Source organism: Amycolatopsis nivea, from assembly GCF_004522235.1.
Classification (GTDB): domain Bacteria; phylum Actinomycetota; class Actinomycetes; order Mycobacteriales; family Pseudonocardiaceae; genus Amycolatopsis; species Amycolatopsis nivea.
Map to the genome: position 1 here is coordinate 1 of NZ_SDLT01000046.1, position 55,900 is coordinate 55,900.

General features: G+C 70.5%; 55 protein-coding genes (1 of these 55 cut by a window edge). 15 read left to right on the top strand and 40 right to left on the bottom strand.

Annotated features, from left to right (window positions below; translation table 11 throughout):
- Positions 1-46: 46 nt before the first annotated feature.
- Positions 47-1,369 (bottom strand): MFS transporter, encoded by a 1,323-nt coding sequence (locus EIZ44_RS37525; RefSeq protein WP_134733865.1) that lies wholly within the window; start codon positions 1,367-1,369, stop codon positions 47-49.
- Positions 1,370-1,391: 22 nt separating this feature from the next.
- Here EIZ44_RS37525 and EIZ44_RS37530 point away from each other — a divergent pair, with 22 nt between their 5' ends.
- Complete coding sequence (locus EIZ44_RS37530; RefSeq protein WP_134733866.1) at positions 1,392-2,036, top strand: TetR/AcrR family transcriptional regulator; 645 nt, start codon at positions 1,392-1,394, stop codon at positions 2,034-2,036.
- 36 nt (positions 2,037-2,072) lie between these two features.
- Here the strand turns inward: EIZ44_RS37530 and EIZ44_RS37535 are convergent, their stop codons facing one another.
- The 3 genes from EIZ44_RS37535 to EIZ44_RS37545 form a co-directional block, all read right to left on the bottom strand.
- The gene (locus EIZ44_RS37535; RefSeq protein WP_134733867.1) at positions 2,073-3,023 is read right to left on the bottom strand and encodes a PLP-dependent cysteine synthase family protein; all 951 of its coding nucleotides are present in this window, start codon (positions 3,021-3,023) and stop codon (positions 2,073-2,075) included.
- A gap of 4 nt (positions 3,024-3,027) precedes the next feature.
- Complete coding sequence (locus EIZ44_RS37540; protein WP_009082495.1) at positions 3,028-3,306, bottom strand: MoaD/ThiS family protein; 279 nt, start codon at positions 3,304-3,306, stop codon at positions 3,028-3,030.
- Between the two features lie 68 nt (positions 3,307-3,374).
- Positions 3,375-3,782, bottom strand: a complete 408-nt coding sequence (locus tag EIZ44_RS37545; protein ID WP_037815268.1) for a M67 family metallopeptidase — start codon at positions 3,780-3,782, stop codon at positions 3,375-3,377.
- Between the two features lie 81 nt (positions 3,783-3,863).
- On the opposite strand from EIZ44_RS37545, the gene EIZ44_RS37550 reads away from it, so the two are divergent.
- Positions 3,864-4,235: a hypothetical protein gene (locus tag EIZ44_RS37550; RefSeq protein ID WP_134667356.1), complete on the top strand. Its 372-nt coding sequence runs from the start codon at positions 3,864-3,866 to the stop codon at positions 4,233-4,235.
- On the opposite strand, the gene EIZ44_RS37555 is transcribed toward EIZ44_RS37550, so the two are convergent.
- From EIZ44_RS37555 to clpS, 3 genes are read right to left on the bottom strand one after another with little or no spacing between them, the layout of a single operon-like run.
- A complete protein-coding gene (locus EIZ44_RS37555; protein WP_051729093.1) occupies positions 4,219-5,271 on the bottom strand; it encodes a P1 family peptidase in 1,053 nt (350 codons plus the stop codon). The genes EIZ44_RS37550 and EIZ44_RS37555 overlap by 17 nt on opposite strands.
- Positions 5,232-5,789 carry a DUF2017 domain-containing protein gene (locus tag EIZ44_RS37560; RefSeq protein ID WP_037815272.1) on the bottom strand — a complete coding sequence of 186 codons (558 nt, stop codon included), beginning with the start codon at positions 5,787-5,789 and terminating at the stop codon, positions 5,232-5,234. Before EIZ44_RS37560 ends, EIZ44_RS37555 begins: the two co-directional genes overlap by 40 nt.
- On the bottom strand, positions 5,786-6,085 hold the full coding sequence (gene clpS / locus EIZ44_RS37565) for an ATP-dependent Clp protease adapter ClpS (protein WP_037718267.1): 300 nt from the start codon (positions 6,083-6,085) through the stop codon (positions 5,786-5,788). Before clpS ends, EIZ44_RS37560 begins: the two co-directional genes overlap by 4 nt.
- Before the next feature lie 74 nt (positions 6,086-6,159).
- Between clpS and EIZ44_RS37570 the strand changes: the two genes are divergently transcribed.
- The gene (locus EIZ44_RS37570) at positions 6,160-7,464 is read left to right on the top strand and encodes a nicotinate phosphoribosyltransferase (RefSeq protein WP_134733868.1); all 1,305 of its coding nucleotides are present in this window, start codon (positions 6,160-6,162) and stop codon (positions 7,462-7,464) included.
- Positions 7,465-7,474: 10 nt separating this feature from the next.
- Positions 7,475-8,050 (top strand): isochorismatase family protein, encoded by a 576-nt coding sequence (locus EIZ44_RS37575; protein ID WP_037815275.1) that lies wholly within the window; start codon positions 7,475-7,477, stop codon positions 8,048-8,050.
- A 4-nt stretch (positions 8,051-8,054) separates the two neighbouring features.
- On the opposite strand, the gene EIZ44_RS37580 is transcribed toward EIZ44_RS37575, so the two are convergent.
- Entirely contained in the window at positions 8,055-8,711 is a 657-nt protein-coding gene (locus EIZ44_RS37580) for a choice-of-anchor P family protein (protein ID WP_167754400.1), read from the bottom strand.
- 187 nt (positions 8,712-8,898) lie between these two features.
- Here EIZ44_RS37580 and EIZ44_RS37585 point away from each other — a divergent pair, with 187 nt between their 5' ends.
- The 3 genes from EIZ44_RS37585 to EIZ44_RS37595 all read left to right on the top strand — a co-directional run bounded on the left by EIZ44_RS37585 (position 8,899) and on the right by EIZ44_RS37595 (position 12,022).
- Positions 8,899-9,489, top strand: coding sequence for a biotin transporter BioY (locus tag EIZ44_RS37585; RefSeq protein WP_043827846.1), 591 nt, complete (start codon positions 8,899-8,901; stop codon positions 9,487-9,489).
- Positions 9,490-9,580: 91 nt separating this feature from the next.
- Positions 9,581-11,632, top strand: coding sequence for an ATP-dependent DNA helicase (locus EIZ44_RS37590; protein ID WP_037815279.1), 2,052 nt, complete (start codon positions 9,581-9,583; stop codon positions 11,630-11,632).
- Positions 11,633-11,689: 57 nt separating this feature from the next.
- Positions 11,690-12,022, top strand: coding sequence for a hypothetical protein (locus EIZ44_RS37595; RefSeq protein ID WP_037815281.1), 333 nt, complete (start codon positions 11,690-11,692; stop codon positions 12,020-12,022).
- Between the two features lie 267 nt (positions 12,023-12,289).
- On the opposite strand, the gene EIZ44_RS37600 is transcribed toward EIZ44_RS37595, so the two are convergent.
- From EIZ44_RS37600 to ctaD, 4 genes are all read right to left on the bottom strand, one after another.
- Positions 12,290-12,694, bottom strand: a complete 405-nt coding sequence (locus EIZ44_RS37600) for an OsmC family protein (RefSeq protein WP_134667353.1) — start codon at positions 12,692-12,694, stop codon at positions 12,290-12,292.
- 51 nt (positions 12,695-12,745) lie between these two features.
- The gene (locus tag EIZ44_RS37605; RefSeq protein ID WP_134733869.1) at positions 12,746-13,519 is read right to left on the bottom strand and encodes a peptidyl-tRNA hydrolase; all 774 of its coding nucleotides are present in this window, start codon (positions 13,517-13,519) and stop codon (positions 12,746-12,748) included.
- Positions 13,516-14,745, bottom strand: coding sequence for a phosphoserine phosphatase SerB (gene serB / locus EIZ44_RS37610; RefSeq protein WP_037815286.1), 1,230 nt, complete (start codon positions 14,743-14,745; stop codon positions 13,516-13,518). The genes EIZ44_RS37605 and serB overlap by 4 nt, the downstream gene beginning before the upstream one ends.
- Positions 14,746-15,230: 485 nt before the next feature.
- Complete coding sequence (gene ctaD, locus EIZ44_RS37615; protein WP_037815289.1) at positions 15,231-17,003, bottom strand: aa3-type cytochrome oxidase subunit I; 1,773 nt, start codon at positions 17,001-17,003, stop codon at positions 15,231-15,233.
- Positions 17,004-17,138: 135 nt separating this feature from the next.
- Here ctaD and EIZ44_RS37620 point away from each other — a divergent pair, with 135 nt between their 5' ends.
- On the top strand, positions 17,139-17,969 hold the full coding sequence (locus tag EIZ44_RS37620; protein ID WP_134733870.1) for a phosphotransferase: 831 nt from the start codon (positions 17,139-17,141) through the stop codon (positions 17,967-17,969).
- Here the strand turns inward: EIZ44_RS37620 and EIZ44_RS37625 are convergent.
- Positions 17,962-18,699, bottom strand: coding sequence for an alpha/beta fold hydrolase (locus EIZ44_RS37625; RefSeq protein ID WP_134733871.1), 738 nt, complete (start codon positions 18,697-18,699; stop codon positions 17,962-17,964). The genes EIZ44_RS37620 and EIZ44_RS37625 overlap by 8 nt on opposite strands.
- A 51-nt stretch (positions 18,700-18,750) precedes the next feature.
- Between EIZ44_RS37625 and EIZ44_RS37630 the strand changes: the two genes are divergently transcribed.
- Complete coding sequence (locus tag EIZ44_RS37630; protein WP_167754401.1) at positions 18,751-19,275, top strand: GNAT family N-acetyltransferase; 525 nt, start codon at positions 18,751-18,753, stop codon at positions 19,273-19,275.
- 976 nt (positions 19,276-20,251) lie between these two features.
- On the opposite strand, the gene EIZ44_RS37635 is transcribed toward EIZ44_RS37630, so the two are convergent.
- Positions 20,252-21,274, bottom strand: a complete 1,023-nt coding sequence (locus tag EIZ44_RS37635; protein ID WP_107051084.1) for a pyridoxal-phosphate dependent enzyme — start codon at positions 21,272-21,274, stop codon at positions 20,252-20,254.
- A gap of 89 nt (positions 21,275-21,363) precedes the next feature.
- Complete coding sequence (locus EIZ44_RS37640) at positions 21,364-22,332, bottom strand: ABC transporter substrate-binding protein (RefSeq protein ID WP_134733872.1); 969 nt, start codon at positions 22,330-22,332, stop codon at positions 21,364-21,366.
- Positions 22,333-22,460: 128 nt separating this feature from the next.
- Here EIZ44_RS37640 and EIZ44_RS37645 point away from each other — a divergent pair, with 128 nt between their 5' ends.
- Entirely contained in the window at positions 22,461-23,477 is a 1,017-nt protein-coding gene (locus EIZ44_RS37645) for a FecCD family ABC transporter permease (protein WP_134733873.1), read from the top strand.
- Positions 23,478-23,592: 115 nt separating this feature from the next.
- Positions 23,593-24,564, top strand: a complete 972-nt coding sequence (locus EIZ44_RS37650) for a FecCD family ABC transporter permease (RefSeq protein ID WP_037815296.1) — start codon at positions 23,593-23,595, stop codon at positions 24,562-24,564.
- A gap of 19 nt (positions 24,565-24,583) precedes the next feature.
- On the opposite strand, the gene EIZ44_RS37655 is transcribed toward EIZ44_RS37650, so the two are convergent.
- The 11 genes from EIZ44_RS37655 to EIZ44_RS37705 form a co-directional block, all read right to left on the bottom strand.
- Positions 24,584-25,237: a hypothetical protein gene (locus EIZ44_RS37655; RefSeq protein WP_037815297.1), complete on the bottom strand. Its 654-nt coding sequence runs from the start codon at positions 25,235-25,237 to the stop codon at positions 24,584-24,586.
- A 174-nt stretch (positions 25,238-25,411) separates the two neighbouring features.
- Positions 25,412-25,921 carry a serine O-acetyltransferase EpsC gene (gene epsC / locus EIZ44_RS37660; protein WP_106961303.1) on the bottom strand — a complete coding sequence of 170 codons (510 nt, stop codon included), beginning with the start codon at positions 25,919-25,921 and terminating at the stop codon, positions 25,412-25,414.
- Positions 25,922-26,017: 96 nt separating this feature from the next.
- Positions 26,018-27,028: a pyridoxal-phosphate dependent enzyme gene (locus EIZ44_RS37665; protein WP_167754402.1), complete on the bottom strand. Its 1,011-nt coding sequence runs from the start codon at positions 27,026-27,028 to the stop codon at positions 26,018-26,020.
- 8 nt (positions 27,029-27,036) lie between these two features.
- Positions 27,037-29,946 (bottom strand): type I polyketide synthase, encoded by a 2,910-nt coding sequence (locus EIZ44_RS37670; RefSeq protein ID WP_134733875.1) that lies wholly within the window; start codon positions 29,944-29,946, stop codon positions 27,037-27,039.
- Positions 29,943-31,133 carry an NAD(P)/FAD-dependent oxidoreductase gene (locus EIZ44_RS37675; RefSeq protein ID WP_134733876.1) on the bottom strand — a complete coding sequence of 397 codons (1,191 nt, stop codon included), beginning with the start codon at positions 31,131-31,133 and terminating at the stop codon, positions 29,943-29,945. The genes EIZ44_RS37670 and EIZ44_RS37675 overlap by 4 nt, the downstream gene beginning before the upstream one ends.
- Entirely contained in the window at positions 31,130-31,879 is a 750-nt protein-coding gene (locus EIZ44_RS37680; protein ID WP_134733877.1) for a thioesterase II family protein, read from the bottom strand. The genes EIZ44_RS37675 and EIZ44_RS37680 overlap by 4 nt, the downstream gene beginning before the upstream one ends.
- The gene (locus tag EIZ44_RS37685; protein WP_134733878.1) at positions 31,876-33,522 is read right to left on the bottom strand and encodes a (2,3-dihydroxybenzoyl)adenylate synthase; all 1,647 of its coding nucleotides are present in this window, start codon (positions 33,520-33,522) and stop codon (positions 31,876-31,878) included. Before EIZ44_RS37685 ends, EIZ44_RS37680 begins: the two co-directional genes overlap by 4 nt.
- A complete protein-coding gene (locus tag EIZ44_RS37690; protein ID WP_051729097.1) occupies positions 33,519-33,776 on the bottom strand; it encodes a hypothetical protein in 258 nt (85 codons plus the stop codon). The genes EIZ44_RS37685 and EIZ44_RS37690 overlap by 4 nt, the downstream gene beginning before the upstream one ends.
- A gap of 100 nt (positions 33,777-33,876) precedes the next feature.
- Entirely contained in the window at positions 33,877-34,824 is a 948-nt protein-coding gene (locus tag EIZ44_RS37695; protein ID WP_205673429.1) for a ParB N-terminal domain-containing protein, read from the bottom strand.
- Complete coding sequence (locus tag EIZ44_RS37700; protein ID WP_240691525.1) at positions 34,821-36,086, bottom strand: DegT/DnrJ/EryC1/StrS family aminotransferase; 1,266 nt, start codon at positions 36,084-36,086, stop codon at positions 34,821-34,823. Before EIZ44_RS37700 ends, EIZ44_RS37695 begins: the two co-directional genes overlap by 4 nt.
- 291 nt (positions 36,087-36,377) lie before the next feature.
- Positions 36,378-37,784, bottom strand: coding sequence for an MFS transporter (locus EIZ44_RS37705; RefSeq protein WP_134733880.1), 1,407 nt, complete (start codon positions 37,782-37,784; stop codon positions 36,378-36,380).
- 65 nt (positions 37,785-37,849) lie between these two features.
- Here EIZ44_RS37705 and EIZ44_RS37710 point away from each other — a divergent pair, with 65 nt between their 5' ends.
- Entirely contained in the window at positions 37,850-38,344 is a 495-nt protein-coding gene (locus EIZ44_RS37710) for a CGNR zinc finger domain-containing protein (RefSeq protein ID WP_134733881.1), read from the top strand.
- Between the two features lie 149 nt (positions 38,345-38,493).
- On the opposite strand, the gene asnB is transcribed toward EIZ44_RS37710, so the two are convergent.
- The 6 genes from asnB to EIZ44_RS37740 form a co-directional block, all read right to left on the bottom strand.
- Positions 38,494-40,323 carry an asparagine synthase (glutamine-hydrolyzing) gene (asnB, locus tag EIZ44_RS37715; protein ID WP_134733882.1) on the bottom strand — a complete coding sequence of 610 codons (1,830 nt, stop codon included), beginning with the start codon at positions 40,321-40,323 and terminating at the stop codon, positions 38,494-38,496.
- A gap of 28 nt (positions 40,324-40,351) precedes the next feature.
- The gene (locus EIZ44_RS37720) at positions 40,352-41,545 is read right to left on the bottom strand and encodes a cytochrome P450 (protein WP_240691526.1); all 1,194 of its coding nucleotides are present in this window, start codon (positions 41,543-41,545) and stop codon (positions 40,352-40,354) included.
- 16 nt (positions 41,546-41,561) lie between these two features.
- Entirely contained in the window at positions 41,562-42,794 is a 1,233-nt protein-coding gene (locus EIZ44_RS37725) for a multidrug effflux MFS transporter (RefSeq protein WP_134733883.1), read from the bottom strand.
- A gap of 121 nt (positions 42,795-42,915) precedes the next feature.
- Entirely contained in the window at positions 42,916-43,923 is a 1,008-nt protein-coding gene (locus EIZ44_RS37730) for a helix-turn-helix transcriptional regulator (RefSeq protein WP_134733884.1), read from the bottom strand.
- Between the two features lie 46 nt (positions 43,924-43,969).
- Positions 43,970-44,275, bottom strand: a complete 306-nt coding sequence (locus EIZ44_RS37735; RefSeq protein ID WP_037815309.1) for an Rv1322 family protein — start codon at positions 44,273-44,275, stop codon at positions 43,970-43,972.
- A gap of 94 nt (positions 44,276-44,369) precedes the next feature.
- The gene (locus EIZ44_RS37740) at positions 44,370-45,494 is read right to left on the bottom strand and encodes an alkaline phosphatase family protein (protein WP_134733885.1); all 1,125 of its coding nucleotides are present in this window, start codon (positions 45,492-45,494) and stop codon (positions 44,370-44,372) included.
- A gap of 45 nt (positions 45,495-45,539) precedes the next feature.
- Between EIZ44_RS37740 and EIZ44_RS37745 the strand changes: the two genes are divergently transcribed.
- Positions 45,540-45,743 (top strand): FmdB family zinc ribbon protein, encoded by a 204-nt coding sequence (locus EIZ44_RS37745; protein ID WP_134733886.1) that lies wholly within the window; start codon positions 45,540-45,542, stop codon positions 45,741-45,743.
- Between the two features lie 607 nt (positions 45,744-46,350).
- Here EIZ44_RS37745 and EIZ44_RS37750 read toward each other — a convergent pair.
- Positions 46,351-47,463 carry a trans-sulfuration enzyme family protein gene (locus EIZ44_RS37750; RefSeq protein WP_037815313.1) on the bottom strand — a complete coding sequence of 371 codons (1,113 nt, stop codon included), beginning with the start codon at positions 47,461-47,463 and terminating at the stop codon, positions 46,351-46,353.
- Positions 47,464-47,522: 59 nt separating this feature from the next.
- Between EIZ44_RS37750 and EIZ44_RS37755 the strand changes: the two genes are divergently transcribed.
- Entirely contained in the window at positions 47,523-48,038 is a 516-nt protein-coding gene (locus tag EIZ44_RS37755) for an Lrp/AsnC family transcriptional regulator (RefSeq protein ID WP_134733887.1), read from the top strand.
- 27 nt (positions 48,039-48,065) lie between these two features.
- Here the strand turns inward: EIZ44_RS37755 and EIZ44_RS37760 are convergent, their stop codons facing one another.
- The 7 genes from EIZ44_RS37760 to EIZ44_RS37790 all read right to left on the bottom strand — a co-directional run bounded on the left by EIZ44_RS37760 (position 48,066) and on the right by EIZ44_RS37790 (position 55,413).
- Positions 48,066-49,832, bottom strand: a complete 1,767-nt coding sequence (locus EIZ44_RS37760; RefSeq protein WP_134733888.1) for a 3-hydroxyacyl-CoA dehydrogenase family protein — start codon at positions 49,830-49,832, stop codon at positions 48,066-48,068.
- Positions 49,833-49,946: 114 nt separating this feature from the next.
- Complete coding sequence (dhaM, locus tag EIZ44_RS37765) at positions 49,947-50,633, bottom strand: dihydroxyacetone kinase phosphoryl donor subunit DhaM (protein WP_037815318.1); 687 nt, start codon at positions 50,631-50,633, stop codon at positions 49,947-49,949.
- Positions 50,630-51,253 (bottom strand): dihydroxyacetone kinase subunit DhaL, encoded by a 624-nt coding sequence (gene dhaL / locus EIZ44_RS37770; RefSeq protein WP_037815424.1) that lies wholly within the window; start codon positions 51,251-51,253, stop codon positions 50,630-50,632. The genes dhaM and dhaL overlap by 4 nt, the downstream gene beginning before the upstream one ends.
- Positions 51,253-52,254: a dihydroxyacetone kinase subunit DhaK gene (gene dhaK / locus EIZ44_RS37775; RefSeq protein WP_134733889.1), complete on the bottom strand. Its 1,002-nt coding sequence runs from the start codon at positions 52,252-52,254 to the stop codon at positions 51,253-51,255. The genes dhaL and dhaK overlap by 1 nt, the downstream gene beginning before the upstream one ends.
- Positions 52,255-52,332: 78 nt before the next feature.
- On the bottom strand, positions 52,333-53,328 hold the full coding sequence (locus EIZ44_RS37780; protein ID WP_205673430.1) for a DUF3558 domain-containing protein: 996 nt from the start codon (positions 53,326-53,328) through the stop codon (positions 52,333-52,335).
- A 101-nt stretch (positions 53,329-53,429) separates the two neighbouring features.
- Positions 53,430-53,705: a hypothetical protein gene (locus EIZ44_RS37785; protein WP_037815322.1), complete on the bottom strand. Its 276-nt coding sequence runs from the start codon at positions 53,703-53,705 to the stop codon at positions 53,430-53,432.
- A gap of 10 nt (positions 53,706-53,715) precedes the next feature.
- The gene (locus EIZ44_RS37790; protein ID WP_134733891.1) at positions 53,716-55,413 is read right to left on the bottom strand and encodes a sodium:solute symporter family protein; all 1,698 of its coding nucleotides are present in this window, start codon (positions 55,411-55,413) and stop codon (positions 53,716-53,718) included.
- Between the two features lie 254 nt (positions 55,414-55,667).
- On the opposite strand from EIZ44_RS37790, the gene EIZ44_RS37795 reads away from it, so the two are divergent.
- Positions 55,668-55,900, top strand: partial view of a hypothetical protein gene (locus EIZ44_RS37795; RefSeq protein ID WP_134733892.1) — the 5' portion only. 193 nt of this gene lie beyond the right edge of the window; only the first 233 of its 426 coding nucleotides appear in the window; the start codon lies at positions 55,668-55,670; its stop codon lies beyond the right edge, outside the window.

Genomic DNA, 55,900 nt, shown 5'->3' on the forward strand with positions numbered 1-55,900 from the left:
AGCCGCTTGACAAACAAAACCCAGGGATGTCTTCACGGACCGCCAGTCAGACCATTGCGGGCTTCCGCAGCAAGTTTCCGTAGGCCGCGGCGAACAAGGCGGAAAGCAGCGCGGCCACCGCCGCCACCGCGAAGCTCCATCCCGGACCGCCCGCCGACAGCACCACCGCGCCCACCGCTCCGGCGAGGCTGCTGCCCACCACCCGGACCAGCGCGTTGATCCCGCCCGCCGCGGCCGTCTTCGCGGGCTCGACGTGCTCGACCGCCATCGTGCCCAGCGCGGCGTAACCGAGCCCGATGCCCAGCCCCAGCACCGCTGCGACGGCATAGAGACCCAGTCCGTCGCCAGGCAGCAACGTCAGCCACAACGCGGCCACCAGCACCACCGCCGAACCGCCTGCGACCAGGGCGGGCGCGCTGAACCGGCGCATCAACGCACCGGCCAGCACGGAAACCACGAGCATCAAGATCGTCGTCGGCAAGAGATAAAGCCCCACCTGCAACACCGACGCCCCGAGCATCCCCTGCGCGTACGCGGAAAGCGTCATGATCGTGGCGAACAAAGCGAAACCGAGCAGGAAAGACGCCACTGTCGCGCCGACCGTTTTTCGGTGCAGCAGCATGGGAATCTCAATCAATGGCGTCTTCGTGCGCCGCGCCGTCGCCACCCACACCGCCGCCAGCACCACGGCCGTGACCAGGAGCCCGACGGTCGCCCAGCCCCATTCGGAACCCTTGCTGATCGCCAGCAGCAGGCAGATCAGCCATCCCGACACCAGCACCGCGCCCAGCAGATCCGGCGAACCGCTCCGGGCCTCGGCCGTCCGGTCCTCCCGGACCGCGGCGACCAGCGCGAACGCCACCACGCCGAGCGCCGCCAGCACCCAGAACACCAGCTGGTGATCGCCGCCGGCGAGCCCGGCGAGGATCATCCCGCCGCCGCTGCCCGCGCCGATCGTCGCGCTCAGCACGCCGATCGCGGTCGGCAGCGACCGAGGCGGCAGCACGTTCCTGACCTGGCCGATCGCCAGCGGCAGCAACGGCGCGGCGGTCCCTTGCAGGATCCGGCCGACGACCAGCAGCGGCAACGATTCCGCGACCGCCCCCAGCACCGATCCCCCGACCAGCAACGCGAGCACGACCAGCGACATCGTGCGCCTGCCGTAGAGGTCGCCCAGCTGCGCGACCAGCGGAATCGCGACCGCGCCCGCCAGCAGCCCCGCGGTCAGCGCCCACGACACCGAGCTCAGCGGCACCCCCAGCTTGAGCTGCAGCTGCGGCAGCAACGGCACCACCACGGTCATCTGCAAAGTCCCGACCGCCACCGCGAACGCCAGCGCGGCGACCGTCCCCCAGTAGTTTTTGTACATGTATAAAAAGTAGCATGGCGGCATGCCAGCGCGCACCGGCCGACCGCCGAAGATCTCCAAGGCCGACATCGTGGCCGCCGCACACCGGGTCATCGACTCCGAAGGCGTCGACGCGCTGACCATGCGCCGCCTCGCCCGGGAGGTCGGCAGCACGGCGATGGCGCTGTATCACCACGTGCGCGACAAAGAGGGGCTGCTTCTTCTGCTGCTCGACGACTACGCGCACCGCGAAATGCCTCGGCCGGAGAACCTCCCCGAGGAACCGTGCGACCGGATCGTGGCGGTCGCGACGGCGATGCGGGACGGGCTGGCGAACTGCCCGTGGATCGTGGAAGTGCTGCGCTCCGACGACCTGCTGTCAGTCGGCGGGCTGTGGTACCCGGAGAAAATCGTTGCGGCGGCGGGAAAAGCCGGGCTGCCGATCGAGGCGGCGGTGGAGGTCTACCGAGCGGTGTGGCACTACACGCTCGGCGAGATCAGCTCACGCGCGGCCGCCGCGCGACGGCGCGATCAGGGCGGCGACACCTATCGCCAGCGAGTCTTCGCGGAACTGGACGCGACGGAATTCCCAGCGCTCGCCCAGATCGGCCCGCGCTGGGAAACCCTTACCGCACAAGACAATTACGAACGAGGCGTGCACGCGCTCGTCAAGGGATTGCTGCCGTGAGGGGAACCCGCCCGGGCTCCCCTCACGAGCGCTAGGTCAGGCCCAGAGCTGACCGTCAAGCCGTTCCGCCGCTTCGTCCAGCGACCCGGAATACGCGCCGGTCGACAGGTACTTCCAGCCGGCGTCCGCGACCACGAAAGCCACGTCCGCCGTCTCGCCGCGGGCTGCGGCCTTCTCCGCGACCCCGAGCGCGGCGTGCAGCACCGCTCCGGTGGAGATCCCGGCGAAAATGCCCTCGTGCTCCAGCAGCTCCCGCGTCCGCCGGAGAGCGTCGTACGCCCCCACCGAATAGCGTCCGTTGAGCACACTTTCGTCGTACAGCTCCGGCACGAACCCCTCGTCGAGGTTGCGCAGGCCGTACACCAGCTCTCCGTACCGGGGCTCGGCCGCGATGACCTGGACGTCCGGCTTGTGCTCGTGCAGGTACCGGCCGACCCCGACCAGCGTCCCGGTCGTCCCGAGGCCGCCGACGAAATGCGTCAGCGTCGGCAGGTCCTTCAGCAGCTCCGGCCCGGTCCCGCGGTAGTGCGCGTCCGCGTTGGCCGGGTTGCCGTACTGGTAGAGCATCACCCAGTCGGGGTTCTGCTTCGCCAGCTCCTTGGCCCGCCGCACGGCCTCGTTCGAGCCGCCCGCGGCGGGCGAGAACACGATCCGCGCGCCGTACGCCTGCAGCAGCTGCTTGCGTTCGGCCGAGGTGTTCTCCGGCATCACGCACACCAGGCCGTAGCCCTTGAGCTTCGCGGCCATGGCCAGCGAAATCCCGGTGTTGCCCGAGGTCGGCTCGAGGATCGTGGACCCGCGCCGCAGGATGCCGTCCCGCTCCGCCGCCTCGATCATGGCCAGCGCGGGCCGGTCCTTGATCGAGCCGGTCGGGTTGCGGTCCTCGAGCTTCGCCCACAGCCGCACCTCGTCGGTGGGCGACAGGCGGGGCAGGCCGACGAGCGGCGTGCCGCCGAGCGCGTCGAGGAGGGACTCGTAGCGGGTCATCGGCTCAGCGCGCGCCGCCCGCGACGGCGGGCAGGATGGTCAGGGTGTCGCCGTCCTTGACCTCGGCGTCGAGCCCGCCGGAGAAGCGCACGTCCTCGTCGTTGACGTAGACGTTGATGAAGCGGTGCAGCTTCTCCTCCTTGACCAGGCGCGCCTTCAGCCCGGCGTGCCGCGACTCGACGTCGTCGATGATCTCGAGGACAGTCTTGCCCGACGCCTCGACGGACTTCTCGCCGCCGGTGTGGGTGCGCAGGATGGTCGGGATGGACACGGTCACGGCCATGGTTTTCTACCTCCGGGTGGGTTCCTACACGCTGACGTATCGGACGCCGCGCTTTATTCCGCGAGAGTTCAGTCGACGATCTCGACCGGCTCCTCGGTGATCTCGGCGTCCACGATCCGGTACGAGCGGAACTCGTGCGAATCGGGCTCTCTTGTCGAGACGAGCACGTAGTGCGCGTCGGGTTCGGCGGCGATGTTCGCGTCGGTGCGCGACGGATAGGCCTCGGTCGCGGTGTGCGAGTGGTAGATGACCACCGGGACCTCGTCGTTCGCGTCCATCTCGCGGTACAGCTTGAGCAGGTCGCCCGAGTCGAACTCGTAGAACGTCGGCGAGCGGGCCGCGTTCAGCATCGGGATGAACCGCTCGGGGCGGTCCGAGCCGGCAGGACCGGCCACCACCCCGCACGCTTCGTCGGGGTGGTCACGGCGGGCGTGGGCGACGATCTCGTCGACGAGTTCACGGCGGATCCGGAGCACACGGACATCTTAGTTCGTGGACCGAACGAGTCCACACTGTGAGAGCTACCGCTCATCCGCAGGTCAGGGCACAATAACGGGATGCCGGTGTCGTCGAAGATCCGCGAACGCTGCCGTGGCCTGCTGGCCGAAGGGGACGTCGTCCAGTACGTGTTCCCCGCCACATCGCTGATGGTTTCGATGATGGCCGCGCACCGGAACTTCGTCGTCGTGGTCACCGACCGGCACGTCACGGTGCTCGCCTGCAGCACTTTCCGCCGGTGGAGGCCGGTTTCGGTGTGGGCGCACTTGCCGCGCTCGACCGAACTGGGCCCGGTGGACCTGCATCCCTCGCTCGGGCCGACGGTGTCGTTCGGCGGCTTGGTGCTGGAGATCGACGACGAGTACGTGGCCACCGTGCGCGCCGCCGACCTCGAGCGGAGCGAGGACGCGCTCCCTAAGGACCCGTTCTGACCGTCAGCGCCTCCGGCCACACATCCCGATAAGCCGGGATACCGGCCGCTGAGGTCGCCGCCAGCAGTCCGTGCACCATCGCCCGCGCGAACACCCGCGCCGCCGCCGAGCACAAGGCGTCCAGTGCGCCCGCTCGCGCCGCCACGGCGAACGACCCGGGCTCCCCCGGCAACTGCTGCGCGCCCGTCGCCAGCGCGAACACAGTGTCGCCGTCGAACATCGAGTGCGCCGGACGCACCGCGCGCGCCAATCCGTCCTGCGCGGCGACCGTCAACCGGCGTGCCTCTGCCTTCGTCAACGCCGCATCGCAAGCCACCACACCGATCGTGGTGTTCAGATCGGTCCGCTGCCCCGGCACCTCACCGGGCCGATCCGGCCAGCGGACGCCGAACTCGCCGTCCACCTCGTGATCAGCGGCAAAAGCCCGCCCCGTCGCGAAATCCACGGCCTGGCCCGCCGCGTTCACCGCGGCGATCGCGCCGACCGTCACGTCGCCGACGACCTCGCTCGCCGTCCCGATGCCGCCCTTGAGCGAACCGACAACGGCACCGGAGCCCGCGCCGACAGTGCCCATCGCGAAGGTCTCCCCGGCGGCTTCGCAAGCGGCGTAACCGAAATCGGCGTCCGGCCGATTGCCCCACGCGCTGCGCGGCAGGTCGAACAGCACCGCCGCGGGCACGATCGGCACCACCTCATACGGCTGCGCGCCAACGGGAAACCCGTAGTTCCGCTCGGACAGCCACCGCATCACGCCGTCCGCCGCAGCGAGCCCGTAGGCGCTTCCGCCGGACAGGCAGACCGCATTCACCTGCTGTACCAGGTTTTCCGGCTCCAGCAGGTTGGTTTCGCGAGTGCCGGGCGCGCCGCCGCGCTGGTCGACCGCGCCGGTCGCCCCGTCCGGCACGAGCACGACAGTGGTTCCGCTCGCCCAGCCGTCGCCGAGCCGTTGGTGATGGCCTACGAGAACGCCGGGAACGTCGGTGATTTTCCCGCCGGTCAGGCGGTCAGCGCTTGGATCAGCGTCTCCTGCACCCATGTCAGCCAATGGTAGACGCCGAGATGGGGTGCGCGGGGGTCGTCTTCCGGCAGTTCGTCCGGCATGTCCTCGGTGACGTCGAGCGCCGTGCCCAGCGCCAGCCGGACGTCGTTCAACGCGCCGAGCCAGGCGTCGGCCTGCTCGAACGACAGCTTGACCGAACCGCCGTCGCGCGGGAGCGTGTCCAGCACGATCTTCGCGACGCCGACCTTCTTCTCCAGCAGCTCCGGTTCGTGCAGCGACCGCATCGCCGCCGCCGAATCGAGGTCCTCGCGGCTCGGGTTGTCCGGGTCGAGCCGGTGGAAGTCCGGCAGCAGCCGCGACAGCACCGGGTCGTCCGGCGATTCGGCGGGCCCGGTGCGGATCCCGGTCAGCTCGGCCAGTTCGTCCTGCGGGGCCTCCTCGGCCCGCGCGGTGAGCATGTCCTCGAGCTGCCCGACCAGGCCGCGCAGCACCGCGGCCTCCTGCTGTTCGAACCCGGCGAGGATGGCGTCCCCCTTGCGCCGCCAGGCCTTCACGAGGGCTGTTCCATGGTCGCCCACAGGCCCGCCGCGTGCAGCTTCGCCACGTCGGTCTCCACCTTCTCCTTCGAACCGGACGACACGATCGCCCTGCCCTTGTTGTGCACGTCGAGCATCAGCTTCGTGGCGTGGTCCCGGCTGTAGCCGAACAGCTTCTGGAAGACGTACGTCACGTACGACATCAGGTTGACCGGATCGTTCCAGACGATCGTCCGCCAGGGCTGGTCGGATTCGGCCAGCTCGGCCCCGAGTGGATCGACCTGCGTCTGTTCGGATGCGACAGGCGTGGACATGCACACCATGGTGTCACGGGGCCATCCCGGTACGCCGCGCCAGGTCCGTCCATGTGAGTGAATAGGCTGCTCCCATGGGTTCCCCCGAGCCGGTCACCAGCGCCAGCACGGCGCTGCTCACCGACCATTACGAGCTGACCATGCTGGCGAGCGCGCTCGCGGACGGGACGGCCGACCGGCCGTGCGTGTTCGAGGTCTTCGCGCGAAGGCTTCCCGACGGCCGCCGCTACGGCGTCGTCGCGGGCACCGCGCGCGTGCTCGACGCGATCGCCGACTTCCGCTTCACCGACGCCGAACTGGCCATGCTGGAGCAGACCGCGGTCGTCGACCCGGAAACGCTGGCGTGGCTGGCCGACTACGAGTTCCGCGGCGACATCGACGGCTACCGCGAAGGCGACCTGTACTTCCCCGGTTCGCCGATCCTCACCGTGACCGGCAGTTTCGCCGAAGCGGTGGTGCTGGAGACGGTGGTGCTGTCGATCCTCAACCACGACAGCGCGATCGCCTCGGCGGCGGCGCGGATGTCCGGCGCGGCGCACGGCAGGCCGATCATCGAGATGGGCGGACGGCGCACGCACGAGTACGCCGCGGTCGCCGCCGCGCGCGCCTCCTACCTGGCCGGATTCGCCACCACGTCGAACCTCGAGGCGGGCCGCCGCTACGGGATCCCCACCCGCGGCACCGTCGCGCACGCCTTCATGCTGCTGCACGACAGCGAGGAAGCCGCGTTCCGCGCCCAGGTCAGCAAAATGGGTCCGGACACCACGCTTCTGGTGGACACCTACGACATCACCGCGGGCATCGAGGCGGCCGTGCGCGTCGCCGGCCCGGAGCTGGGCGCGATCCGGATCGACTCCGGCGACGTCGGCCCGCTCGCCCGCAAGGCCCGCGACCAGCTCGACGCGCTCGGCGCGAAGGACACCCGGATCGTGGTGTCCGGCGACCTCGACGAGCACGCGATCGCGGCGCTGCGCGCGGAGCCGGTGGACGCGTACGGCGTCGGCACCTCGGTGGTCACCGGATCCGGCGCGCCGACCGCCGGGATGGTGTACAAGCTGGTCGAGGTCGACGGCCGCCCGGTCGCGAAACGCAGTGCGCACAAGGAATCCCGCGGCGGGCGCAAGCACGCGCTGCGCCGCCACCGCAGCACCGGGACCGCGGTCGAGGAAGTGGTCTGGACCGCCGCGAGCGGCCGCCCGGAACCCGGAGAGAACGATCTCGACCTGCAGATTCCTCTGGTGCGAGATGGCGCGCCGGTGGAGGATCTGCCCACACTGGACGACGCGCGGGCCCGGTTGCGGCGCGCGCAGGTGAGCCTGCCGTGGGAGGGCCTCAAGCTCTCGCACGGCGAGCCCGCGATACCGACGACTTTTCTGTAGGGAGCCGACCATGGGAACCGCACTGATCGTGGTGGATGTGCAGAACGACTTCTGCGAGGGAGGCTCGCTCGGCCTGCCGGGCGGGGCGGCTGCCGCGGCGGCCATCTCGCAGAAGATGGCCGAAGGCGGCTACACGCACATCGTCGCCACCCGCGACCACCACATCGACCCGGGCGACCACTTCAGCGACACGCCCGACTTCAACACCAGCTGGCCCCCGCACTGCGTCGCGGGCACGGCGGGCGCGTCGTTCCACTCGGCGCTGGATGTCGTGCCGGTCGAGGCGGTGTTCTCGAAGGGCGAGTACACCGCCGCGTACTCCGGTTTCGAGGGCAAGTCCGGCGACGGCAAGACACTCGAGGAATGGCTGCGCGCGCACGAGGTGACCGACGTCGACGTCGTCGGCATCGCGACGGACTTCTGCGTGCGCGCCACCGCCCTCGACGCCGCGGGCGCCGGGTTCAACGTGCAGGTGCTGCTGGACCTGACCGTCGGCGGCTCGCAGCCGACGGTGGACGCGACGCTGAAGGACTTCGACGAGGCGGGGGTGCGCTACACCGGCACGCCCGCCCTGCCGCCCGCCTGATCGGTTATTGCTGGGGCGCGCCGCCCTTGCCGTACGGGTTGCACGCCGCGGTGCCGAGGTAGATGTCCCCGCTCGCCGGACCGCCTTGCGGGAACAGCTTCACGTGCACCGCGTGCGTGACCAGGCTGCCGTCGGCGGGCTGCGGCGTCACGGTCTCGTTCAGCGTGATCGTGGCCAGCGCCGTGCCCGCCGCGCCGCCGGGGATCGTGACGCGGTAGTTCGCCGGGATCGACGACGGCACGGTGAAGCCGGAGACCTCGCCGATCGACATCGAACCGGTGCTGCCCGAATCGGTCGTGGTGGCGCAGCCGACCGAGTACGTGCGGACCTTCAGCTCCGGCCCGCCGTACCGGGTGAGCAGGTCGGATTCGAACCGCTGCCCGCCGGTCTTCACGTCCGCGACCGGGCCCTTCCGTTCGCAGGTGGTGCCGCCGAATCCGAACACCGCGACGTCGCCGGCCGCGCCGCCGGGGGTGCGCGCGGAGGCCGGTCCGTCGGCGTCGCACCGGGCCAGTTCGCCGGTGACGACGTGTTCGTGGTCCACCAGCACGTCGAGGCTGCCCGCCGAGCCCCAGCCGGTGGAGGTCGGCGGACCGGCGTGCGCCACCGCCGGTGCCGTCGCTAGGAAAACCCCGGTGACCAGCAGGATCCGTCCGCGCATTCGCCCTGTCTCCCTTCGCCCGTGCTTCGACATCGGCAGCGCGGCAGGGGTCCCAAACGTCGACGGTCGCAGCTCACCCGGACGTGTGGCGGAAGACAGGGGTGGTGAGGAACGCAACTTGTCTCGTTCCGCCGCCTCGCTCGACGATAACCTGCCCGGACGTCCGTTTTCCGTGGTTGGAGGTCCCGTGTCGTCACTGTCTCTCCCGGCCCGCCGTCAGGTGCTGGCCGACCTCGTGCCCGGCACCCTGGTGCGCGACCTGGCGCTGGTCGCCGGCGGCGCCGTGCTCACCGGCGCGGCCGCGCAGCTGGTCATCCCGCTTCCGGGCACGCCGGTGCCGATGACCGGCCAGACCTTCGCCGCGCTGCTCGTCGGCGCGACGCTCGGCATGCGCCGCGGTGCGGCTTCGATGCTGCTGTACTTGCTCGTCGGCGCGGCCGGCGTCCCGTGGTTCCAGGGCGGCACGTCCGGGCTGTCCGGGGCCTCGGCGGGTTACATCGTCGGCTTCGTGTTCGCCGGTGCGCTCGTGGGCGCGCTCGCCCGCCGCGGCGGCGACCGCACCCCGCTGCGCATGGCGGGGACCATGGTGCTCGGCAATGTCGCGATCTACGCCTTCGGCGTGCCGTGGCTGATGGCCGTCACCGGCTTCGATCTCGCCACCGCTTTCGACAAGGGCGTCACGCCGTTTCTGATCGGTGACGTGCTGAAGACCGTGGTCGCGGCCGGCGTGCTGCCGCTCGCGTGGACCGCGGTTTCGCGCTTCCGCAAGGAAGACTGAGCCGGATTTCCGGGAGCTTCGATCCGGCGCGAGGGGTCCGTTCGCGCCGGATCGAAGATCCTGTCGGACCCGGCGGCTATCGTGTCTCGCTGTGCCCGCCCGAACCGATTTCCCCGGCGTCCTCGAACTCCTCACCCACGCGGTGGAGTCCGTCGGCGGCGCTGAACGCCCCGGCCAGGTGAAGATGGCCGATGCCGTCGGCCACGCCATCCGCACCGGCGAACACCTCGCCGTGCAAGCGGGAACGGGCACCGGCAAATCGCTGGCGTACCTCGTGCCCGCGATCCGGCACGCGGTGGAGAAAGACACCACCGTCGTCGTCTCCACGGCCACCATCGCGTTGCAGCGCCAGCTGGTCGACCGCGATCTCCCGCGCCTGGCGAAGGCGCTCAAGAAGCCGCTCGGGCGCGAACCGACTTTCGCGATCCTCAAGGGCCGCCGCAACTACCTGTGCCTGCACCGGCTCGACACCGGCCCGGCCGACGAGCCCGAGGACGCGCAGCTGTTCGACCCGTTCGCGGTGTCCCGGCTGGGCAAGGAAGTCACGCGGCTGCACGAGTGGACGTCGGACACCGAAACCGGCGACCGCGACGAACTGGTGCCCGGCGTCTCCGACCAGGCATGGCGGCAGGTTTCCGTCACCGCAAGGGAATGTCTCGGCGCCGCGAAGTGCCCGGTCGGCACCGATTGCTTCGCCGAACGCGCGCGAGCCGAAGCGGGTCGTGCCGATGTCGTGGTCACCAACCACGCGCTGCTGGCCATCGACGCGTTGCAGGGCTACCAGGTGCTGCCGGACCACGACCTGGTGATCATCGACGAGGCGCACGACCTGGTCGACCGGGTCACCTCGGTCGCGACCGGCGAACTCACCAGCGCCATGGTGTCGGCCGCCGCGCGGCGCTGCGGAAAGCTGATGGACGCGGGCATCGCGGACCGGCTGCTGGAGTCGTCCGACGGCCTCGCGCTGATCCTCGACGACATCCCGGCCGGAAGGCTCGACGCGCTGCCCCGCCCGTTGCAGGGCGCGATCCCGGCGGTGCGCGACGCGGCGAAGGAATGCCTCACCGCGCTGGGCTCGGATCGCAAGGAAGACGTCGGCGAGGCCACCGCGCGCAAACTGGCGCGGTCGCTGCTCGAAGAAGTGCACGACACCGCGGTCCGGCTGCTCGACGCGTACGACGAGGATCTGGCGCACCAACGCGACGTCGTGTGGCTGACCGGCGACAAGTATTCGGCGAACCCGCGTCCGCCCGCGTTGAAGGTCGCGCCGCTGGGCGTCGCGGGGCTGTTGCGGGAGCGCGTGTTCAACCAGCACACCACCGTGCTGACCTCGGCGACGCTCACCCTCGGCGGCGAATTCGACACGATGGCACGGCAATGGGGCCTCCCGCCGAGCGGCCCGCGCGTGGTGAAGTCGCCAGGCACGGCCACCGACAAGGAAGCCCCGTCGGACGAGGACAGCGGCCCGAAGTGGACCGGACTGGACGTCGGCTCGCCGTTCGACCACCGCCGCAACGGCATCCTCTACCTCGCCAAGCACCTGCCGCCGCCCGGCCGCGACGGACTCGCGGAGTCCACAATGGACGAACTGGCCGGACTGGTCGAAGCCGCGGGCGGCCGTACGCTGGGCCTGTTCTCCTCGATGCGCGCGGCGAAACAGGCCGCGGAGGCCATGCGGGAACGGCTCGACCACCCGATCCTCTGCCAGGGCGACGACGCCACGCCGTTGCTGGTGCGGCAATTCGCCGAAGACGCGCGCACCTGCCTGTTCGGCACGCTCACGCTGTGGCAGGGCGTGGACGTGCCCGGGCCGTCGCTGCAGCTCGTGGTGGTGGACCGGATCCCGTTCCCCCGTCCGGACGATCCGGTGTCCTCCGCACGCCAGCGCGCGGTGGAAGCCCGAGGCGGCAACGGATTCCTCACCGTCGCCGCGACGCACGCCGCGTTGCTGCTGGCACAGGGCACCGGACGGCTGCACCGCTCGGTCACCGACCGCGGCGTAGTGGCCGTACTGGATTCCCGGCTGGCCACCGCCCGCTACGGCGGTTTCCTGCGCGCGTCGCTGCCGCCGTTCTGGCCGACAACAGATCCGCAGGTCGCACGCGACGCACTGAAGCGCCTCGACGCGGCCGCGCCCGCCTGACCGAGCGAACCGGACAGGCGGGTACGGTGAGTGGAACGAACACGACAGGGAGCACCGTTGACCCAGGATTCGTCCAGCGCCCAATCCCGGACCGTCAGTGTTGACGACACCGGGGTCCGGCGCCGGCTCGCCGATGGCAGCGAAGAAGCTGTGACGTGGTCGGACCTGCAATCCGTCATGGTGAGAGTCATCCCGGACGGCCCCTGGAACGAAGACGTCTTCTTCATGCTGGTCGGCAACGACGGCAAAGGCACCGCGGTCCCGAGCGGCGACCCGGCCGCGGACGCCCTCATCGAACGCCTGCAGACCTTGCCCGGCTTCGACAACGAGAAGTTCATCGAGGCGATGACCACGGACGCCGACCAGGCGTACGTGGTGTGGCAAAGCTGAACCGGATCAGCTCGACGCCGGGTTGCTTTTGCTGAAAGCGACCCGGCAGGGAAGCCTTGCTGGGCAAGGGTTGGCGCTCCGCGGGTTTCGGTTTCAGCGGCTCTGCTGTGGCCGGCAGGAGCGGCTCGGCAGGCATGACCTTCCGCGCCGCTCCACCGCAGACCTTCGTCGGCCGCTTGACTGCGCGACTCACGAACCGCCCGTCGCAGCCTGACATCCTTGCCACGAAGCGCCCACTAGCGCGATTCGACGGCCCACCGCTGAGACTCAGGCAGTCGGGAAAGTCTCCGTCACCGGAATCGCCTTCTTCAGCGTCCGGCTCACCGTGCACAGCCGCTCGATCGCCCGGTCCACCGCGCCCGCCAGCGCCTCCCGCTGGGTTTCGTCCAGCGCCGACACGTCGACGTCGAACGCGACGTGCACCGCGTCCAGTTCCGAAGCTCCCTCGCGCCGGTCGGCGGTCACGGAGACCCGGAACTTCGAGTCCTCGCCCACCCGCCGCGTGATCAGCTGTTCCGCCGTCACCGCGGAGCAGCCCGCCGCCGCGATCTGCAGCAGTTCCGCCGGGGAGAACGCGCCCTCCGCGCCGGCCCGGCCCAGTCGTACTTCCGCGCCGCGCTCGTTGCGGCCTACGAAACTGTGCGTGCCTTCGCGCTGTACTTCCAAGGTCATCCGAGACGCCTTTCCACCCGTCGGGTCACTGCATTGGCGCAACCGCGCGGGTCACGCCGATGTTCCGGGCTGCTGCGCCAGCACGGTGATCGTGCCGGGATCGACCTCGGTGAATCCCGCGTCGCGGACGGCGATGACGCGGTTGTCCCGCCAGCCCGCCTCCGGGTCCTCGACCGGGCACAGCTCCTTCCACCGGGCCGGGCTGGGCGTGCGGACCGCGACCCGGTAGTCCTTCGCCGCCCAGGCCGCCAGTTCGTCGTCCGGCAGCAGTGCCGCGAGGATCATCGTGGCGTGCCCGACCTGCGCGGACGCCTTGCCGACGGTCATCGGGACGTCCGGGTTCAGCATCACCAACGGGACGTCCGCCGGGGCCGGGCCGGGCGTGTCGGCGGGCAGTTCGCTGCCGGAGATCTGCAGTCGCGAGACCTCTTTCGGGGCCTGCCTGACCAGCCCGGGCACGAGCGCCCGCGCCTGCGCGCCGTCCACCTCGATCGTGATTCCCGGCTGGTCGAGCACCGCCTGCCAGTGCGCGCCACGAGCCCGGCGCGCGACCTTCCGGATGCGGTTGTCGAGCCACGTGTGCACCGGCTCGGCCCATTCGCCGCCGGGCTGGACGCGGTCGTCCAGGCACACCGCCAGCGCCGCCGCGGCCGCCGCTTCGAGCAGTGCGGTGCGGCCGGGCGGTTCGGCGCGTTCGATCCGCAGGATGATCGGCATCGCGCGGACCTCGTCCGGGTTCTCGTCGGACGTGTCCGAGGTGTCCTCGGCGGGCAGCCCGAGCCACGAGGCGTACCGGGCGCGCAGCGGTTCGAGCAGCGGGTTCACGGGCGGGCCAGTTCGAGTCCGTCGGCCGCGTCCGCCGCCTCGACCTCGGCGCGCGTGACGCCGAGGACGAACAGCACCGCGTCGAGGTACGGGTGCGAGAGCGCGGTGTCGGCGACCTCGCGCAGCGCGGGCTTGGCGTTGAACGCGACGCCCATGCCGGCCGCGGCCAGCATGTCGATGTCGTTGGCCCCGTCCCCGACCGCGACGCACGCGCCCAGCGGGATCCCGTACTCCCCAGCGAACCGGCGCAGCGCGGTCGCCTTGCCCGCCCGGTCCACAATGTCGCCGACCACGCGGCCGGTGAGTTTGCCGTCCACGACTTCCAGTTCGTTGGCCGCCGCGAAGTCGAGGCCGAGGTCGTCCACGAGATGGTCGATGACCTGGGTAAACCCGCCGGAGACGACGCCGCAGCGGAAGCCCATGCGCTTGAGCGTGCGCACGGTCGTGCGGGCCCCCGGGGTCAGCTCGAGCTTCGCCGCGACCTCGTCCATCACGCTGGCGGGCAGCCCGGCCAGCAGCGAAACGCGCCGCTCCAGCGACTCGGCGAAGTTCAGCTCGCCGCGCATCGCGGCCTCGGTGATCTCGCGGACCTGCTCCTCGACCCCGGCGTACGCACCGAGCATCTCGATGACCTCGCCCTGCACGAGCGTGGAGTCGACGTCGAAGACCACCAGCCGCTTCGCCCGGCGCGTGATGCCCGCGCGCTCGACGGCGACGTCAATGTTGGCCTCGGACGCCGCGTCGGCCAGCATGGACCGCAGTTCGGCGTCCGTTTCCTCGGTGTCTTCGCGCACCGAGACGTACAGCTCGAGCCCGGTCACCGGGTAGTCGGCGACGCTGCGGATCGAGTCGATGTTCGCCCCGACGCCCGCCAGCCGCCGCGCGATCTCGGAGAACGCCCGCGCGGTCACCGGACGCCCGAGCAGGACGAGCACGTGCGACGAATCGCGCCGGCCGAGCGCGAACGGGTCCGCGCCGATCGCGTCGCCGATCCGGACCTCGACCTCCATGCCGACGGTCGCCATCGCCTGCTCGACGGACTCCTGGAGCCCCTCCGGGTCGCGGTAGACGCCGGCGAGCACGCCGAGCACGAGCTGCCCGCGGATGACCACCTGCTCGATGTCGAGCACGTCCACGTCGTGCCGGGTGAGCACGGCGAACAGCACGGACGAGACCCCGGGCTTGTCCGGACCGGTCGTGGTGATGAGGACGGGAGTCTGGCTCACTGGTTCGGTATCCCTCGTTCGTCTCGGCACCGACGCTTAGGCCACGGCGAGTCGGCACGCCCAGTCTGGCCTCCCGCGGCGGCGGGCAGAACGCCCCCGTGCCGTGCTTCACACCGCCGGTGCCACGAACGGGCGATGAGCGACGCTGGGCGGGTCGGATGAGGCCGGGTGAGCGGCGGGGTCAGGCGCGCGCGGCGGACGGCTAAGAGTCCACGGGCAGGTGCGGCACGGGCAGTCCTCAGCGACGGCAGGCGGGCGGCTCGGGCAGCCGAGAGGTCTCCGCCGAGAGCAGGTCGAGCGGCAGCGGACCGGCCGCGCGAACGGTGCTCGGGCTAGGTCTGGCGGCCCAGTCGGTCCGCGGGAGCCTTTACGCCGGTTTCAGCCAGCCGAGCCCAGCCACGGCACTCCGGGCGCAAAAACGGCGCGTGCCCGGCCGAGAGAAACTTCGACCGGGCACGCGCCGGGCACATCCTGCGAGCGCTGGGTTACTGCTCGCTCGCGTTGTCCTTGCTGTGGTCGCCCGGCATGGTGGCGTCCACGAGCTTCTGCGACGGGGCCCCGACGTGCTTGGCCTTGCCGAAGAAGCCGATCTCGCCTTCCGCGTGGAGGCGTTCGACCATGTGCGGGTAGTGCAGTTCGAACGCCGGCCGCTCGGAGCGGATCCGGGGCAGTTCGGTGAAGTTGTGCCGCGGCGGCGGGCAGGACGTGGCCCACTCGAGCGAGTTGCCGTAGCCCCACGGGTCGTCGACCGTGACGATCTCGCCGTACCGGTAGCTCTTGAACACGTTCCAGATGAACGGCAGCGTGGACGCACCGAGGATGTACGCGCCGATCGTGGAAATCGTGTTCAGCGTGGTGAACCCGTCGCTGGCCAGGTAGTCCGCGTAACGCCGCGGCATGCCTTCCGCGCCCAGCCAGTGCTGGACCAGGAACGTGGTGTGGAAGCCGATGAACGTGGTCCAGAAGTGCCACTTCCCGAGCTTCTCGTCCATCATCCGGCCGGTGATCTTCGGGAACCAGAAGTAGATCCCGGCGAAGGTCGCGAACACGATCGTGCCGTAGAGGACGTAGTGGAAGTGCGCCACCACGAAGTAGCTGTCCGACACGTGGAAGTCGATCGCCGGGGCGGCCAGCATGATGCCGGTCAGACCGCCGAAGAGGAAGGTGACGATGAAGCCCATCGAGAAGATCATCGGCGTCTCGAAGGACAGCTGGCCCTTCCACATCGTGCCGATCCAGTTGAAGAACTTCACGCCGGTCGGGACCGCGATGAGGAACGTCATGAAGGAGAAGAACGGCAGCAGGACCGCGCCGGTCGCGTACATGTGGTGCGCCCACACCGCCACCGACAGCGCCGCGATCGACAGCGTCGCGAACACCAGGCCCTTGTAGCCGAACACCGGCTTGCGGCTGAAGACCGGGAAGATCTCCGACACGATCCCGAAGAACGGCAGCGCGACGATATAGACCTCGGGATGGCCGAAGAACCAGAACAGGTGCTGCCACAGGATCACCCCGCCGTTGGCCGGGTCGAACACGTGGGCGCCGAGATGCCGGTCCGCCATCAGGCCGAACAGGGCCGCGGTGAGGATCGGGAACGCGAGCAGGATCAGGATGCTCGTGATCAGGATGTTCCAGGTGAAGATCGGCATCCGGTACATCGTCATGCCCGGTGCGCGCAGGCAGACCACCGTGGTGATCATGTTGACCGCGCCGAGAATCGTGCCCAGACCGGACACCGCCAGGCCCGCGATCCACAGGTCGGCTCCGACGCCGGGCGAGTGGATGGCGTCCGAGAGCGGCGTGTAGGCGAACCAGCCGAAGTCGGCGGCGCCGCCGGGCGTCAGGAAGCCGGACAGCACGATCAGGCTGCCGAACAGGAACAGCCAGTAGGAGAACGCGTTCAGCCGCGGGAACGCCACGTCGGGCGAGCCGATCTGCAGCGGCAGGACGAAGTTCGCGAACCCGAAGAGGCTCGGCGTCGCGTACAGCAGCAGCATCACCGTGCCGTGCATGGTGAACAGCTGGTTGTACTGCTCCTGGGACAGGAACTGCTGCCCGGGCTGGGCGAGCTCCGTCCGGATGAGCATGGCCATCGCGCCGCCGATCATGAAGAAGGCGAACGACGAGACCAGATACATGATCCCGATCTGCTTGTGGTCCGTCGTGCGGAACAACCGCAGCAGGTACGAACCCTTTGCCGTCTCGCGCGCGGGATACGGGCGCGTCGCGATCGGCTTGGGGGCTACGGCCGTCACTCCTGCCTCCAACACTGCAACCTTGTGGTGGTCAACTTCGGGGCGCTCGGGCTCAGGCGGGCCTGATCCGGGCGGTCAAGGGGATCGTAGCCCTCGGTACCGACAGTCGCTCGCACCGGCTGCTTAGATCACCGCATGACCGACCCGTTCCGCGCCGCGGCGGTCTCCTCCGCGCTCGCCGCCGGCCGCCGGTTCGGCCTGGCGACGGGGTCGGCCGAGGTGCTGCACGAGCGCTCGAACGTGCTGGTGAGGATGGGTCCGGTGGTGGCGAGGGTCCCGGCCACCACGCGGTTGCTGCGGCCGGACGCGACGGCGTGGCTCGAACGGGATGTCGCCCTTTCGGCCTACCTCACCGAACGTGGTGTGCGCGTCGTCTCACCGACCGCGGATCCCCCGGCCGGACCGCATTTCGCGGAGGGGTTGCCGGTCACGCTCTGGCACTGGACCCCGCACGATCCGGACCTTCGGCACAGGCCGGACGAGACCGCCGCGTCGCTCGCCCGGGTCCACGCCGCGTTGCGCGGCTATCCCGGCGAACTGCCGTCCCGCGGCCCGGTCGGCGAACTGCTGGACACCGTCGCCCGCAGCGGCTCGCTGCTGGACGGCTTCGCCGACCGGATCGGCGCGGAAACCGAACGGCTCGCCGCGCTGCTGCCGTCCGGCCCGGTCCAGGCCCTGCACGGCGACGCGCACCCCGGCAACCTCATCGAGACTGCCGACGGCCCGTGCTGGCTCGACTTCGAGGACACCTGGCGCGGACCGCTCGAATGGGACCTGGCGATCCTCGCGCGACAGGGCGGCTCGGAGTTCCTCGCCGCGTACCCGGGCGAAGCGGACGAAGCCGTCCTCGCGACGTGTACGCAGCTTCGCTCGCTCTTCGCGGTCACGTGGCGGTTTCTGATCGCACAGCGCTTCCCGCACCGCCTCGACGAAGCGCGCGCCGCGGCCGTCGACTACTTCAGCTGACCCAGCCGAGGATCGCTTCGACCACCCCAGCCGGGTCTTCCAGCGGCGTCAGGTGCCCGACGTCCGGGAGAACGGCGAGGGTCGCGTCGGGCAGCGCCTCGACCATGGTGTTGGCGGCGTCGAGCGGCGTGATCGCGTCGCGCTCCCCCACGATGACGAGCGCCGGGACGTCCGTTTCGCGCAGCAGGTCAACGGAATCGGGCCGGTTGCGCATCGCCCGCGCGGCCCAGGCGATCCCGGACGGCGGCTGCGCGTCGATCAATTCGCGCACGCGCGCGCGAACGTCGGCGGACGCGGTGTCGGCCAGCAGGTTCGGCAGATTCGCGTCGGCCAGCCAGCCTTTGACGCCTTCGGCCTCGGCGCGATTCGCGACGTCGAGCCGGGTTTGCGCGGCTTCGGGCGTGTCCGCGGCGGCTTTGGTGTCGATGAGGACCAGCCCGCCGACGCGCTCGGGAGCCTGCCGCAGGACGGCCATCGCGAGGTAGCCGCCCATCGAACAGCCGCCGAGAACCACCTGGTCGAGTTCGAGCTTGTCCAGGAGCGCGACGACGTCCCTCGCCGCGTCCGCCAGCTCCGGCTCGGCTTCGCTCTCCGGCAGCGGACTCCGGCCGAGGCCGCGCTGATCAGGCGTGATGACCCGGAAGCGCTCCGCGAGCGGCGCGCGGACCGGGTCCCACATGCGGGCGTCGAGTGGGAAGGCGTGCAGGAGCACCAACGGCAGTTCGGTCATGGCGGAGATTGTCGCTGTTTTTGGGCGCGATTTTTGTCGGACCCCGTCGTTATGGTCGGGGGCGTGACAGAGATCGTGACGGAAAGGCTGGTGCTGCGGCACTTCGTGGAGGCGGATCGGCAAGCGGTGGTGGAGATCCAGAGCGACCCGGAGACGAACCGGTACAACCCGCGTCCGCCGGACACCGCGACCACGCTGGTGATGTTCGACAGTTGGCTCGAGCACTGGGCGACGTTCGGCTATGGGTACCTGGCGGTCCGGGAGCGAGGCAGGCCGGAGGCTGCTGACGGGTCGGATGTGATCGGCATGGCCGGAGTGCGCAACCGGGAGTTCCGGGGCGAGAAGGTGCTGAACCTGGCGTACCGCTTCCGCCCGTCGGCGTGGGGAAAGGGCTATGCGGTGGAGGCCGCGCGGGCGTCGGTGGAGTGGGCGGAGCGGGAGATACCGGCGATTCCGGTGCTGATCAGCGTGGCGGTGACGAACACGCCGTCGTTGCGGGTGGTGGAGAAGCTGGGTTTTACGGATTACGTGGAGGAGGAGTACGACGGGGCGGTTTCGCGGCATTTCCGGCGGTGAGGGGGCTTGGGAGGTGTTTCTCGATCGGGCGCGGGGTTCGTGGGAGGGCGCTGACGGCTGCTGGCCGCGGTCGCGGAGTGGCCGGGCGTGCGATCGCTACGTCTTTTGCTCCGCGCGCCAGCACAGGCTGCGCGGGACGACGCATGCACTCGTAATCGCCGTTGCCGAAGCGGGCGGGCGAACGCGGGGTCTTCCAGAACCCGATCCGGAGCGGGCTTCGCGAGACAACTGCTGCGCCGTCCCAAAGGGGCCCGTCGAAGGCGAGGTCTTCCGTCCTAGCTCGGTACAGGCTTCGCGAGACAACTGCTGCGCCGTCCCAAAGGGGCCCGTCGAAGGCGAGGTCTTCCGTCCTAGCTCGGTACAGGCTTCGCGAGACAACTGCTGCGCCGTCCCAAAGGGGCCCGTCGAAGGCGAGGTCTTCCGTCCTAGCTCGGTACAGGCTTCGCGAGACAACGCATGCACCCCTAACCGCCGTTCCTCAAGCGACCGGACGAACACGAGATCGCCGGGTCTTCCAGAACCGACCGCGCGCGGGCATCGCGAGCCAACAGCTGCACCGTCCTAAAAGGCTCGGCGAAAGCGAGGTCTTCCGTCCTCGCTCGGCACAGGCTTGGCGAGACAACGCACGCACCCGCAACCGCCGTTCCCGAAACGACCGGGCGAACGCGAAATCGCCAGGTCTTCCAGAGCCCGGCCCGGCACGGGCACCGCGAGACAACGCCTGCCCCGTAAACGCCGTCCTGGAGCGGCCGGGCGAGCGCGACATCGCGAGGCTTTGCCCCGTCGCGCAGACTTCACGAGGCGACTCCGAGGTCCCGACCCCGACTGTCCTAAACCGGCCGCGCGCGACCCGTCGCCGCCGAACTGGGCACATCCGGTCGGCCAACGCGAGTCGCGCCAGCGGCGTCGTCCGGTGCCCCCGGAAGCCCGCGTCCGGCGACGATGTGCGGGGAACGCGGGCCCAGGGGCAGCAGGCTCAGAGGCGGCTGGCGTTCTTCCAGTCCTCCGCGGTACCGGAGTCGGCGAACAGGGTCACCACGGTGTCGTCCGGCGTGCGGGTCGCAGCCAGGCGGCGGGCGGTGATCCAGTTGGCCGCCGCGGAGCCGCCGATGGCGGTGCCGGTCGCGGCGCGGAAGTCGCGCATGCCGCGCAGCACCTCGGGGTAGGACACGGTCTGGTGCTGGACTCCGGGGATCAGGTCGCTGACGAAGCGCTGCCGCATCCCGTACCCGAGGCCGCCCGCTCCGGGGAACTTCGAGGTTTCGTTGGGCGGGCTCGTGGTGCCGAACGGAAGTTCGGCCGGGGTCACCGCGACGACGTCGAGGGCTCCGTACTCGGTGCGCAGTGCGCGGGCGACTCCGCCGAGGGTCGCGCCGCTGCCGACCGCGGCTACCCACGCGGACGGGCGCCGTCCGGCCAGCTGGGTGATGATTTCCTGGCCGGTGAGAAACTGGTTCACCGCGAAGTTGTGCAGGTCGCGGTGCTGCGCGACCATCGTCCACCGGGGGTCGGCGTCGGCGATTTCCTTGGAGAGCTTGAGAAAACCTAGCACGAACTCCGAACCGCGGGAGAATTCCACCGACGCTCCGGTGCCGCGGATCTCCTCGACGACGCTCTCGGCCATCGAACTCGGCAGCACGACCTTGATCGGGATTCCGGCCAGTTTGCCCAGCTGCGCCAAGGCACGCGCCATGTTGCCGCCCGAGCCGGCGACGATGCGCAGGTCGTCGAGGCGGTCGGCGTTGGCGTTCACCGCGCCGCACAGCAGCGAGTACGCGGTGCGGTCCTTCACTGAGCCGAACGGGTTCTCGAACTCGTACTTGGCGAAGATCTTCGCACCACCGTCCGGCCCGGGGACCTCGACGAGCCGGGAGTGCCCGAGCCGGTCCCGGAATTCCTTCAGCGCCGGGAACTGTTCCAGGGTCAGCCGCTCGTCGAACATCTCGTCCAGCGGATCGCCGATCGTCAGGTCGATCACGTCCTGGTAGGCGTTCGTCATGACTCCTCTTTCTCGCCTCGGAAATCGCGTCGAACTGTAACCGTTTTTTCTTGCGTATCAACGTTTTCCCGCACCAGTGGCTGAACGCTTCAGCCAGCGAGGGCGCGGGTCAGGCCAGTCAGCTGATTCGCCGCCGCGCGGTAGCTCAGCGGCGGTTCGGGCTGCCACGAGTAAACCCGCCCGGCCTGGACGGCTTTCTGTCGTTGCCAGAACGGATGTCCGGCGACGTCTTCGGGCTGCAGGCTCGTGGAACGGGCGTCCACCATCAGCACGTCCGCCGGGTACCGCAACGAGTTTTCCCACGACAGTTTCAGCGCGTACTTGCCCCCGGGCGGGAGCACGACGGGCACTCCCAGCGCGAGGTATTCCCGCAGCAACGGCCATCCCGTGCGTGCGATCCGGATCCCGTCCGGATCGATCGAAACGAACAGCACCCATGGTGCCTGCCGCGCCGCCGCACGCAGTGCCGCACGTGCCCGCAGGTACTCGGCCCGCTGCGCCGCGACGCCGGACGCGCCGAGCGACGCGGCCAGGTCGCCGAACCGGCGCAGCGAATCCGGCAACTCGGCCGCATAACTCTCGAAGGACGCCACCGGACAGAACTTCCGCACCTGCGCCCCTACCCCTGGATCGAGCTGGGAAAGCCCGTACTGCAAGGAGTCCAGCACCAGGTCTGGCTTCAGCGCGCCCGCTCGTTCCACGTTCAGCTGACCCCACGCGGAGCCCAGAACAACGGCGCGGTCAAGACTTCCCAGCGTCGCGCGATCAAGCTTGCGCCCCTGCGCCAGAACTCCGCCGTACACCCCGGCCACGTCGACGCCGTAGTCGTGCAGAGTGCTGGCCACGGTGGCGTAAGCGATGATTCTCCTTGGCACCGAAGGGAATTCCAGCCGTAGACCGGTGTCGTCGGTGACCGTCCACGAACCCGGTGGCACTTTCCGGACCGGGCCGGCCTCCGCGGAATCCGCCGACAGTCGCGGTGCGACCACCGCGGCGGTCGCGGCGATCCCGCCGAAGAGCACGGTCCGCCGGGCGGGCTTGCCCGCGCCCCTCGCCATCAAACCTCCTGTGCCGCAGGGAGAAAGTGTTCGTCCGGCCCCGTCGGACACTTGCTCGGATTAGGGTTGCCTAACCATAATCCGGCTCCTGCGAACGGAGAAGCCGCTCGCCTTCTCCGGAGATGAACATGGCGCAAGCTCAGCGAACGCACCGAACCGTCGTGCGGCCCGGCACGGGATGGGCCGCCGTGCTCGCGGTGCTTGCGCTCGTCGCGCTGGCCAGCGTGTGCGCGGGAGCGACGTTCGTTTCCCCTGGCACGGTTCTGGACGCACTGCTGCACTACGACCCCGCCCGGCTGGACGAGCTCGCGGTGCGGACGCTGCGGCTGCCCCGCACCCTCACCGGGCTCGCGGCCGGAGCCGGGCTCGGCCTTGCCGGGGCGATCCTGCAGTCATCGGTGCGGAACCCCCTGGCAGATCCCGGAATCCTGGGCATCAACGCCGGAGCGGCACTGGCGATCGTCCTGGGTCTGACCACCATGGGTTCGCTGACCGGATCGTCCACCGCTTGGCTCGCCCTGGCCGGTGCCGCGACCGCCGCGGCCGTGGTGCACCTGCTCGCTCTCCGGTCGCGCGGTCCGGTGACGCTGCTGCTCGCCGGGACCGCACTGACCGCGATCCTCACCTCGGCGACCAGCGCCGTCCTGCTGACCGACGGCGGCACGTTCGCCCAGTTCCGGTTCTGGCAGGTCGGTTCCCTGACCGGACGGCCGGTCTCGGTCCTCCTTTTCGGCGCGGCCCTGCTCGTGCCCGCGCTCGGTTGCGGGCTGCTGCTCGGCAGGGCGCTCAACGTGCAGGCGCTGGGCGAGGACCTCGCGATCTCGCTGGGGCACCGAACCGCGCCGGCGAAACTGCTGTCCAGCGCGGTGGTCGTGGTGCTGTCCGGGGTCTCCACCGCGATCGCCGGACCGATCGGCTTCCTCGGACTGCTGGCGCCGCATCTGGCGCGGCTGATCACCGGACCGGACCAGCGCTGGGTGCTGCGCTATTCGGTCGTGCTGGGCTCGCTGCTGCTGTTGCTCGCCGACCTCCTCGGCCGGTTCGCGGCCGGACCGGCGGAGCTGCCCGCGGGAGTGGTGACCGCGGTGCTCGGGACGCCGGCGTTGATCGTGCTGGCTCGCCGCAAGAAGCTCTCGTCGGCCTGAGGTGCGCCCCGCGCGGGCTGACCTGACTCGCGCCCCTCGCCCGCCGGCGGCTTCCCGCCATTCATCCCCGCCCACCGTGCGCAATCCAGGCACAACGACCCCACGGCAGTCCACCATGAACCGAACCGCCCGCCTCGTCCTGCCGATCCTCGCCGTCCTCGTCGCCGGTCTTCTCATCGCCGGACTCCTCTACGGCGACTTTCCCCTCTCGCCGTCGTCCGTCCTTCGCGCACTCGCCGGAACCGCCGACCCGCGGGCGAGCTTCTTCGTCCTGGACGTCCGGCTCCCCCGGTCGCTGCTCGCCGTGACGACCGGGGCGGCCTTCGGGCTGGCGGGCGCGATCGTGCAATCCCTGGTCCGCAATCCGCTCGCCAGCCCGGACGTGCTCGGCACGACCTCCGGCGCCGCGACGGCCGCGGTGTCCGCCTTGCTGCTGTTCGGCTGGACCGGGCCTGCCGTGTCGGGGTCGGCGCTGGCCGGCGGGCTGGTCACCACCGGCGCAGTGCATCTGCTGGCCACCGCGCGGGGGCGGAATCTCGTCCTCATCGGCGTGGCGGTCGCGGCCTTGCTGGCCGGCGGGGTGTCTTGGCTGCTCACCGTCGGCGAGGTGACCGAAGCGCAGGCCGCGCTGGTGTGGCTCACCGGGACCCTCGACGGCCGGTCTTGGCCGGAACTGGTGCCGCTGCTGTGGTTCACGATCCCGGCGGCATTGGCCGTGGTGCCGTTCGCGCGGCCGCTGACGCTTCTCGGGCACGGCGACGACCTCGCCCGCTCGCTCGGAGTCGAGGTGGGCCGGACCCGCGTTTTCCTGACGATCGCGGCCACAGTGCTCGCTTCGGCCGCCACGGCGGCGGTGGGGCCGGTTGCCTTCGTGGCACTCACTGCCCCGGCATTGGCCCGGCTGCTGACCGGCCGCCGGGAGCCGTCGCTGGCGGCGTCGGCGTTGCTGGGGTCCGCGTTGCTGATGCTGGCCGACCTGCTCGCGCGTTCGCTGAGTTCGCCCGCCGAAATCCCGGTCGGAGTGGTGACCGGGATCGTCGGCGGGGCGTATCTGCTGTTCTTGCTCGTCGGCCGGGGAATGCGGTGAAGGAATACGGCCGAACTGTTCACACGATGGTTTCGCACTCTTCAATCGACGCCAGCAGGAAATCGCACCCGCCGGCGCAATCGTCGATTCGCAGGGAAACGTTTCCGATCACCCGGGAAAGGTCCGCGGCCATCCGGCGCAGTTCCCGCTCGGCCGAGGCGACGCCGGGACCCGCGCTGAGCTGCCGGATCCAGCTCAAGTCCTGCGCCGCCCAGGAAAGCAGCGCGCGGTCGTCCAGCCTGCCGTCCAGTGCCAGCAGCTGATCCACCCTGGACCGCAGCGCGCGGACCATCAGCGGCTCGACCGGGACCGGGGCAGGTGCGGGCGGGCAGACGTCCCGGGCCGCCAGCGCGGGCCACAGGTTCGCCAGCCGGATTTCCTCGCCCAGCTCAGCGGAAAGGATCGAGGCGACCACCGCGGGCAGCGGATCGCGCGGCGTGACCCCGCGCAGCCAGTGGTAAGGGGCCTTGGCGCTGATCGTGCCCGATCCGAGCCTGCGGTTGATCTCGCGGGCGAGCCGGTCGGGCGACCAGGAAAGCCGCCGCAGGCACGCGCCGAGAACGCCTTTGGCCGCGGGCGAAACCGACGGCCGGGAACCCGGGCGCGGCGAACCGGACGGGGCGGTCCGGCTCGCACGTCCGCGACTGAGCGCGTTGCCTTCCGGGCCGGGCACATGACTTACTCGTATCGGATACCGTGCCTGCACGAAATCCCCCACATCCGCCGGATCGCGACGTCTTGCCTCGATCCTAACGGACTGGCCGCGCCGCGACAATTGACCGGTGCCGGTGAGCTGTCTCACGAATACCGGGAAAATTCCGTCGCGACGGTTTTTTTCGCCGTTCGATTACGCGGTCCGCGGAACAGCGAGCACTTTGCTTCCCGCGGGCACGTCGGAGACCACGAGCGCGGTCGCGCCCACGAACGAATCGTCTCCGACCTCGACCGGGCCGAGCACCGTGGCACCGGCCCCGAAGGTGACCCGGTCGCCGACCGCCGGATGCCGTCGTTCGCCCGCGTCCCTTCTGTTGTCGCGCCACCAGCCGACCGCGCCGAGTGTCACGTGCTGGTACAGCGTCACGTCTTGGCCGACTACCGCGGTCTCCCCGATGATCACCCCGGTGCCGTGGTCGATGAACAACCGGCGGCCGATCACCGCGCCGGGATGGATCTCGACGCCGGTGAGCACCCGCGCGAGATTGGTCAGCAGCCGTGCGGCGATCCGGTGCCCGCGCCGGTAAAGCGCGTGCGCGACGCGATGGATCCAGACCGCGGGCAGCGTGGAATGGGCCAGCGCCTCGGCGAGAGTGTCGATCGACGGATCCCGTTCGACGATCGTGCGGAGGTCTTCGCGCATCCGTGCGAATGCCCCGAGGCGACCGGAATCCGCGGTGGCGCCGGACTCGGCACGACGCGGCGGCGCCGGGCGGACGGACCGGACAGTGACCATCGTTCAGCCCTTCCCTTTCGTCTTTTCCCAGATGTCGACTACTGCGGTGACCTCGTGCGGGCCGTCCGGAAAAATCGTGACGACGACGTCCTCCGGCGGCAGCTTCGCGGCGACCGCGCGGGCGACGAGCCAGTTCGCCGCCGAGGCCGGGCCGATCTCGCGATTCGTCGCGGCACGGAATTCCCGGACCCCGGCGCGGGCCTCGCCCGCACTCACGCTTTCCGTTGCCAGGTCCGGCAATTCGCCCTCCACGAGCGGCTGCCGGTAGCCGTGGCCGAGCCCGGCCCATCCCGGCAGCCCGGACCTCGGCGCGGCCGCCGACCCGTACGGCAGCTCCGCGGCGGTCACCCCGGTGACGACCGGGTCCGCACCCGCCGCGCGCAACGCCCTGGTCACCCCGGCGAGGCAGCCGCCGGAGCCGGTACCGCACACCCACGCGGCCGGGATGAGACCGTCGAGCTGGCCGATGATCTCGCGTCCGGTCACGAATTCGTGCATCGCCACGCACACCGGATCACGATGCGCGTCCAGGAGAATCCACTCCGGTTCGGCTTCCGCGATCTCCCCGGCCAGCGCGATGGCGGCGAGCGGCCCGCCTTCCGGATCGGCCCGCTCGACCCGCAGGCCCGCCCCGTCCGGACCGAGCGACACTTCCTCCGCGAGCACCAGCCGCAGTGGCACGCCGATCAGCGAGCACAGGTGGCTCAGCGCACGGGCCAGCTCCGGCCCGGCCGCGGCGACGAATCGCGGTTCGCCGGGGGAAGCGCCGATCGCCTGGCAGACCAGTGCGTAAGCCACCCGGTCCGCGTCGGATCCGGTCGGGTTCTCGTACTCGTGTTTGGCCAGCACCCGAGCCCCGCCCGCCGGTCCGGGCGCCTCGGCGAGCCGGGTCAGGCCGAGCCCGGCCCGGAAGGCGCGCAGCCGGGGAAACCGGGAAAGCGGGACGCTCTCCCGGAACAGCGAACCGTGCGGCTCGGACAGTGCGGTCCAGTTCGGGAACCGTCGCGTGGACACCACGCTCTTCACTCCTTCGGTTCAGCGGGCACGGTCTTTTCCAGCGCCTCGGCGAACGCGGCCGGGGTAGGCCGCCCCAGCACGTCCGGCAGCGAGACCTCGCGGCCCAGCGCGGCGGCGAGACCGGCGCTCAGCTTCGCGGCGAGCAGCGAATGGCCGCCCAGTTCGAAGAAATCGTCGTGCACGCCGATCGGCCGGTACTGCAGGACGTCCTCCCACACCGCGACGATCCGGCGGAGCAGTTCGGTGTCCGGCGCGGCGAAACTCCGGCTCAACTCGGCCGGCCGGGAAACGGCTTCGTCCGCCGGGACCGCGGCGGGTTCCGGAGCGCCCGGCTGCCGTCCGATCCAGTAGCGCTGCCGGGCGAACGCGTACCCGGGCAACGAGACTGTCTGCCCGGCTCCGTCGTGCACTGCTTCCAGATCGACCGGGCAACCCCGCTGCCAGAGCGCGCCCATCGCGCCCAGCAGCACCTCCAGTTCGGGCCGGTTTTCGTTCGGGCGCGGCATAGTGCGCGCCACCGCGACCCGATCGCCGAGCGTCGCCCGGGCGAGCGTGCCGAGCGTGGCGCCGGGGCCGACTTCCAGCACCAGTCCGCCGCCCGCGCCGGCCAGCGCGGCGGCGAAGCGAACCGGTTTCCTCGCATGCGCCGCCCAATACCCGGGATCGACAGCCTGCTCGTCGGTGAGCAACTCTCCGGTCACCGCGGAGAACACCGGCACCTCGGGCTTGCTGAGCCGCGCGGTGCCGAGGAAATCGGCCAGCCGCGGCACGACCCCGTCCATCATCGCCGAGTGGAAGGCGTGCGAGGTATGCAGCGGCTTGTGCGGAATCCCTTGCCCGGCAAGCACGTCAGCGCATTTCGCGATCGCCTCCGCGGGCCCGCTCAGCACGCACAGCTCCGGTGCGTTGACCGCGGCGACCGTGACCTCACCGGACAGCAGCCCGGCGATGCGCTCCTCAGCCGCGGAAACGGCGAGCATCGCTCCCGGCGGCTGCTCCGCCATCAGCCGCCCCCGCTCCGCGACGAACCGCGCCGCGTCCGGCAGCGACAGCACTCCGGCCAAGCAGGCGGCCACCAGTTCGCCGAGGCTGTGGCCGACCATGGCGTCGGCGCGGCAATCCCAGCGGAGCAGTTGGCGAGCGAGCGCGTAGGAGGTCACGAACAACGCCGGTTGCGCGAGTTCGGTCGCCCGCAGCCGAGCGGGATCGGTGTCCGGCGAGAACATCAGCTCCCGCAGATCGACGCCGAGGCGCGGCGTCAGCTCCCGGACGCATTCGTCGACGGCTTCGGCGAAGCCGGGCAGTTCCCGGTAGAACTCCGCGCCCATCCCGGGGTACTGCGTGCCCTGCCCCGGAAACATCCACACCACCCTGAGCTTGTTCGCCGGAGCCGCGGACGCTGAAGGCGCGAACTCGGCGGACGACTCGGACACCACCACCGCGCGCCGGTACCGCCAGGTTTCCCGGCCGCGCCGCAACGTCGCGGCGGCATCCGCGATGGCAGGCGCGTCCGGCCCCCGAAGCACCGCGGCCAGCTCGCCGGCCATCGTTTCCAGCGCTTCCTTCGTTTTCGCCGACAGCACCAGCACTTGCGGACGGCGCGCCGGCGACGTCCGCTCCGGCCGGGCCGCTTCTTCGAGCAGGACGTGGGCATTGGTCCCGCCGATGCCGAACGCGCTGACCCCGATCCGCCTCGGCAGCCCGCCGGTCTCCCATTCCCCGGCCTCGGTCCGCACCACGAACGGCGTGCTCGCGAAGTCGATCGCCGGATTCGGCTCGGCGAAATGCGCCGTCGGGGCCAGCACCCCGTGCCGCAGCTGGAGAATCGCCTTGATCAGCCCGGCGATCCCGGCCGCGGACTCCAGGTGCCCGACGTTGCCCTTCACCGAGCCGACCGTGCAGAACCCGGTGCGCGAGGCGCCGAACGCCCGGCTCAGCGCGGTGATTTCGATCGGGTCGCCGATCGGGGTCGCGGTGCCGTGCGCCTCGACGGCGGTGATCGTCTCCGGGTCGAAGTCCGCGTCCCGCAGCGCGGCGCGCACCACTGCCTCCTGGCCGGCGGCGCTCGGCGCGGTGAAGCCGACCTTGCCCGCGCCGTCGTTGTTCACCGCCGAACCGGCGAGCACCGCGAGCACCCGGTCCCCGGCCGCGACCGCGTCGTCGAGCCGTTTGAGCACCACGACGCCGACCCCGTTGCCGAACACCGTCCCGGAGGCCGCCGCGTCGAACGGACGGCAGTGCCCGTCCCGCGAGAACACCATGCCGCGTTCCCAGCGGTAGCCGACCCGGTGCGGAACCCGCACGCACACCCCGCCGGCGAGCGCGATCTCGCACTCGCCCGCGCGCAGCGCCCGCACCGCCTCGTGCACCGCGACGAGCGAACCGGAGCACGCGGTCTGCACGCTCACCGCCGGTCCGGTCAGGCCGAGCCGGTGCGCGACCCGGGTGGCGAGATAGTCCTTGTCGTTGTGGATCTGCAGTTCGAAGATCTCCGAGCCGAGCACCACCGGACGCCCGCCCAGCAGGTTCGACATCAGGTACGCGGGCATTCCGGCCGAAGCGAACACCCCGCCGCCGCGCGCGTCGCCCGGCCGGATCCCCGCGTCCTCCATCGCGTGCCACGCGCATTCCAGAAAGACCCGGTGCTGCGGGTCCAGCAGCGCCGCCTCGCGCGCGCCGAAGCCGAAGAAGCGGGCATCGAACAGATCGTGCTCCGGCAGGGTCGCCGCCACCGGCACGTAGTCCGGGTGCGAGATTTCCTCGGCAGGCACGCCTTCCGCGAGCAGTTCGGCTTCGCTGAGCGCAGCGATGGATTCGACCCCGTCGCGAAGGTTGCACCAGAACGCCGCCATGTCGGGTGCGCCGGGGAACCGGCCCGCCATGCCGACGACGGCGATCCGCCGGTCCGCACTCACTGGACGGCGGCCCGGAGGCCGGTCAACGCGTGCCGGGCGATGTCGTGCTCGGTTTTGCCCTGGGAAAGCAGGTCGGCGCAGATCCGGCCGAACAGCGGGACCAGCTTGAACGCCCAGCCGCCCGCGGCGACCACGACGTTCTCGCCGCCGTCGACCAGTCCCTCGGCGGTGCCGAGGTAGAACTGCCGCCGCGGGTCCCCGGGCAGCACCGCGAGGCAGGTGCCGGTGGACACCGGTTCCGGGTCAAGCCACGGCAGGTGCGCCCGGACCCAGTCCGACACCCGTTCGACGTGCGCGGGACGCGGACGGCCGGTGGCGAGATCGGCGTCGGCCAGCGCGTCCACCTCGAAGTCCGGGCCGAGCCGGGCGAGCCCGTCGTTCGCCCACGGATTGGGCGGGAAACCGTAGAACAGGTTGGTGTCCTCGGCGGTCGGCTCCTGGAAGGCGAACCAGAACGGCCTGCGCACGCCGTCGCCGTTGTCGCGCAAGGTCACCAGCGCCATCTCGTAGGTGTGCAGGTCCAGTTCTCCCGCGCCCCACGGCCGGATCAGCTCGTTGACGTGCGCGTTGGCCGCCAGCACCACCTTGTCCGCGCGGTAGGTCGCCCGGTCGCTGCGCACCACGACGCCGTCCGGTCCCGGTTCGACCGCGAGAATCCGTTCCGGCGACTGCATCCGCACGCCGTTCAGGTGGCATTGCTGCACCAGCGCGGCCAGCGTGCCGCGCACGTCGATGGCTCCCCCGCTCGGCTGCAGGAAGCCCTCGAAGTGCGCGGGCAGGTTACGGAATCCGTAGCGGCGCTCGATTTCCTTGCCGGACAACCATTCGTAGGGCACGGACAGCTCGTCCATCGCAGCCGCGGTGTCGGCGATGTGGCCCTCGTTGGTGGGCACGTGGGTGTCGCCGAACCACAGGCTGCCCAGTTCGTGCACGAGAGTGCGCCCGGTGTCGGCTTCCAGTTCCTTCCACAGCGGCGCGGTCGCCAGCGTGAGCCGGAAGATGTCCGGCTGGGTGTACTGCACCCGCCAATGCCGTTCGCCGCCGCTGGATCCGCAGCTCTCGTTCAGGAAGCCGAACCGGTCGGTGACGAGCACGCGCGCGCCGCCGGCCGCGGACCGCCACGCGGCGGACAGCCCGATCGGGCCGCCGCCCGCCACGATCACGTCGAAATGCTTCTCGGCACTCATGCCAGTACGTCCTCTCGTCGAAGAATCCCGGTGATCGCGGCGACCGTCTCCGCCGCCGATTCGCGCAAGTAGAAATGGCCGCCGGGAAAGACCGTCCGGTCGAAACCCGCCCGGCACCACGCGGCCCAGCCGGCGACCTCGTCCGGGCTCACCGCCGGGTCGCCAGCCCCGCAGAAAGCGCTGACCGGCACGGTGATGCCCGCGGTGCCCGGCCGGTAGGTTTCGACCGCCTCGTAGTCGGCGCGGACCAGTGCGGCCACGAACGCGCTGAGCCGCGAATCGGCCCGGATGCCGGAGGATCCGCCGGCGAGCCAGTCCACGAGGTCCAGCACCGCTTCGTCGCCGAAGTCGCGGACTCCCCGGTCGGGCAGCAGCCCGGGCGGGAACTGGCTGGACACTATCAGCCGCCGCGGCACCGGAAAACCGTTCTGCCGCAGCACATTCACCAGTTCATAGCCGACCAGCGCACCCATGCTGTGGCCGAACACGGTGTACGGCGCGTCCAGCGCGTCGGGCAGTGCGCCGGCCACGCCTTCGGCCAGCTCCGCCAGATCGGTCAGCGCGGGCTCGCCGATCCGGTCCTCCCGGCCCGGATACTGCACGATCAGCAGTTCGACCTCCGGCGGAAGCAACTGCCGCCACGGCCGGAACGCCGACGCGCCGCCCCCGGCGTGCGGAAGGCAGAGCAATTGCTGCCGGACCGGGCTTTCCCCGGGAATCCGTTTGATCCACGCGGAACCGGTCATCCTCGCGTCCCGCTCAGCATCGCGGCGTCCCACGACCCGGCCGCGTCCCGGCGCAGGGCGGCTTTGTCGACTTTGCCGGTGCCGGTCAGCGGAAGCGCGTCGAGGACGACGAGGTGCTCGGGGAACTTGTACCGGGCAAGTCCTTGGCCGTCCAGGAACTTCCGGACCTCGCGCAGTCCCGGCCGCTCGGCGCCGGCGGCGGGCACCACGCACAGGCAGACCGTTTCGCCGTGGATCTCGTGCGGCACGGCGACCCCGGCCGCTTGGGCGATCGAGGGATGCCGCAGCGCCATCGCTTCCAGTTCCTCGGCGGAGATTTTCTCGCCGCCGCGGTTGATCACGTCCCGGAGCCGCCCGAGAATCTCCAGGTTGCCGCCGGGATCGACGCGGACGAGGTCGCCGGTGCGGTAGAAGCCGTCCGGCGTGAACGCTTCGGCGGTCGCTTCGGGATTGGCGTAGTACCCGGCGACGGTGTAGGGCCCGCGGGTGAGCAGTTCCCCTTCCTCGCCGGGCTCGACGTCCGAACCGTCGGCGGCGACCACCCGGATCTCGTCCTCGGGCAGCAACGGCCTTCCCTGGGTGTCGCGGATGACGTCGTCCGGGTCGTCCAGGCGGGTGTAGCAGAGCAACCCCTCGCTCATCCCGTAGCACTGCTGAACGGTGCCGCCGAGCGTGGTGCGGAGTTCGTCGGCAGTCCCTGGCGCGAGCCGCGATCCGCCGACCAGCAGCACGCGCAGAGACGACAGATCGCGGCTGGTCCGCTTCGCTTCGGCACTCCAGCGCAGCGCGACCGAGGGCACCAGCGTGCTGTGCGTGACCCGCTCTCGTTCGATGATTTCGAAAGCACCCGAAGGAGATTCGGGCGAACTCATGACCACGGTCGCCCCGACGGACAACGCGCCGAGAATGCCGGGGCAGTTCATGACGAAGCCGTGTTCGGCGGGCATCACGACCAGGTTCACCGCGTCCCGGGTCATCGCGTTCACGGTGATCGCGTGCCGGATCATGCAGCCGTAGCCCTCGTGCGTCCGCGCGATCGCCTTGGGCAGGCCGGTGGTGCCGCCGGAAAGCAGGAACACCGCCGGGTCGGACGGGGCCGCCGCGGGCTTCCACGCGCTCGGCGTTTCGCCGCCGGGTTCGCACAACAGCGCGAGATCGACCTCGTCGCCGGCGGTCTCCCCGCCGCGCACGAGCAGATTTTTCAGCCCCGCATGGCGTTCTCGCAGCCGCCGGGCGACGGTCAGCGCTTCCTTGCGCCGTCCGGTCGCGTCCACCGCCAGCAGCACCGGCCCGGTCACCGCGACGACGTGGTCCAGCTCGTGTTCCCGGAAGGCAGGCAGGATCAGCACCGGCGCGGCGCCGAGTTCCAGCGCCGCCAGCACGAGCACGACGTACTCGGCGCAGTTGGTCAGCGCGACCGCGATCCGATCGCCAGGACGCACGCCCAACCCGGCGAGCCGGTCTCGCGCCACGCCCACCGCGTCGCCGAGTTCCGCGTAGCCGAGGCGGCGCGCACCGTCGACCACAGCGCACCGGCCTGCCGCTTCGGCGAACTGCCGGCGGATCGGCGTCACCACGAGTTCGTCTTTCCACAGCCCGGATTCCCGGTACCGCCGCGCGCGTTCTCCGGTCACCCCGGTCATCGGGGCACCGCCGCACCGGCCAGTTCGGCGAGCCGGCCGAGGGTGTAGTCCTCGGTGTCCCACAGGTTCACCGCGAGCCCGAACCGGGCGGTGAGCTCCAGTTGCAGGTCGGTCGTCTCGACCGAGCTGAGCGCGAGGTCCGCGCGGAGCCGGGTCGAGGAGTCCGCCTCGGCCAGGGTTTCGGCGTCGATGCCGATTTCGGTCAGCAGGTCGAAGATCTCTTCCGCGGCCGGGGCCGGGTGCGAGGATGGCACAGCTCTCCATACCTTTCACGGTCTTGTCCCGCGTCCGGGCGCGCGGGAGTTCGGAAGCGGCCGTCCGGGGTTTTCCGGACGGCGGGGCACAGCAAGGCATTCAGTGCGGATCCGGCAGCGCCGCGCGGATCTGCTCGGCGAGCCCGGACAGGTCCCGCGCGTAGGCCTCGGCCATCGCGGCCACGGCGGGCAGGCAGTGCGGCGGCACCGCGCCGAGGATGTCCGACCGGCGCCCGAGCGCCTGTCCGGTCAGGTTGAGCAGGTGCAGCAGCACTCGCCCGGGTTCGCTCGAACGCAGCGCCGGGTCCGTGCGGAGCTGGCGCAACAACAGCGCCGCATCCACCCGCGGCGGCGCTTCCGGCACGGTCTCGGCGCGCGGACGCCGCTGGTCCGGCACCGGATCCTGGCCGGAATCCAGCCGCCGCCGCACGTCGTGCGCGGTGCCGAGCGAGATCCCGGCGCGGCGGGCGACCTCGCGCAGGGACAGGCCGGGCTCCTCGGCCAGCAGCGCGCCGGCCTGGCGGCGTCCCTCGGCCGCGACGGACGGGCGCGCCCGTCCGTCGCGGCCGACCCGCGCGGTGTTCGACCCCGGAATTTCCGCGGTCGAACGCCGCAGCGCGCCCACCGTTTTGTCCGAGAGCCCGGCCAGATCCGCTACCACGTGGTCCGACCAGCCCGGGAATTCCCGCACGATCCGCACCGCCGCGGCCCGCCTGCTCTCCAGTGACAGCGGAAGGCCGTGCGCGACGTTCGACCGCACCGCGTAGAGGAAACACTCGGATTCGGTGCCTTCGCACAGCACCGCGCGGATCCGCTCGTCCTCGCGCAGCACCGCCGCCCGCACGCGGTGTTCGCCGTCGATCACGCGCAACGTGTCGCGCTGCACGACGATCGGCGGCAGCACCGCGGGATCGCGGCCGGTCAGCATCCGGACGTGTTCGGCGACCGGGCCGTCCACCCGCGGCGAACCGCCGAGCACGAGGTTCCGCACCGGCAGCGAAACCGGAGCGCCGGACAGCACCGCGCCGGGCGTCGCGAAGCCGATCACGAGCCGCTCGCCCGCGCCCCGGCCGCCACCAGCATCGCCGGGGCAGGCCCGTTGAGGTCGGCGAGCACCCGGTCCAGCGTGTCGACCAGATAGTCGACCTGCGCCAGGCGCAGCCCCGGATGGCACGGCAGGTTGATCAGCGAGCTGAACCACAATCGTTCCGCCACCGGGCATTCGCCCGGCCCGTGCCCGCGGTGGCGCCATTCCGGGAGCAAATGCTGCGGGAAATAGCGGAGCTGGATCTCCACTCCGCCGCGGTCGAGCGCGAGCACCATTTCCTCGCGCAGTTCGGCGGTTTCCGCGAAGCAGGTGTAGAGGTGGTAGGCGTGCGTGCTGCCCGCCGGGGCGGATTGCGGGGTGACGAACGAATATCCGTCGATCACCTCGTCCAGCCGCGAGGCGATCGCCCGGCGCAGCGCGGCCAATTCCGGCAACCGCGCGAGCTGCACCACCCCGACCGCGGCGGCGGCCTCGGACATGGTCGCGTTCGTGCCGCTGCGGCGGATCCGGTGCACCGTGTCGCGGTATACGCCTTCGGAGTACTTCATCCACGGCAGCAGCAGCGGTTCGTCCTCGCCGGGCAGCGCCGAGGTGCTGAGGTGGCCGTCGTAGTCGTTGCCGCGCAACCGCCGCAGCCGGTGCGCCCAGACCTCGTTGTCGCAGGTGATCATGCCGCCCTCGCCGAGGGTGGTGATGTTCTTGGAGTTCTGGAAGCTGAAGCAGCCGAGGTCGGCCAGCCCGCCCGGCGCCCGCCCGCGGTAGCCGGCGCCGAGCGCGTGCGCGCAGTCCTCGACGACGAGCACCCCGTGCGCACGGGCGATCCGCATGATCGCGTCCATGTCCGCGGGACAGCCGCCGTAGTGCACCAGCAGCAAAGCCTTGGTGCGCGGGGTGATCAGCGCCTCGAACGACGCCGGGTCGACGGTGAGCGAACCCGGGTCGACGTCGCAGAACCGGACCCGCACGCGGTGGTCGAGCAGCGGCTGGACGGTGGCCTGGTAGGTCTGCGGGGTCGCGATGACCTCGTCGCCCGGCTCGAGATCGAGCATCTCGACCGCGAGCTGCACCGCGACCGTGCCGCTGGTGACCGAGACCGCGTGCCGGGCCCCGACCGTCGCGGCGAACTGCCGCTCGAACCGCCCGCGGTGCTCGCCCATGGACAAAGTGGACTCGCTGGTGACCAGCTCGACCAGCGCGTCAGCCTCGGGCGAGGCCAGCACGCTGCCGCGCAAAGGACAGGGAACGATGAATTTTCTGGACACGGCCGAACACATCTCCCCAGTTCAGGTCGAATGCCATCCGCCTCATTCAAGCATCGCGGACGAACCCGCTGGAAGTGTTTTGTCCCGACCGGGAATGTCAACCGGGTAAAGCTGTTTTACCGACCCAAGTTCCTTGCGCGGCACGGCGCGGACTGCTATCGACTGGTGAACTTGTCACCTCGCCCGTACGCTGAATGTACATTGTGGACAGACGTTTTTGGCAAGGCCGAACAATAGCAATCGTCCCCCGTTTCCAGCTTCCTCCTTTCAGGTGACGAAACAGCGGTCAATTCATTCCTGAGCGTTGCCCCCGGAGCCATCCCGAAGCAGCCAGCCGCCCGTGAGTCCGCTCACTGCCGCGAGCACGCCGCACACCAGCAACACCAGCAACACCCCGTGCGTCGCCCCGGCACTCCCCTCGCCGCGGGTCGCGTAAACCGCGCCGGACACCGCGATCCCGAGCGCCAGCCCGAGCTGCCGGGAGCTGTTCGCGGCTGCGCCCGCTGTGCCGCCGTACTCCGCGGGGACCGAGGCGATCGCCACCGCGGGGAAGACCGGCGACACGATGCCCGCGCCGATTCCGGTCAGGACCAACGCCGGCAGCAAGGCGATCCAGGTCGGGCTGAGCAGCACCGCGACCGCGGTCAAGCAGCCGAAGCCGATCAGCATCGTCGCGCCGCCCAGCACCCGGCCCGGCGACCTGGCGTGCAACCGTCCGCTGATCAGCGCCGACACCGCGACGAACACCACCACCTGCAGCGCCAGCACCGCCGACGTCGCCGCCGAACTGAGGCCGGTCCCGTTCTGCAGCCACAGCGAAATCACCGGCAGCGCACCGAATCCGGCGAAGTAGTAGCTGAACGCGACGAGCAAAACGCCGAGGAACCGGCGCGTCGCGAACAAGGCGGTCGGCACCATGGGTGCACTGCTGCGCCGTTCGACGACCACAAACGCTCCGATGGCGGCCGCCGTGACCAGGTACCCGATCACCGCACCGGCGGAGGCCCATCCGCGATCGCCGCCGGTGATGACGGAATAGGTGAGGCCCGTCGCGGCGAGCGAGAACGTGGCGATGCCCGGGTAGTCGACGGCGCGGCCGCGCGCTCGCGGCCCCTCCTTCAACGACGTCGCCGCCATGACGATCGCGACCGCGCAGATGGGCAGGGAAACGAAGAAAATCCAGCGCCAGCCGAGCACCTGCGCGAGCACGCCGCCGGAGAAGGTGCCCACCGCGCTGGCCACTCCGGCGACCGTTCCCCAGACCGCGAACGCACGGGCGCGGTCCCGGCCCTCGTAGGTCAGCCCGACCAGCGGCAGGATCGTCGCGAACATCGCCGCGCCCGCGACGCCCTGCACGACCCGCGCGGCGATCAGCTCGCCGGGCGTTCCGGACAGGCCGCAGGCGAGCGTCGCGACGGAGAACAGGACCAGTCCGGCGAGGTAGACGCGCTTGCGGCCGAGGAGATCGCTCAGCGAGCCGAAGCCCAGCAGCAGACCGGCGAGCGCGACCGTGAAGACGTCCACGATCCATTGCAGCTGCCCGTATCCCGCGCCGAGCTCGGCTCCGATCGCGGGCAGCGCGACGGTGACGATGCTGGTGTAGATCAGCAGCAGGAACGTGCCGACGCACGCGGCGATCAGCGGAACCCAGGACGGCGCGGCCACCGCGGGTTCGGCGCGACTCGTCAAGTGAGGCATACCTAAGATCGTGGTGTAATAGGCTTATGCCGCATAACTCTTACTACCGGAGTTTCCTCAAGTTTGTGACCGGCCTCACCAACGATCGCCCGGCGGACGTCGCTGACCTGGTCGGACGCTGGGACGAGCCGGAGATGGGCCCGGTCCCGCCCGTCTCCGACGAGGACTTCCCGGAGGTGAGCGCCTTCCTGGACCGGTGGGTCGAGGTCATCGACTCGACCGGCGAAGCGGACCGGGTCCGGTTGCTGAACGCCCTGCTGGCCGAGGCCGCCGCCTACCCGAGGATCACCGAGCACGACGGATACAGCTGGCATCTGCACTACCAGGACGACGGGATGCGCCTGCCCGCGGTATTGCGCGGGGTGACTTCCGTGGCGGCGGCCCAGTACCTGACCTCGACCAGCCTGCACCGTCTCGGCCGCTGCGCCGCGGCGGAATGCCGCCGAGCGTTCGTCGACTTCACCCGCAGCGGGACGCAGCGGTACTGCACCCACGCGTGCGTCAACCGCGACGCGGTCCGGAGGCACCGGGCGCGCCGGAAGGAAATGCTTTCGCGGTAAGGGGTTTCCGTTGCCAACGCCCGTCCGGCCACCGGGGTCGAGGTCCGCGCGCCGCGGACTCGCCGCGACCGGAGCGGCCTCGGCCGAGGCAACCGGATGTCGGCGCACAGCGCGGCCGCGCGGCAGTCCGGCGGCAGCGATTTCCGGGTTCACAGCGCCAGATCGTGGTCGGCGAGCCAGGAGTCCAGTTGCACCATGAACTCCAGCCCGGACCGGGCCGGCCAGCCGTTCGCGGACCCGAGCCGGGCCGTCGCGCCGCCGTCGATCAGCGCGTGCACGGGGGTGCCGGGAGAACCCGCGAGCCGCGCGAACTCGGCGCGCAGTGCCGCGTCGTATCCCGGGTCGTGCGTGATCGGGTACGCGCTCTTCTTGCGGTTCGCCACCGGTTCGGGGAGCAGGTCGCCCGCCGCCGCCCGCAGCAGGCTCTTTTCCTTGCCGTCGAAGAACTTCATCCGCCACGGCACGTTGAACAGGTAGTCGACCAGCCGGTGGTCGCAGAACGGCACCCGCACCTCGAGGCCGACCGCCATGCTCATCCGGTCCTTGCGGTCCAGCAGCATCGGCACGAACCTGGTCACCGCGAGGTAGCCGACCTCGCGGATCCGCCGCGCCTCGGCGTCCTCGCCGGGCAGCACCGGCACCTCCGCCAGCGCCTCGGCGTACCGCTGAGCGCGGTAGCCCTCGACGTCCAGGTCCGCGAGCAGCCCGGGATCCAGCAGCCCGGACAGCGCCGGGAGCAGGTCGTACCCGGCGGCCACCCACGGGAAAGTGTCCGCGTCGCGCAGCTCCGGCACGTGGAACCACGGGTAGCCGCCGAACAGTTCGTCCGCGGCTTCCCCGGACAGCGCCACCGTCGACCGTTCCCGGACCGCGCGAAACAGCAGGTACAGCGAGGCGAACGCGTCGCCGAGCAGCGCCGCGGGCACGTCGTGCGCCTTCGGGACCACGGCTCGGGTCGAGGAAGCGGAGAGTTCGCCGAGCCCGAGCACCAGGTTCGTGTGCTCGGCCGCGACGTGCCGCGCCATTTCCGCGGCGAACGGCGCGTCCGGCGATTCGTGCACCAGGCTGGCGGCGAAATCCCGTTCGTTGCCCGCGAAATCGACCGAGAACGACCGGACCGGACCGGTGCCTTGAGCGGCGAGCGAGCGCGCCACCAGCGCCGTCACCACGCTGGAGTCGAGGCCGCCGGAAAGCAGGGTGCACAGGGGGACGTCGGCGACCAGCTGGCGTTCCACGATGTCCTCGAGCAACGCGCGGACAGTCCGCACGGTGGTGTGCAGATCGTCCGGATGCTCGCGTGCCTCCAACGCCCAGTACCGCTCGATTCGCCTGCCCTCGCGGCCGAAGACCAGCAGGTGTCCCGGCCGCAGTTCCCGCATGCCGCGGAAGATCGCGTGCTCCGGGGTTTTGACCCCGGCCAGCAGCTCGCGCAGCCCGTCCCGGTCCACCACCGGCGCCACGTCGGGATGCGCGAGGATCGCCTTCGCCTCCAAACCGAACAGCAGCCCGCGGCCTGCCGGGCAGTAGTAGAGCGGTTTGATCCCGAGCCGGTCGCGCACGAGCACCAGCCGCTCGCTGCGGGCGTCCCAGATCGCGAACGCGAACATCCCGTTCAGCCGCCGCGCCATCCCGGTGCCCCACTGCAGGTACGCGTGCAGCACCACTTCAGTGTCGCTGGAGGTCCGGAACCGGTGGCCGAGCGCGGTGAGTTCCGCGCGCAGCTCGCGGTAGTTGTAGACCTCGCCGCTGTAGGCGATCGTCAGCACCGTGGCGCCGAGGTGCTCCAGCGTCATCGGCTGGCTGCCGCCCGCCGGGTCGATCACCGACAGCCTGCGGTGGCCGAAAGCCACGTGCTCGTCGAACCAGCAGCCGTGCGCGTCCGGGCCCCGGCACGCCATCGCCTCGGTCATGTCCTGGAGCACCTGTGGTTCCCGGCCGGGAAACCGTTCGAAATCCGCGCACCCCGCGATGCCGCACATCGGATCTTCGCCTCCTCTACGCCTGGATTCACCAGGTCACCGGGAATTCGTGGATGCCGTAGATCTCGGCATCGGTTTTGAACCGCAGCCGCCGCACGGGCGCCGCGGCGCGCAGGCCGGGCAACCGGGTCGCCAGCGCGGTGTAGACGATGTCCAGCTCCGCCCTCGCCAGATGCTGGCCGAGGCACTGGTGCGGGCCGTGCCCGAACGCCAGGTGGTCGCGAGCGCCGCGGCGGGAGCCGGGGAACACCGCCGGATCGTGATCAGCCGCGTTGCACAGCAGTACGACCACCTCCCCCGCGGCGATCCGTACGCCGTCGAGACGCACGTCCTCGGTGGCCACCCGGGTCGGGATGAACTCCGCGATCGTGAAGCGGCGCAGCAATTCCTCCACGAGCAGCGGGGCGCGTGCCGGGTCCGCGCGCAGCGCCGCCGCCAGCATCGGCCGTTCGGCCAGCTTCAGCGCGCCGAGCGAAATCATGTTCGCCGTCGTCTCGTGTCCGGCGACGAGCAGCAGGAAAGCCATCCGCACCAAGGCCGTCCGCCGGTATTCGCCGTCCTCGCGGCCCTTCCGGATCTGGCGGCCGAGCAGATCGTCGGGCGGGGCCGCTTCCTTTTCGACGATCAGCGTTTCCAGCGCGGCCAGCAGTTCGTCGATCGCCCGCAACCGCTGCGGCGCGGTGGCGGTGCGCAGCAGCATCGTGGTGGAGCGGGTCTGGAAGAAGTCGTGGTCGGAGTAGGGCACCCCGAGCTGTTCGCAGATCACCCGGGAGGGCACCGGCAACGCGAGCGCGCGGACCAGGTCCGCGGGTTTCGGGCCGGCCAGCAGGGCGTCGAGGCATTCGTGCACGACGCGTTCGATCCGCGGCCGCATCCGCCGGACCCGGCGGACGGTGAACTCGCCCGCCACCGCGGATCTGGCGGCGCGGTGCTCGGCACCGTCCATGGAGATCATCGTGCGGCGGAAGGCGCCCGGCTGGCCGTCCACGGGAAAGGGGAAACCCTGCCGTTGCCGGTCGGCGCTGAACCGGTCGTCGGCGAGCACGGCGCGGATGCCGCGGTGCCCGGCCACTGCCCACACCGGCATCCCGGACGGCAGCCGCATCCGCACCGGGCGGGCCGCGTCCCGCACCCGCACGTGCTGCGCGTTGGGCCGGTAGGGGCAGGCCCGGGCGAGCTCCAGTTCGGGAGCCGCGGTCAGTTCGTCTTCCGGAACGGGCACGGGAATCTCCTTTCGCTCATGCGGTTTCGGGCTCGCCGTTCCCTTCCCTCGGGCGCGCGAGCACGAACAGGGCAACTGCCGCCACGAGCGCGAAACCCAGCACCGCGACGGCGGTGGACAGCGCGGTGGTGGCTCCGGCCGCGCCGGGCAGCGGGGCCGCCGCCGCGCCGATCAGGAACTGCGCGCCGCCGATCAGGCCGGAGGCCGCGCCGGGGGCGTCTCCGCCGATCGCGAGGATGATCGTCGTCGAAGCGGGCAGCACGATGCCGAATCCGAAGGTCGCGCCGAACAGGCAGATCCAGGTCGTGGGCACCGTGCTGACGCCGGCGAGAAGCAGCAGCACGAGCGTGCCCGTCGCGAGCGCCATCACGAGCACGCCGATCGTGAGCAGGGTGTTCAGCCGCACGCGTCCGGCGAGCCGGGCGAACAGCGCGCCGGCCACGACGGTGCCGGCCGCGTTCGTCGCGAAAACGAGGCTGTAGACGGCGGGCGACAAGCCGTAGCCGTCCTGGAAGACGAACGGCGAGCCGCTGATGTAAGCGAACAACGCGCCGATCCCGCAGCCGGCCACGAGGAGATGCCCGACCAGCGCGCGCCGCCGGAGCAGCCGGCCCATCGCGGCGGCTGCCCGCCGGGAGCCGCCGGGCAGCCGCCGGTGCGCGGGCAGCGATTCCGGCACCCAGGAGCCGACCCCGGCCAGGAGCAGCATCCCGGTCACGGCGAGCACCGCGAACACCAGCCGCCAGGAACCCAGCCCGACGACCGCCCCGCCGAGAACCGGGGCCAGCACCGGCGCGGTCGACCCGATCACGCTCAGCGCGGTCAGCCTGCGAGCCGCGCCCGCGCCGGTGAACAGATCGCTGATCACCGCCCGTCCGAGCACGATCCCAGCGCCGCCCGCCACCCCCTGGCACAGCCGGGCGAGGTCGAACACCGCGAGGTTCGGGGCGAGCGCGCACACCACGGAAAAGATCGCGAACAACGCGGCGCCGGCGAGCAGCAGCCGACGGCGGCCGAGCGTGTCGCTGACCGGGCCGAGCACGAGCTGCCCCGCCGCGAATCCGACGAGACACGAGGTGAGCGAGAACTGCACCGCCGCGGTGGTGGTCCCGAACGAGGAGACGATCTGCGGGAATCCCGGTGCGTACATGTCGACCGCGAACGGCGACACCGCGGAAAGACCGCCGAGGACGAGGACAAGCCGTCCGGTTCCGGTACGCGGGGTCGCGGTGTCGATGCCGCCGTTCATGAGCCTCCACTCCATCCGAGCCACAACGCGGCCGGCGAGCGACCGCTGCCGTCATCGTCGGCGGCTCGGCGCGGTCGTGGTGTGGAGCGCGAGGCTCAGTGCTGTGGAGATCGTTGCGGCGTCAGGTCCGGTCGCGCCGGAACCGGGCGGGCGAACTCCCGCGGTCCCGGCGGAAGGCGTACCCGAAGTTGCTCGCCGACGCGTACCCGACCTCGGACGCGATCCGCGCGACCGGCCAGTCCGTCTCCACCAGCAGGGCCGCCGCCCGGTCGAGGCAGCGACGCCGGTGGTGCTCCATCACCGGAATCCCGTACAGGGACCGGAATCCGGTGGTGAGCCGACGCACCGACATCGCGGATGCCCTGGCCAGCTGAGCCAGCGTCGGCGGGTCGTGGCGCTGCTGCCACAACAGGTCGGGGACACGGCGCAGAGCGGCCGCCTCGTGGTCTTCCAGCTCGGGTTCGCCGGTTTCGGCGGGCGTGGCTCCCAGCCCGTCGGCCAGTGCGGCGAGCGCGGCCATCAGCCGGGATTCCAGGAACAGCAGGCGGCCCGCGGAACCCCGGCGATGCACGAAGATCTCCCGCAGCGGATCGGCGGCGGGCAGCAACGCCGTCGAGCGGCCCAGATACCGCTCGCGGGCGAGGTGTTCCGGCCCGATCGCGGGCAGCGAGTACGCGCCGAGGTCCTGGAGGTAGGACTCCAGCCCGGTCCAGGTCCCGGTCACCGAGACCGCGCGATAACGTTCCCCCGCCTCGTATTCGACCATTCCTTCGAGAGCGCTGCGGGAACTCAGCGACACCGCGCTGGCGCGCATCTCGCCGATGCCGGCGCCGGACTCGCGGATGCGCATCCGCCCGCCGAGGCAGTGCTCCAGCTCGAAATGGTCGCCGGGGAACCGGTATTCGACCCGGTGCGTCCCGGAGAACTCGACGTCGTAGCGGACGAGCGACAGTCCGCGGCGCAGCGTCGTGACCTCGATCGCGCCGTCGCCGAACTCCGGCCGCAGCCGGTGCCGGACCGTCCCGTCGGGCCCTGGTTCGGCGCACGCGATCGACGACAGGTAGGCCGCGTGGCTGTCCTCGGCCGCGGCGGAGCCGGTCGGACCGCAGATCTGGTGAGACTGGATCACGACAAGCAAGGGTAGCCTTACTCGCTGGCTCGTGTCGCTTTCCCGTTCACCATCGCCGGTTCGGCCGCCGCCGTGCCCGGGCCTCCCAGCAGGGCCGATGCCAATGTCTGCGATCCGCGACGCCGCCGGTCTCGTCGGCGGGCCACACGACCAGGTGCGGGACGCCCGGGCGGATCTCGTGGTCGCAACCGGGACAGCGGTAGGTCTTGGCGGCCTGCGAGCCGGGGACCGTGCGCACCAGCCAGTCGCCGTCGGGGGCGGATTCGCTGCGGGCCCAGCCGCTGACCGCACCGGCATCCGGCCGCTCGACGGGACCGGGACGGCCTCGGCCGGGTCGATTGCGTCTGGGCACGCAGCCACGGTAACCGGACGTCGGGACGGTTCGGCCACACACCCCGAGCCGCACCCGCCGACGCCGCGGAAGGTGCGTGAACTCCGGCAGGGGGTCAGCCTCGGGCGATCGCCAGTGGGACGAGTTGCTCCGCCGACGTCAGCGAGCCGTGCTGGCCGACCAGGTTCGATTCCACGGCCTCGGCGAGTTCGCGAACCATGCCGAAGGTTCCCGTCGCCGCGGCAACGACGTCGCCGATCCGCGGACGCACCCGATCGCTCACCGCGGCGCCGAACCAGCCTGCCGCGATCGCCTCCTCGCGCGGCAACACCCAGGCCCGCTGACCGAGGACCTCGCGCCACGCGGCCACCACATCCGCCGTCGCGCCAGGTTCGGTGTAGACGTGCCGCGCGCGGACCTCGCCGCCGAACGCGCGGACGCCTGCCAACAGCTCCGGAGTGTCTTCCAGGTTCAGTTTCTCCTCGACGGTCACCATTCCGTGGTCCGCCACCACCGCCAGCACGGCACCCGGGGGCAGTCCGTCCACAATGGACTCCACCAGCCGGTCGACGTGCCGGAGCTGCATCCGCCACGCGGTCGAGCCGGGGCCGTAAAGGTGGCCTAGCAGGTCCAATTCGCTGTGGTAGGCATAGCAAAACGCGCGCGACGAGAGGATGTCCAGGGTTCGCGCGGCCAGATCGCCCAGCGCGTGTACGCCTGCGTATCGGGCACCGCTTTGCGTTGCTTGCGTCAGGGCCGTATTGGCGAAATGTGCCGAGGACACCACCGCGGCCTCGATCCCCGCGGCGGCGGCGCGTTCGAAGGTCGTCGGGAGGGGTTGGACTTCGCGGGGCGGCAGGGCGCCTCGGAGGTCGCTGCCGTCGTCGTGGGAGCGCCAGCGCAGGGCGTTCAGGACGCCGGTTCCCGGGATCTCGAAGGTGTAGCCGACCATGCCGTGCTCGCCCGACGCCAGACCGGTGCCGATCGCGGCGACGCCGGCGGCGGTGGTTGACGGGAAGCCGACTCGCAGGGGGCTGCTGGCGAGTTCGGTGAGGACGGGGGCGTCGGCAGCGTGCTGGGCGAGCAGTTCCCAGCCGAGGCCGTCGATGAGGAGCACGCACGCGCTGCGGGCTTCGGGCAGCGCCAGGCCGCCGTCCTCGCCAGGCACGCCCAGCGCGCCGAGCAGGGCGGGAACGACCTGGCCGAGGTGCGGAACATCCGCGTACTGAGGCACATCCACCCGGACAGCTTCCCACCAACGCGGCCCGCCAGCGATAATCAACGCATGCCCACCTACGCCTACCGTTGCCGCGACTGCACCGAGACGTTCGAACTCCAGCGCCCGATGGCCGAGTCCAGCGCGCCCGCCCCGTGCCCGGAGGGGCATACGGACACGGTCAAGCTCCTCACGACGGTCGCGCTCACCGGTTCGGCCTCCGCGCCCGCACCGGCTGGCGGAGCGTGCTGCGGGGGCGGTTGCTGCAGCTGACCGGCCCGCAGCGCGGCTGGGACTCCCGGCTGGCTAGGGGCTGGCTGGCGGAGCTTCCGGCCTAGCTCGACACGGTTACCGCAGCCGATCAGCGCACCTCGCGACCGGGCCGACCGGTTGCCGAGGGGCTGGTTGCCGAAACTGGCTGGCAAAGCTTCCCGCCTAGCTCGGCACGGTTACCGCAGCCGATCAGCGCACCTCCCGACCGCGCCGACCGGTTGCCGAGGGGCTGGTTGCCGAAACTGGCTGGCAAAGCNCCGACCGCGCCGACCGGTTGCCGAGGGGCTGGTTGCCGAAACTGGCTGGCAAAGCTTCCCGCCTAGCTCGGCACGGTTACCGCAGCCGATCAGCGCACCTCCCGACCGCGCCGACCGGTTGCCGAGGGGCTGGTTGCCGAAACTGGCTGGCAAAGCTTCCCGCCTAGCTCGGCACGGTTACCGCAGCCGATCAGCGCACCTCGCAACCGGGCCGACTGGTTGGCGAGGGGCTCGGTGCCGAAGCTGCCTGGCAAAGCTTCCAGCCCAGCCCGGTGCTCACCGGTCCGGCGAACTCTTGAACCCCGGCATCCACCGCCAACCCAGGCGGTGGATGCCGCGAGCACGTCCGATCAGCAGGACTTCAGCGCCTGATCCAGGTCAAGCCACAGGTCCTCGACATCCTCCAGCCCCGCCGAAAGCCGCAGCAGGCCGTGGGTGATGCCCGAGCCCGTACGGTCGTCCTCGGCGACGATGCGGTGCGTCAGCGAGGCCGGGTGCTGGATCAGCGTGTCGACGCTGCCCAGGCTCACCGCAGGCGTGATCAGCCGGACCGCGCCGATGACCGCGTGGGGGTCGCCGGTTACCTCGAAGGCCACCAGCGGCCCGCCCAGTTTGGGGTAGTGCACGGCGCTTACCGACGGGTGCGAAGCCAGGCGCGAAGCCAACACGGCGGCGGTTTCCGAAGCAGCTTTGACCCGCAGCGGGAGTGTCGAGAGGCCGCGCAGCAGCAGGTATCCGGCGAGGGGGTGCAGCACGCCGCCGGTCGCGAAGCGCAGGGAGCGCAGGCGCGCGGCTTCCTCGGCGTCGCAGGCCACGATGCCGCCCATGACGTCGCCGTGGCCGCCCAGGAACTTGGTCGCGCTGTGCAGCACCATCCGGGCGCCCAGCCGGCCGGGGCGCTGCAGGACTGGCGTCGCGAAGGTGTTGTCGACCAGGACCGGGACGTCGCCGCAGGCCTCGGTCAGGGTGGCGATGTCCAGTTCGCTCAAGGTCGGGTTCGCGGGCGTCTCCACGAAGACCAGGCCGGTGTCGGGGCGCAGAGCCTCCGCGACATCCTCGGGCGCGGTCCAGGTGACCTCGGTGCCCAGGAGGCCGGTGGTCAGCAGGTGGTCCGTGCAGCCGTACAGCGGCCGGACGCCGACGATGTGCCGTTTTCCTTGCGATACCGCGGAAAGCAGGCACGCGGAGACCGCCGCCATGCCGCTCGCGAAGGCCACGGCGTGGTCGAAGCCTTCGAGTTCCGCCAGCGCCTGCTCGAACCGTTCGACGGTCGGGTTGCCGATCCGGCCGTAGATGCCGGTGACGTTTCCGCCCGCGGCGAACTCGTCGATCCGGCGGGCCTCCTCGGCACTGTCGCGCGCGGGGTAGGTCGTGGAGAAGTCGAGCGGGGCGGCGTGCAGGCCGAGGTCGGCGAGATCGTCGCGACCGGCGTGGACGGCTCGGGTGCGCAAGGCGGAAGTCATGGCAATCACGTTCGGACACAACACGGCGGCAACGCAACAATCTCGGATAAGATTCAGCGATGAGCGAGACCGTCGAACTGAGCCCGGTTGATCTTGAGATTCTGCGGGTGTTGCAGAACGATGCCCGGACGTCGAACAAGGAGCTCGCGGCCGCGGTCGGGCTCGCGCCGTCGACCTGTCTGGACCGGGTGGCGCGGCTGCGCGAGACCGGCGTGATCACCGGACAGCACGCCAAGGTCGACGCGGCGAAGGTCGGCCGTCCGCTGGAGGCGTTCCTGTTCGTGCAGGTCCGGCCGCATCGACGGCCGCTGGTCGAGCAGTTCGTGGAACATCTCCTGACGCTGCCGGAGATTCGCGCGGTTTACCACCTGACCGGGCCGGACGACTTCCTCGCGCACGTCGCCACCACCTCGGCCGCGGAGTTGCAGCGGCTGGTGCTGGACGAGCTCACCTCCCGCGACGAGGTCGCCCGCGTGCACACCAACCTTGTGTTCCAGCAGTGGCAAGGCGGCCCGCTGCTGCCGCCGGACGGCGAACCCGCCCAGGGCGCGCGCATCCGGCGGCGCGACCGGTGATCGGACCGTTCTCTACCCATAGAAGCGTCAGTAGTCCTTGAAACCCTTGCCGGTCTTGCGGCCCAATCGTCCCGCCGTCACGAGGTGTTCCAACAACGGTGCCGGCGCGAAGCCTTCTTCGCGGAACTCGTTGAACAGCGTCCGCTCGATCGCCAGCGACACGTCCAACCCGACGACGTCCAGCAATTCGAACGGTCCCATCGGCAAACTGCAGCCGACCTTCATCGCGGTGTCGATGTCATCCGCCGACGCGTAATGCGCTTCCAGCATTTTCACCGCGTCGTTGAGATACGGGAACAGCAACGCGTTCACGATGAATCCGGCCCGGTCGCCGCAATGCACCGGGTGTTTGCCGACCGCCGCGCACACTGCCGTCGCGGTCGCAGTGACGTCGGGAGCGGTGGCGATCGTCGACACCACTTCCACCAGTTTCATCACCGGTGCGGGATTGAAGAAGTGCAGGCCGATCACATCACCGGGGCGCGAAGTCGCCGCCGCGCATTCGATGACCGGCAGTGAGGACGTCGTGGTGGCGAGCACCGCACCCGGCTTGACGACCTCGTCCAGCGCCGAAAACACCGCCTGCTTAACGGAAAGCTCCTCGGCCACCGCTTCGACGACCAGGTCGACGTCGGCCAGTTCCTCGAATTCCGTCACCGGACGGATCCGGCCAAGCGCGGCCGCAGCGTCCTCTTCGGACAGTTTTCCCTTCACCACGGCCTTGTCGAGCGACTTCTTCACCTTCGCCACCGACGCTTCGGCCTTCTCCAGGCTCCGCGCCCGCAGCACGACGTCAAACCCGCGCTTGGCAAACACTTCCGCGATGCCGGTCGCCATTGTCCCGGTGCCGATCACGCCGACAGACCGCACTTCGCGAGCCACCGAAGAGTCCACTTCGGACGAAGTGACCGAATCCACCACCACCGGCGAATCGGGTGCGTCGTAGGTGTAGAAACCGCGTCCGCTCTTGCGACCCAGCTGTCCCGCGGTGATCATCTGCTTCAGCAAGGGCGCGGGCGCGTGCAGCCGGTTCCGCGATTGGTGGTACATCGTGTCGAGGATTTCGTACGCGGTGTCCAGCCCGATCAGGTCGAGCAGCGCGAGCGGGCCCATCGGGTAGCCGCAGCCGAAACGCATTGCCGCGTCAAGATCTTCGCGGGTGGCGTAGCGCTGCTCGTACATCCGCACCGCGTGGTTGAGATAGCCGAACAGCAGCGCGTTCGCGATGAACCCGGCCCGGTCGCCCATCACCACCGGCGATTTGCCCAGCCGCTGCGCGAATTCCACGACGTCGGACACCACGTCCGGCTCGGTGACCACCGTGCGCACGACCTCGACCAGCTTCAGCACCGGAGCCGGGTTGAAAAAGTGCATCCCGACGACCTTGCCCGGCCGCGCGGTGTGCACGCCGATCTCGGTGATCGACAGCGAGGACGTATTGGACGCGAACACCACGTCCGGCCGCGTCACCTGGTCCAACTGGGTGAACACCTCGGCCTTCGCCGCGAGGTTCTCCGGGATCGCCTCGATCACCAAGTCCACTTCGGACAGTTCGGTCAGCGAGGTCGTGGTGCGGATCCGGCCGAGCAGCGCCTCGCGGCCCGCCTCGTCGAGCTTGCCGCCCGCGAGCGCCCGTTCGGTCGAATGCCGCAGGTGACCGAGGCCGCGTTCGACCCCGGCCTCGTCGAGTTCCACCGCGACCACGTCGAGCCCGCTGCGGGCGAGCACCTCGGCGATGCCCGCGCCCATCGTGCCAAGACCGACCACACCGACCGTCGAGATTTCCCGTGCCACAGGGCCTCCAGAGGTTACCCGCTGGTAATTGCCGCTCACTGTGCCACGCGAGACCCTCGAAAGCACATCGGAATCGAGTCAGTCCGGGCGAAGTCACCCGGTCGGAAACCGGCGTTACTCCCCGAAGTTCGACTCCACCAGCTCGGCCACCTTCGCGACCGCCTCCGCCGCCTGGAGCCCGCGCGCCCGCACCACGATCCGGTCGCCCTGGCGCGCGCCGAGCGACATCAGCGCCAGCACGCTGTGCGCGTCCGCCTCCTGCTCGCCCAGCCGGATCGACACCTCGGCCTCGAATTCCGCCAGGCTGCGCACCACGACCGCGGCCGGGCGCGCGTGCAGGCCGACGTCGTTGGTCAGCGTGAATTCCTTCTCCACCACGCCTTCCTCGCCGGCCGCCGACAGCTCCACCGCGGCCAGGTCGGGTGCGACACCCGCGCTCGCCGCGGCCTCGCCCACCGCCTTGGCGTTCGCGCCGCCCTGCGCCGCGACGGCCGCCGCCACCGCGCCTTCCACCAGCGGCGCGTCGACCACGACCGCGGCGGACGGGTCAGCGAGCGATTCGACCGCCAGCTCAGCGGTCATCTGCGCGCTGCCGAGGTCGTACAGCAGCACCACGCCGTCGCCGGAATCCGCCCGCTGAGTGGCCGCGACGACCTCGTCGTAGTCGGTGCCGATGCCGCCGCCGTCGGGCAGCCCGCCCGCCGGGACGATCCGGACGTCCGGGGCCATCTGGGCCGCCAGGTCGGCCAGGCCCTCGGCCAGTTTCGCGCTGTGCGACACAAGAACTATTCCGACGGTCACCGGGCCGCCTCCGCGAACGCACGCAGCAGCAGCGCCGTCGAACGAGCGCCCGGATCCATGTGCCCGACCGCCCGTTCCCCGAGGTACGAGGCACGTCCCTTGCGCGGGATCAAGTCCACAGTGGACTCCGCACCGCGATCCGCTCCGTCCGCCGCCGCGGTGAGGACGTCCGCGATCGTTCCGTCCGCGGCGCCTTCAGCCGCGGAGAGCGCCGGGATCAGCGCGTCGACCATCGTCGCGTCGCCGCCCACTGCCTTGCCGCGCGCCTGCACGCCTTCCAATGCTGCCCGCAACGCGTCCAGCAGCAACGGCACATCGATCTCCGCCGCGTCGCCGAGCTTCGCCGACGCGCGCAGGAAAGCCGTGCCGTAAAGCGGTCCGGCCGCGCCGCCGACCTTGGAAATCAACGTGGTGGCAGCGAGTTTCACGACTCCGGCCGGGGTTTCCGGCACCGCAGTCTCCAGCGCGGAGACGATGGCGGTGAACCCCCGGCTGAGGTTCTCGCCGTGGTCGGCGTCGCCGATCGCGCGGTCCAGGTCCACCAGTTCGGTGCGGTGTTCGGCGATCACTTCGGCGGCGGCGCGCAACGCGGCCGCGACCCCTTCGGCAGTGCAGGCCATCAGATCCCCCACCGCAGCGCGGGCGTGCGCACCGGCGCGTCCCACAACTGCGTAAGCTCGTCGTCCAGTTTCAGCAGGGTCAGGCTGATGCCCTGCATTTCCAGGCTGGTGATGTACGGGCCGACCAGCCTGCGTTCGACCAGGATCCCGCGCTCGGCCAGCAGCCGCTCGGCGATGCCGTGCGCGAGGTACAGCTCCAGCTGCGGCGTGCCGCCCATCGAGTTCGTGAACAGCAGCACCTTGTCGCCGGATTCGAACGGCAGGTCGGACACCACCGCCTCGACCATCCGGGCGACCAGCGCGTCCGCCGGTTCGGCCGGGATCCGTTCGCGGCCGGGTTCGCCGTGGATGCCGATGCCGAACTCGATCTCGTCCGGCCCGAGGTCGAAACTCGGCTCGCCGGCATGCGGAACGGTCGGCGCGGACAGCGCTACCCCGATCGACCGGACCTGCCCGATCGCCTTGCGCGCCAACGCTTCCACCGCGTCCAGCGCATCGCCGCGCTCGGCCGCCGCACCGGCGATCTTCTCCAGCAGCACGGTCCCGCCGACGCCGCGCCGCCCGGCGGTGAACGTGGAGTCCTTGACCGCCACGTCGTCGTCGATGACCACGCTGCGCACGTCCAGGTCCTCGGCCGCGGCCAGTTCGGCGGCGGTTTCGAAGTTCAGCACGTCGCCGGTGTAGTTCTTCACGATCAGCAATGCCCCGGCCGGTCCGGTGGTCGCCGCGATCGCGCCCTGCACCGCGTCCGGGGTCGGCGAGGTGAACACCGGCCCGGGCACCGCGGCGTCGAGCATCCCGGGGCCGACGAACCCGCCGTGCAGCGGTTCGTGCCCCGACCCGCCGCCGGACACCACCGCGACCTTGCCCGCCACCGGCGCGTCCGCGCGCACGACCAGCGCCGGATCGTCGCGCACGCGCAGCAGGTCCGCGTGCGCGACCGCGAGCCCTCTCAGCGATTCGGCGACGACGGCCGCCGGATCGTTGATGATCTTTTTCATGGCGGACCTCCGGCACCTCGGCGTCGTGGACGACCCCAACCTATGAGGTCGCCGGGCGCGCCGCAAAGCGCCCCCTGGTCACGCCGCGGGCAGTTTCCCGGCCAGCTGCTTGGCGAGCCCGACGGTCTTGCCGCACGGGTCGTCCTTGTCCGGCTGCGCGTCGGAGTTCGTGTACTCCAGCTGGACCACCTCGACGCGCTCTTCCTTCCACTGCCGGTGCTGCCATTTGACCTGGCAGCTCGACCCGGAGGTGCCTTGCTTCGAGTACGCCTGACTGGGCGTGCCGACGTCGGCCTTCAGCCAGCCGTCGCCCTCGCTCGGCGCGACGCCGGGGAACATCGTCACCCGGACGCTCGGGATGAGGCCCCATTCGCACGAGTGCAGTCCGGACGGCCGCGGCTTCCCGCCCTTCACGACCCCGTCCACCGCGGCCGGGTCGAGCACCGTGCACGGGTCGACGGCGAGCAGCGTGCCAGGACCGGGCGTGTACTTCTGCGGGTTGTTGTGCAGCTTCTCGACCGCCGTCGCGACGAGCTTGCGGCCCGCGGCGCAGGCGTCGCCGCCGGTGTAGTCGATCCGGAAGGAGACGCCGATGGCCGGGTTCCGCGCGGTGAGCGCGCTGACCACGCAGCCGGATCCGCCGCCGAGATCGGGCACCTCGACCTGCGGCAGCCCGCCGACCGCGCCGGTGGTCTTGTCGGAGGCGAACGTCACGAGCCCGCCGACGTCGACGCTCGCCCGGATTTCCTTGCCGCCCGGGTCGGTCGCCTTCGCGACACAGGAGTCGAACTGCGTGCTCGACGCGGTCGCCTCGCCCTTCATGGTGCCGAGCGGGCTCATCGCGGTCTTGTCCACGAACTGGCACGGCAGCAGGTCGCGCAGCACGGCGGGAGCGACCGCGGGATCGGTGATCGGGCCGGACGTCGCGGCGCTGTCCCCGCCGGCAGGGACAGTCGTGCGCGCGAAGTTCTCCTTGCCCAGGTTCGGACCGCCGCACGCGGACATCGCGATCACGCCCGTCGCGACCAGGGCGGACAACTTGAGGAACCGGCCGAACCGGCGATCGTGCACCACGTCCGGCAACCTAGCGGGCCAGGTCGCCGGACGTGGGCGCATTGAATATTTCGGCGTGGCGAAGCCACTCCGTTGAGGGTGGCGGCGGGGCGGGGCCCGGGTTATTCGGCGGGTGAGGTTTCCGTCGTTTCCGTGCTCGGCGGCACGACGAGCGGCCGCAGCACCGCCCACAGCACGAACATCGCGGTCACCACCAGCAGGCCGATGCCCGACCAGAGGTTGATGTTCACGTCGGCGGCCTTCTTGAGGTCGTCGTCGCTGGTGAACCCGGCACCCATGATCGTGAGGATCACGCCGTAGACGCCGAGCAGCAGCGCGATGATCAGCCGGATGTCGAAGGCGCCCGCCTTGTGCGGCCGCGAGGTTTTCTCGGTCATGCGGGCCTCCTCAGAAGATGATGTTGAGAGCGATCGTGAGCACGAGGACGATGCCGGCCAGCAGGCCCGGCTTGCGGTACCAGCCCGCGTTCTCGCCCGTGTTGTCGTGCTTGAGCGCGTCGCGCGGGGTCAGCGAGTAGACCAGGCCGACCAGCTGCGCGTCCGGCTTCGGCTGAGTGGCCAGCGAAACCCCGACGCTCACCACGATGTCGACCACGAACGCAGTGCCCGCGGCCACGAAGCTGGTGCCCTGCCCGGCGAGCGACAGCACGTCCAGCTGCGACAGCGCCCAGATCGTGATCGCCGACGCGGTGCCGGCCACCAGGCCGATCCACCCGGCCGCCGCGGTCATCCGCTTCCAGAACATGCCGAGGATGAACGTGGCGAACAGCGGCGCGTTGAAGAACGAGAACAGGTCCTGCAGGTAGGTCAGGATGTTCGCCGACCGCGACGCGACGAACGCGGTGCCGATGGCCAGCACGGTCGCGACGACCGTGGTCTTGCGGCCGAGGCTCAGGTAGTAGCCGTCCGGCTTGTCCTTCTTCACGTACGTCTGCCAGATGTCGTACGTGAAGACGGTGTTGAACGAGCTGAGGTTCGCCGCCATGCCCGCCATGAACGACGCGAGCAGACCGGCGATCGCGATGCCGAGGATGCCGTTGGGCAGCAGGTCGCGCATCAGCAGCAGGAGCGCGTTGTTCGCGGTGACCCCGCTCGGCGCGGTCTTGTCCTGCAGCAGAAGTCCCTTGTCCTGCATGTACTCCGGCACCACGACGCCGGCGATCATGCCGGGGATGATCACGATGAAGGGCACCAGCATCTTCGGGAACGCGCCGATGATCGGCGTCCGCCGCGCGGCCGACATGCTCTTCGACGCCATCGCGCGCTGGACCTCGACGAAGTTCGTCGTCCAGTACCCGAAGGACAGCACGAAGCCGAGACCGAACACGATGCCGAGAACGGACAGGAAGTTGTTGCCGAAGCCGGTCAGGTTGTCGCCCGGCCAGGAGTGCAGCTGCGCGGTGCCGCCGGGGCCGTCGGTGATCTTCTGCACCAGGCCCTGCCAGCCGCCGACCTTGACCAGGCCGACGATGGTGAGCGGCAGCAGCGCCACGACGATCACGAAGAACTGCAGCACCTCGTTGTAGATCGCGGCGGACAGCCCGCCCAGCGCGGTGTACGTGAGCACGATGGCGGCCGCGACGACGATCGACACCCACAGCGGCCAGCCCAGCAGCAGCTTCACGACGCTGGCCAGCAGGAACAGGTTCGCGCCCGCGATGAGGATCTGCGCCGCGGCGAAGCTGATGCCGTTGACGAGGTGTGCCGTCGGACCGAACCGCCGCCGCATGAACTCGGGGACGCTGCGGACCTTGGAGCCGTAGTAGAACGGCATCATCACCAGGCCGAGGAACAGCATCGCCGGGATGGCGCCGATCCAGAAGTAATGGACGGTCGGCAGGCCGTAGAGGACGCCGTTCGCGGACATGCCCATGACCTCGACCGCGCCGAGGTTCGCGGAAATGAACGCCAGACCGGTGACCCACGCCGGCAGCGACCGGCCCGACAGCAGGAAGTCGAGACTGCTCGACACCTGCCTTCGCGCGAGATAGCCGATGCCGAGCACCAGGACGAAATAGAACGCCAACTCGATGTAGTCGATCGGACTCGCGTCGAGCCGCAAGTTCGCGTCGGCGAGGAACGGCACCCTGCCACCTCCGAATCAAACATTCTCACACAGAAAACACCATCGTTCCTGTCAGACCGGCACAGTACTGCATGGATTCCGAAGAGGCACCCCGACACCGCGGTTTTTCACCAACCTGCCGCTGACCTGTGCATTCCGCGTGCCCGGAAGCACCCGTGTTGAGTCCTGTCGCTTCGCTCGCCAACCCCTCACCAACGGGACAGATTCACTCGTTCCGGGGTGCTGCTCGGCGTCGGGCCCATAAGATCCCGGCGATGACCGGCCCCGCGCTGCCCCTCCCCGGACGGCTTCGCGCCGCTTTCGGGCTCGTGGTCCTGCAAGCGCTGCTGAACGGCGCGTTCGGCGTCTTCGCCCATCGGCAAATCGACAAGCAGCGCGCTGGCGGCGAGGAACCGTTTTCGATTCTGTACTCGCTGGAGTACCTGTCGTACGCCTTCGCCGCCGGACTGCTGGCGGCCGGGATCGTGGTTCTGCTCGGCTACGGCTG

Coding starts and splice junctions, on each gene's coding strand:
- EIZ44_RS37525 (WP_134733865.1), bottom strand. CDS start 1,369: ATGTACAAAAACTACTGGGGGACGGTCGCCGCGCTGGCGTTCGCGGTG.
- EIZ44_RS37530 (WP_134733866.1), top strand. CDS start 1,392: ATGCCAGCGCGCACCGGCCGACCGCCGAAGATCTCCAAGGCCGACATC.
- EIZ44_RS37535 (WP_134733867.1), bottom strand. CDS start 3,023: ATGACCCGCTACGAGTCCCTCCTCGACGCGCTCGGCGGCACGCCGCTC.
- EIZ44_RS37540 (WP_009082495.1), bottom strand. CDS start 3,306: ATGGCCGTGACCGTGTCCATCCCGACCATCCTGCGCACCCACACCGGC.
- EIZ44_RS37550 (WP_134667356.1), top strand. CDS start 3,864: ATGCCGGTGTCGTCGAAGATCCGCGAACGCTGCCGTGGCCTGCTGGCC.
- EIZ44_RS37555 (WP_051729093.1), bottom strand. CDS start 5,271: ATGGGTGCAGGAGACGCTGATCCAAGCGCTGACCGCCTGACCGGCGGG.
- clpS (WP_037718267.1), bottom strand. CDS start 6,085: ATGTCCACGCCTGTCGCATCCGAACAGACGCAGGTCGATCCACTCGGG.
- EIZ44_RS37570 (WP_134733868.1), top strand. CDS start 6,160: ATGGGTTCCCCCGAGCCGGTCACCAGCGCCAGCACGGCGCTGCTCACC.
- EIZ44_RS37575 (WP_037815275.1), top strand. CDS start 7,475: ATGGGAACCGCACTGATCGTGGTGGATGTGCAGAACGACTTCTGCGAG.
- EIZ44_RS37580 (WP_167754400.1), bottom strand. CDS start 8,711: ATGCGCGGACGGATCCTGCTGGTCACCGGGGTTTTCCTAGCGACGGCA.
- EIZ44_RS37600 (WP_134667353.1), bottom strand. CDS start 12,694: ATGACCTTGGAAGTACAGCGCGAAGGCACGCACAGTTTCGTAGGCCGC.
- EIZ44_RS37620 (WP_134733870.1), top strand. CDS start 17,139: ATGACCGACCCGTTCCGCGCCGCGGCGGTCTCCTCCGCGCTCGCCGCC.
- EIZ44_RS37625 (WP_134733871.1), bottom strand. CDS start 18,699: ATGACCGAACTGCCGTTGGTGCTCCTGCACGCCTTCCCACTCGACGCC.
- EIZ44_RS37630 (WP_167754401.1), top strand. CDS start 18,751: ATGGTCGGGGGCGTGACAGAGATCGTGACGGAAAGGCTGGTGCTGCGG.
- EIZ44_RS37635 (WP_107051084.1), bottom strand. CDS start 21,274: ATGACGAACGCCTACCAGGACGTGATCGACCTGACGATCGGCGATCCG.
- EIZ44_RS37640 (WP_134733872.1), bottom strand. CDS start 22,332: ATGGCGAGGGGCGCGGGCAAGCCCGCCCGGCGGACCGTGCTCTTCGGC.
- EIZ44_RS37645 (WP_134733873.1), top strand. CDS start 22,461: ATGGCGCAAGCTCAGCGAACGCACCGAACCGTCGTGCGGCCCGGCACG.
- EIZ44_RS37650 (WP_037815296.1), top strand. CDS start 23,593: ATGAACCGAACCGCCCGCCTCGTCCTGCCGATCCTCGCCGTCCTCGTC.
- epsC (WP_106961303.1), bottom strand. CDS start 25,921: ATGCGCGAAGACCTCCGCACGATCGTCGAACGGGATCCGTCGATCGAC.
- EIZ44_RS37675 (WP_134733876.1), bottom strand. CDS start 31,133: ATGAGTGCCGAGAAGCATTTCGACGTGATCGTGGCGGGCGGCGGCCCG.
- EIZ44_RS37680 (WP_134733877.1), bottom strand. CDS start 31,879: ATGACCGGTTCCGCGTGGATCAAACGGATTCCCGGGGAAAGCCCGGTC.
- EIZ44_RS37685 (WP_134733878.1), bottom strand. CDS start 33,522: ATGACCGGGGTGACCGGAGAACGCGCGCGGCGGTACCGGGAATCCGGG.
- EIZ44_RS37705 (WP_134733880.1), bottom strand. CDS start 37,784: ATGCCTCACTTGACGAGTCGCGCCGAACCCGCGGTGGCCGCGCCGTCC.
- asnB (WP_134733882.1), bottom strand. CDS start 40,323: ATGTGCGGCATCGCGGGGTGCGCGGATTTCGAACGGTTTCCCGGCCGG.
- EIZ44_RS37725 (WP_134733883.1), bottom strand. CDS start 42,794: ATGAACGGCGGCATCGACACCGCGACCCCGCGTACCGGAACCGGACGG.
- EIZ44_RS37745 (WP_134733886.1), top strand. CDS start 45,540: ATGCCCACCTACGCCTACCGTTGCCGCGACTGCACCGAGACGTTCGAA.
- EIZ44_RS37750 (WP_037815313.1), bottom strand. CDS start 47,463: ATGACTTCCGCCTTGCGCACCCGAGCCGTCCACGCCGGTCGCGACGAT.
- EIZ44_RS37755 (WP_134733887.1), top strand. CDS start 47,523: ATGAGCGAGACCGTCGAACTGAGCCCGGTTGATCTTGAGATTCTGCGG.
- dhaL (WP_037815424.1), bottom strand. CDS start 51,253: ATGGCCTGCACTGCCGAAGGGGTCGCGGCCGCGTTGCGCGCCGCCGCC.
- dhaK (WP_134733889.1), bottom strand. CDS start 52,254: ATGAAAAAGATCATCAACGATCCGGCGGCCGTCGTCGCCGAATCGCTG.
- EIZ44_RS37785 (WP_037815322.1), bottom strand. CDS start 53,705: ATGACCGAGAAAACCTCGCGGCCGCACAAGGCGGGCGCCTTCGACATC.